This window comes from Actinospica acidithermotolerans, assembly GCF_018139625.1.
Lineage (GTDB): Bacteria > Actinomycetota > Actinomycetes > Streptomycetales > Catenulisporaceae > Actinospica > Actinospica acidithermotolerans.
In genome coordinates this window covers 1-44,367 of sequence record NZ_JAGSOH010000060.1, presented here as the reverse complement: position 1 = coordinate 44,367, position 44,367 = coordinate 1, and the positions used below count along the sequence as shown (strand labels likewise).

The window sequence follows — 44,367 nt, the reverse complement described above, 5'->3', positions numbered from 1 at the left end:
GGCACCGCGAACCGCTACGTGGCCAGCTGCGGCGGATACTGCGGATACACCGCCTCGTTCATCGGATACGCGCCCGCGGACAATCCGCAGTTGGTGATAGGGGTCTTCGTGGAAGGGCCGCAGGGCGCCGACCACTTCGGCGGAACGGTCTCCGCGCCGGTCTTCCAAAAAGTGATGTCTTTCGCATTGCAGGAACAGGGTGTCGCCCCCACCGGCGCGAAATCCCCGGATCTGCCGATCACCTGGTGACGGCTTGGTCATAGAACGGTAACCACTCGCCGCGGCGCGCGGACCCGGCGTGGGGCGTGGCACGCGTGGGGCTCATTAAGCGGTAGCCTGCCGACGTGCCCAAGCCGTCCAGTGTCGAAACCACCCCCGTGTCCGAGATCGACCCGCGTCCGCGTGCCGTTCCGGCCCGTCCCCTGGGCGAACTCGTCGCTTCGCTCGAGCAGGTGCGGATCCTCGGCCCGGAGGCCAATCGCACGTTGGCGATCAGCGGATTCACCATGGATTCGCGCGCGGTGAGACCCGGCGACCTGTACGCCGCGGTGCCCGGCGCCTCGGTGCACGGGGCCCAGTTCGCGGCGGATGCGGCCCGGCTCGGCGCCGTCGCCGTGCTGACCGACGAGCAGGGCGCCAAGACCGCCGTCGACTCCGGCCTGCCGCTGGTGGTCGTGCCCGAGGTGCGCCCGGTGCTCGGCCGGATCGGCGCCGCGCTCTACGGCCACCCGGCCGAGGCGATGACGATGCTCGGCATCACCGGCACGAACGGCAAGACGACCACGAGTTTCCTGATGGAGGGCGGGCTGCGCGCCGCGGGCCTGCACTCCGGCATCATCGGCACCACCGGCACCAGGGTCGGCGACCAGGCGGTCAAGTCGGTGCGCACCACGCCCGAGGCCCCCGACCTGCAGGCGCTGCTCGAGGCCATGCGCCGGGACTCGGTCGAGGCCGTGGCGATGGAGGTCTCCAGCCACGCGCTCGCGTACGGCCGTACCGCGGGCATCCGGTACAAGGTCGCGGCGTTCACCAACCTGACGCAGGACCACCTGGACTTCCACGCCGATTTCGAGGATTACTTCGAGGCCAAGGCGAAGCTGTTCACGCCGGGCTACACCGCGCTCGCGGTCGTGAACACGGACGATCCCTACGGCCGGCGCATCGCCGAGCGCGCCGCGTCGCTCGGCGTGCGAGTGTGGACAATCTCACCTTCCGGCGCCGCCGACGCCGACTGGCGGGCCGAGAACACCGACCTCGGGCCGGACGGCTCGGGCTTCGATCTGGTCGGTCCGGACGGCACCCGCCGCCGGGCCGGCGTACGGCTGCCCGGCGCCTTCAACGTCGCCAATGCCTTGACCGCCGTGGTCAGCCTGATCGGTGCCGGAGTGGACCCCGAGGCGGCCGTCGCCGGGGTGGCCGGGGTGGCGGGCGTGCCCGGGCGGATCCAGCCGATCGACGCCGGGCAGGACTTCCTCGCCATCGTGGACTACGCGCACACCCCCGACGCCATCAGCACGCTGCTCGCCTCGCTCCGGCCGGTGACACGTGGCAGGTTGCGGATTGTCGTAGGCTGCGGGGGCGACCGTGATCGGGCGAAGCGGCCCCTGATGGGTGCGGCCGCCGCCCGAGGCGCCGACGAAGTCGTCCTCACCAACGACAACCCCCGCTCCGAGGATCCGCTGCAGATCCTCGCGGCCGCCGAGGCCGGGGCGCGGGACGCGGTGGCGGCGGGCGCGAGCGCCGAGGTGGAGGTCTGTGCGGACCGCGCCGAGGCCATCGCCCGCGCGGTCGGGCGCAGCGAACCCGGGGACACCGTGGTGGTGGCCGGGAAGGGACACGAACAAGGTCAGGAGATCGCCGGAGTGATCCACCCCTTCGACGACGCGGCGGTCCTGCGCGCCGCGATCCAGCACGCCGCGGCCCGGCCGGAGGTAACCGGGTGATCGCGCTCACGCTCGGCGAGATCGCCGGGATCGTGGACGGCGAACTGGCGACCGGCGCGGATCCCGCGCTGGTGGTCGACGGCCCCGCGTTCCTGGACTCCCGCAAGCCGGTGCCCGGCGGCCTGTTCGCCGCCTTCGACGGCGCGAACGCGGACGGCCATGACTTCGCGGCCGCGGCGGTCGCGGCCGGGGCCGCCGCGATGCTCGGCAGCCGGGACGTCGGCGTGCCCGCCGTGATCGTCCCGGACGTGGAGGCCGCGCTCGGCCAGCTGGCCCATGAGCTGCTGCGGCGGCTGCCGGACGTCACCGTGATCGCGCTGACCGGCTCCTCCGGCAAGACCTCCACCAAGGACCTGCTCGGCCAACTGCTGTCCGCGCACGCGCCGACCGTCTTCACCGAGGGCTCGTTCAACAACGAGATCGGCCTGCCGCTGACCGTGCTGCGCGCCGACGCGGACACCCGCTTCCTGCTGCTGGAGATGGGCGCGCGCGGCGTCGGCCACATCAAGCAGCTGTGCGAGCTCGCACCGCCGAAGGTCGGCCTGGTGCTCAACATCGGCACCGCGCACGTCGGCGAGTTCGGCTCCAAGGAGATGACCGCGCAGGCCAAGGGCGAGCTGATCGAGGCGCTGCCGGGCGACGGCTTCGCGGTGCTGAACGCCGACGACGACTACGTCGCCCGGATGGCCTCGCGCACCCAGGCCCCCGTCGTCTGGTTCGGCGAGCAGCCGTCGGCGCGAGTGCGCGCCGAGGACGTCGAGATCGACGAGAACGGGTGTGCGGGTTTCACCTTGACCGCCGACGGTGTCGAGGCGCCGGTGCGCCTGCGCTTCGTCGGCGAGCACCACGTCTCCAACGCCCTGGCCGCCGCCGCGGTCTGCGTGGGAGTCGGAATGCCGGTACCCGCGATCGCCGCCGCGATCGACGCGGCCGAACCGCTCAGCGGCGGCCGGATGACCGTCACGCACCGCGCCGACGGCGTCGTGGTGATCGACGACGCGTACAACGCTAACCCCGAGTCCATGCGCGCCGGGCTCAAGGCCCTGGTCACGCTCGCCCGCTCGCGCCCCGAGGGCCGGTCCTGGGCCGTGCTCGGGCACATGGCCGAGCTGGGCGAAAGCTCGGCGGAGGCGCACGACGCGCTCGGCCGGCTGGCCGTGCGGCTGCGGGTGGACCGGCTGCTGGCCGTGGGTCCCGACGCCCGGATGATCCACGCCGGCGCGCTGCATGAAGGCTCCGGCGGACAGGAGTCCGCGACCGTGGCCGACGCCGACGAGGCGATCGCCGTGCTGCGCGGGGAACTGCGCCCCGGCGACGTCGTCCTGGTGAAGGCCTCCAACTCCGTCGGCCTGCGGCGGGTGGCCCGTGCCCTGCTGGAGGACGCACGATGATGAGAGCGGTTCTGTACGCCAGCGTGATCGCGCTGGTGTGCTCCCTGATCGGCACCCCGATGGCGGTGAAGTTCTTCGCGCGGCGCGGCTACGGCCAGGAGATCCGCGAGGACGGGCCGCAGACCCACCAGGTCAAGCGCGGCACGCCCACCATGGGCGGCACCGTCATCGTGCTCTCCACGCTGATCGGCTACTTCGTCACCAAGCTGGCCACCGGCAAGTGGCCGACGGACTCGGCGCTGCTGGTGCTGTTCCTGATGACGGGCCTCGGCGCGGTCGGCTTCGTCGACGACTTCATCAAGATCTTCAAGCAGCGCTCGCTCGGCCTGCGCGCCAAGGCGAAACTCGTCGGCCAGTCGATCGTGACGGTCGCGTTCGCGGTGCTGGTGCTGCACTTCCCGAACTCGATGGGCCTGACCCCGGCGAGCGACCACGTCTCGTTCCTCTACGACATCGGCTGGCTGGGCCTGGGCCCGGTGCTGTTCGTGGTCTTCGCCTACCTGCTCATCGCGGGCTGGTCGAACGCGGTGAACCTGACCGACGGCCTGGACGGCCTGGCGGCCGGCGCGTCGGTGATGGCCTTCTCCGCGTACGTCGTCATCGGCGTGTGGCAGTACGGCCAGAGCTGCGGTTCCTCGCCCAGCAAGGGCTGCTACGAGGTGCGCGACCCGCTGGACCTGGCGATCGTGGCCGCGTCGCTGATGGGCGCGTGCTTCGGATTCCTCTGGTGGAACGCGGCGCCGGCCAAGATCTACATGGGCGACACCGGCTCGCTGGCCCTCGGCGGCGCCTTCGCCGGCCTGGCGATCTGCTCGCGCACCGAGCTGCTCGCGGTGGTCATCGGCGGCCTGTTCCTACTGGAGATGTTCTCGGTCATCATCCAGGTCGGCTACTTCAAGGCCAGCAAGGGCAAACGCGTCTTCAAGATGGCGCCGTTGCACCATCACTTCGAGATGCTCGGCTGGCCCGAGGTCAACGTCGTCATCAGATTCTGGATCATCGCCGGCCTGTGCGTGGCGCTCAGCCTGGGCGTGTTCTACGGCGGATTCGCAGCGACGAAATGAGTGACCAGAGCGTGGACGCGATCGACTGGCGTCAGCCCGACCCGTACGGCGTCGCATCGGTTCCCTGGGAAGGCCTGCGGGTGTGCGTCGTGGGCGCGCGCGTCGTCGGCATCTCGGCCGCGTACGCGCTGCTGGACCTCGGCGCGGACGTGCTGCTGTGCGACCGCTACGACGACGCCGAGACCGCGGAGCGCTCGGCCCCGGTCGCCGAGCGCGGCGCCACGCTCCGGCTCGGCGACGACAAGACGCTGCCGGAGGGCTGCGACCTGCTGGTCGTGGTCCCCGGCATCCCGCCGAGCGCCCCGATCGTCGCCGCCGCCCGGGAGGCCGGCATCCCGGTCTGGGGAGACGCGGAACTCGCGTGGCGGCTGCGCAAGCCGCTGCCGGACGGCTCCTTCGCGCCCTGGCTCGGCCTGACCGGCACCAACGGCAAGACCACCGCCGTGCGCATGCTCGCCGCGATGCTCGAGGCGGGCGGCAAGCGTGCGGTCGCGTGCGGGAACGTCGGATTCCCGCTGGTAGACGCCGTCCTGGCCGAGGAGCCCTACGAAGTCCTCGCGATCGAACTCTCCAGCTACCAGCTGCACTGGTCCGAGTCGCTGAGCCTGCACGCCGCCGCCGTCCTGAACGTCGCGCCGGACCACCTCGACTGGCACGGCTCGATGGAGCAGTACATCGCGGCCAAGGCGAAGATCTACGAGCGCTGCCGCGTCGCGTGCGTCTACAACGTCGCCGACAAGATCACCGAGCGCATGGTCGAGGAGGCCGACGTCGTCGAAGGCTGCCGGGCCATCGGCTTCACCCTCGGCGCCCCCGGCCTGTCGATGCTCGGCGTCGTCGACGGAATCCTCGCCGACCGCGCGTTCATCGAGGACCGCCGCACCTCCGCCGCCGAGCTCGGCACGATCTACGACGTCGAGCCGCACGCCCCCCACAACATCGCCAACGCCCTGGCCGCCGGCGCCCTGGCCCGCGCCTACGGGGCCCCCGTCGAGGCGGTCCGCGACGGGCTGCGCAACTTCCGTCCGGACCCCCACCGCATCGAGTTCGTGGCGGTACTCGACGGTGTCGACTACGTCGACGACTCGAAGGCCACCAACACCCACGCCGCCGCCGCCTCCCTGGCGTCCTACGAGCACATCGTCTGGATCGCCGGCGGCCTGGCCAAGGGCGCCGAGTTCGACGACCTGGTCGAGAAGTCCGCCAAGCGCCTGCGCGGCGTGGTCCTCCTCGGCCAGGACCGCGCCGTCATCGCCGAAGCCCTGCGCGAAAAGGCCCCCGACGTCCCCATCCGCGACATCGGCGGCGCCGACACCGGCCTCGACGGCCCCGCCGCGATCGACCTCATCCTCGACGCCGCCGCCGACCTGGCCCACAAGGGCGACACCGTTCTGCTGGCCCCCGCCTGCGCCTCGATGGACATGTTCGTCTCCTACAACCAGCGCGGCGACCTGTTCGCCGCCGCGGTCAAGGCCAGAAAGGCCGCGCAGGGCTGACCTCGCAGGTTGCGGTCTGATCACAACCGAAGTCACATGCGTCGCACGAATAACTCAAGAGGAAGTGCGTCACGGAAGTGCCCGGCGCCGAAAAGGCGAAGGTCAAAAACCGCTCTTACGGTCTGGCGCATGGTTACCCCATCGCATGAAGCGATGCATCACTACTTCCGTGACCGACCGGAGAGCATCGATCAGCTCTTCCGCGCTGTCGGGTTCACCACGTTCCCCGACATCGTGGCGACCGAGGATCTCTCCGGGGACGTCACGATGCTCGATCCGGTTCCGCGCCAAGCGGACTCGGTGGTGAAGGCGCGAACGAAGGAGGGCGACGAGTTCGTCCTCATATTCGAGGCTCAGCAGGGACGGCCAGAGGAGAAGCGAATCCGGTGGCCGCAGTACGTCACCAGCCTGCACGACCGCCACGAGATGCCGGTCGTCCTCGTCATCGTCTGCAACGATCGCGCTACGGCGGACTGGGCCGCACGTCCGATCACGATCAGGACGGAGTTCTGGCAGACCTGCGTGGTCCGTCCTCTCGTGCTCGGTCCGGACGAGGTCCCGGTGCTGAAAGGTCCGATCAGCGACGCGGACCTGATGCTCGCCGTGTTCGGCGTCATCACGCATGGCAGGGACCGGAGCATCCTTGGCATACTGGAGCCGCTGGCGAAAGCGGTCCACCAGACCGACGAGGAAATGCGCACCAAACTCGCCCTGGAGATCCAGTCCGCGCTCATCGAGCCGGTACTCGCACAGAAGTGGAAAGAACTCATGCTGCTCATGACGACCGATGAAGAGAGCATGCGCGCGAACCCGGTCTTCGGCGAGGTGCTGCGGAAGGTCGAGGACGCGGCCGAGGCCAAGGGCGAAGCCGAGTCCATCCTCATCGTGCTCGAGGACCGGGAGATCGAGGTCACCGACGCGCAGCGCGAGCGGATCCTCGCAGTCCACGACCGGGAGCTGCTGCGCCGCTGGCTGCGGATGGCGCTGCATGTCAGCGCCGCGGACGAGCTGTTCGGCTGACGCCGCCTCACCTTCGTGGCTGCCTCGGAGCGGTCGCCGTCGCGGAATCCCGTGGCGGTGACCGCTCTGTGCGGGGTGATGCGCTAACCTCGCGAAGGTCAGGGGCGGTGGAAAGGTTGGGCGGCGCAGGCATGGGTGTGGTGGTGTGGGCGCGCACCGGGCTGGGGCAGGCCCGGCAGTGGCTGCGACACCCGATGGCGCCGTACTTCATGCTCATCGGGGCCACGACGCTGCTGGTGGGGATCGGGCTGATCGAGGTCTACTCGGCGTCGACCACCAACAACCTGGTCACCGGGAAGCCGGAGCTGGGGACGATCGCGAAGCAGGCGGCTTCGGCGGCGATCGGGGTGCCGCTGCTGATCGTGGCGGCGCGGCTGCCGGTGCGGGTGTACCGGCTGATGGCGTATCCGCTGCTGATCGTCACGCTGCTGCTGCTGGTCGCGGTGCTCGCGTTCGGGCAGGTGTCGACCGGCGGCAACCAGAACTGGCTGGTGCTCGGGCCGCTGACGCTGCAGCCGAGCGAGTTCGCGAAGTTCGCGCTCGTGCTCTGGGGCGCGGATCTGCTGGACCGCAAGCAGAAGCGGCTCACGACGTGGGACCACCTGATCGTGCCGCTGCTGCCGATGTGCGGGCTGATCATCGGACTGGTCATGCTCGGCGGCGACATGGGTACGTCGATGGTCATCGGGGCCATCGCGTTCAGCCTGCTGTTCGTGGTCGGGGCGCCAGCTCGCCTCTTCACCATTCTGACCGGCGGCGCGGCGGGGCTGGCGACGCTCGCGGTGCTGATCCGGCCCAGCCGGGTGCGGCGGTTCACGGAGTTCCTGTCGAGTTCCTCCGCCGACCCCTCCGGTACCGGGTACCAGGCGGCGCAGGGGTTCAGCGCGCTGTCCTCCGGCGGGTGGTTCGGGGTCGGGCTCGGCGCCAGCCGGGAGAAGTGGGGGCAGCTGCCCGAGGCGCAGACCGACTTCATCTTCGCGATCGTCGGCGAGGAGATGGGGCTGTTCGGGGCGCTGGCCGTGCTCTCGCTGTTCGTCGTCGTCGGGTACTCCGGGCTGCGGATAGCGGTCAGTGCGCAGGACGGGTTCATCCGGCTCGCCTCGGCCGCCGTGACCGGCTGGCTGATGGCGCAGACGCTGATCAACCTCGGCGCGGTGCTCGGCGTGCTGCCGATCGCGGGCGTGCCGCTGCCCTTCGTCTCCTACGGCGGCTCGTCGCTGCTTCCCTCCCTGGCCGCCGTCGGCATGCTGCTCTCCTTCGCCCGCACGCAGTACCGCAACGGGGAGGTCGAGGACCTGAGGGACGGCCCCTCCGATGGCCCCTCCTCCGACGCGTCGGCACCCGCTAAGCTCGGCTCGCGCACTCCGAAGGCCCGCGCTCGCGCCGCCGAGAAGTTGGGAAACACCTTGTGACCGAAGACGCTCCGCTGCACGTGGTGCTGGCCGGCGGCGGCTCCGCCGGGCATATCGAGCCGGCTCTCGCGCTCGCCGACGCCCTGTGCCGCCGGGACGCCCGGAACGAGATCACCTGCATCGGCACCACCCGCGGCGGCCTGGACACCAGGCTGATCCCGGCACGCGGCTATCCGCTCGAGCTGATCCCGGCCGTGCCGATGCCGCGCAAGCCGACGATCGACGTGTTCACCGTCCCCTCGCGGCTGGCCGGGACGGTACGCCGGACGGTCGATGTGCTGGACAAGGCGCGTGCGGACATCGTCGTCGGCTTCGGCGGCCACGTCGCGCTGCCCGCCTACTTCGCCGCGCGGCGCCGCTCGGTGCCGATCGTGGTGCACGAGGCGAACGTGCGTCCGGGGCTCGCCAACCGGATCGGCGCCCGGATGACGGAGTGGATCGCGACGGGCTCGCCGGACTGCCGGCTGAGCGGCGGACGGTACCTGGGCGTGCCGCTGCGCCGGATGATCTCCGAGCTCGACCGGCGGGCCCGGCGCGAGGAGGCGATCGAGTTCTTCGGGCTGCGCAAGGACGCGGTGACGCTGCTGGTCTCCGGCGGCTCGCTCGGCGCGCGGCGGCTCAACGAGGCGATCGAGGACGCGGCCGAGCAGTTCTCCGCGGCCGGGGTGCAGATCCTGCACGCGCTCGGCCGCGGCGCGTGGCGCGACGACGTCGAGTTCCCGGTGAGCGGGGCGCCGTACGTGCGCGTACCGTACCTGGATCGGATGGATCTGGCGTACGCGGCGGCGGACGCGATGCTCTGCCGCGGCGGCATGATGACCTGCTCCGAGCTCGCGGCGGTCGGCCTGCCCGCGGTGTACGTGCCGCTGCCGATCGGCAACGGCGAGCAGCGGCTGAACGCGGCGCCGGTGGTGCGCGCGGGCGGCGGGCTGCTGGTGGAGGACGAGGAGCTCACGCCGGCGTGGCTGGCGGCGAATCTGCTGCCGCTGCTCGCCGATCGCGAGAAGCTGGACGAGATGGGTAAGGCCGCCGCCGAGTTCGGGCGGCGGAACGGTGACGAGGCGTTGGTGGACCTGGTGTACGAGGCGGTGCGCGGCGGCGCTGCGGAGATGGCGGAGGCGATGGTGGCGGCGGAAGCGACCGTGACTGCGGAGGCGGACCAGTGAGCAACATCCACGACCTCTACCACCAGCTGCTCGACCCGCTGCCCCCGGCCGAGGAGCTGGGGCGGATCCACTTCGTCGGCATCGGCGGCGTCGGCATGGCGCCGGTCGCGCGCGTCGCGCTGGAGCGCGGCCTGCCCGTCTCCGGCAGCGACATCAAGCGCACGGTGCCCCTCGACGAGCTCGAGCGCGACGGCGCGCTCGTCACGATCGGCCAGCGCCCCGAGAACCTCGACGGCGTGGACACCGTCGTCGTCTCGACCGGCCTGCGCGCGGACAACGTCGAGGTCCTCGCGGCCAAGGAGCGCGGCCTGCGCGTCATCCACCGGGCCACGGCGCTCGGCTCGCTGATGGTCGGCCGCACCTCGGTGCTCGTCGCGGGCACGCACGGCAAGACGACGACGACCTCCATGCTCGCCGTCGCGCTGGCCGAGCTCGGTCTCGACCCCTCGTACATCATCGGCGGCGAGATCGGCGCGACCGGCGTCAGCGGGCACGCGGGCAAGGGCGAGGTCTTCGTCGCGGAGGCGGACGAGTCGGACGGCACGTTCACGCACTACGAGCCGGACATCGCCGTCATCACGAACGTCGAGCTTGACCACCCGGACTACTTCGAGTCCGTCGATGCCGTGTACGAGGCTTTCAAGGGCTTCGTCGACAAGATCAAGCCCGGTGGCACGCTCGTGGCCTGCGTCGACGACGCCGGCGCCCGGATCTCGATCGAGCACGCCCGCGCCAAGGGGATCAAGGTGCTCACCTACGGCGTCGCGGAGAACGCGGATGTGCGCATCACGGACGTCACCCTGGCGAGCGGTAGCTCGAAGGCGCGTCTCGCGGGTGACACGGAACTCGACCTGAACATGACGGGCCGTCACAACGTGGAAAACGCGGCGGCGGCCGTGACCGTTCTGTCCGCGTTCGTCGAGCGCGCCTCCGCCGCCAAGGCGCTCGCCCACTTCACCGGCGCGCGCCGCCGGATGGAGCTGATCGGCGAGGCCGGGGGAGTGCGCGTCTACGACGACTACATGCACCACCCGACCGAGATCGCCGCCACCCTCGCCGCGTATCGCGAGCTGGCCGGGGACGGCCGGCTGATCGTCGCGTTCCAGCCGCAGCGCTACTCCCGCGCGCGGGCGTTCCTGCGCGAGTACGGCGCCCCGCTCGGTGCCGCGGACCTGGTCGCGGTGCTCGAGGTCTACCCGGGCTCCGGCGAGGACCCGATCCCGGGCGTGACCGGCTCGGTCATCGCGCAGGACGTGCCGCTGCCCGCCGAGCAGGTCGTCTTCGAGCCGGAGACGGCGAACGTCCCCGCGCTGCTGGCCGGCTGGGCGCGGCCGGGCGACCTGGTCGTGACCGGCGGCGCGGGCAACATCACCACCGTGGGCCCGAAGCTGCTCGACCTGCTGCGCGCCCGCGCCGAGAACCGGGGTTAGCTTTGACCGAGGGCGCGCAGCGCGTCTCCGATCTGCCGGCCCGGCTTTACGCCGCCCGGCTGCGGGCGCGCGCCCGCTGGCGCCGGCTTTCGGTGACGCTCACGGTGGCCGCGTGCCTGCTCGCCCTGATCGGCTATCTGCTGCTCTGGCACACTTCGCTGATCGCCGTGCGCGGTATCAAAGTGGCCGGAGTGAAAAGTATTACCGCCGCGCAGGTATTGACGGCGGCTCAGATCGGCAGCGGCGGCCCGATGGCCGCATTGAACACCGCCGCGGCGGCCGCCCGCATCGAGCGGATTCCGCAGGTCGCCTCCGCGAATGTGCGCAAGGACTGGCCGGGAACGGTCGTCATCACGGTCACCGAGAGGCAGCCCGCCGCGCTCGTTCCCGACGCGCGGGGATATCAGGTCGTCGACAGCGGCGGCGTCGTGTTCGGGCAGGTGGCGAAGCCGTCGAAGGGCCTGCCGGTCATCACGGTCTCGGCCCCGGCGAAGGCGGCCGACGTCGTCCCCGGCGCGCTCGCCGCGCTGCGGGCCCTGCCGTCGGGCGTCTCGAAGCAGATCTCCGCGATCACGGCGTCTGATCCGTATGCCATCACGCTGCGATTCACCGACGGCGCGACGGTGAATTGGGGCGGTGGTGACGACGCCGTCGACAAAGCGCGGGATCTCGTGGCGCTGCTGCGCATCGGCGGCGGCAGGCACTACGATGTGAGCGCACCTGATGCTCCGGCAATGTCATAAAATAAGCTGATAATGCGTTGAAGCGTCAAGGAATCAGCGAAACTGCGGTGGGGTGAGTTTCGGCGTGTTCGTTGCGGGGTGAGCACTGTCCGACCTACTGTCGTTTCGTCGATCGAGTCATCTAGATGATGTTGACGGCCGTCAGGGGCGATACAGTTCTTGACTGGACCGTGTGCGCGGCCGCTGACCGCGCGCCGCGGCGAACAACTCACCAGCGCGAGAGGCCTTCGAATCGTGGGTGCACCCCAGAACTACCTCGCCGTCATCAAAGTCGTGGGCATCGGCGGCGGCGGCGTCAACGCGATCAACCGGATGATCGAGGTCGGACTCAAGGGTGTCGAGTTCATCGCGATCAACACCGACGCGCAGGCGCTGCTGATGAGCGACGCGGACGTCAAGCTCGACGTCGGGCGCGAACTGACGCGCGGGCTGGGCGCGGGCGCCAATCCCGAGGTGGGCAAGAAGGCCGCCGAGGACCACGCCGAGGAGATCGAAGAGGTCATCAAGGGCGCCGACATGGTGTTCGTGACGGCCGGCGAGGGCGGCGGCACCGGCACCGGCGGCGCGCCGGTGGTGGCCCGCATCGCGCGTTCGCTCGGCGCGCTCACCATCGGCGTGGTGACCCGGCCGTTCACCTTCGAGGGCCGCCGCCGCGCGACGCAGGCCGAGGAGGGCATCGCCGCGCTGCGCGAGGAGGTCGACACCCTCATCGTCATCCCGAACGACCGGCTGCTGTCCATCTCCGCGCCGGGCGCCACCGTGCTGGACGCCTTCAAGTCCGCCGACCAGGTGCTGCTCAGCGGCGTCCAGGGCATCACGGACCTGATCACCACGCCGGGCCTGATCAACCTGGACTTCGCCGACGTCAAGTCCGTCATGTCCGAGGCCGGCTCCGCGCTGATGGGCATCGGCTCGGCCCGCGGCGAGAACCGGGCGACGGCCGCGGCCGAGATGGCGATCTCCTCGCCGCTGCTCGAGGCCTCGATCGACGGCGCGCGCGGCGTGCTGCTGTCCATCTCCGGCGGCTCCGACCTGGGCCTGTTCGAGATCAACGAGGCCGCGCAGCTGGTCTCCGAGGCGGCGCACCAGGACGCGAACATCATCTTCGGCGCCGTGATCGACGACGGGCTCGCCGACGAGGTGCGGGTCACCGTGATCGCCGCGGGCTTCGACGGCGGCCAGCCGACCAAGCGCCGCGAGCCGGTGATCACGCACGCCGAGAAGGTCGAGCCGGGGTCGACGAACGTGCACGACGGGATGCTCGGCACCACGAAGGGGGCGCCGGAGCACGACGAGAACGCCAGCACCGCGCAGCTGCCGACGATCCCGCCGACCCGGGCCGAGGACGACATCGACATCCCCGATTTCCTGAAGAACATCAACTAGTAGCCGCGCTTCGGGCCGGCTCCGTGGAGGTCCAGAGCGTCTTCGAGCACGGCCGGTTCCGTTTCACGACGTGCGGGGCGGCGGCGGCACGGGCGAGCGGATAGGCTCGGTTCCGTGGAGATCTACGAGCACGGCCGGGTCCGCTTCGCCTTCTCGGACCGGCACGGCGGCGTCAGCGCGGCGCCCTACGGTTCGCTCAATCTCGCCGACCACGTCGGCGACGATCCGGCGGCGGTGCTGCGCAACCGCGGGCTCGCCGCGACCGGGCTCGGGCTCGATCCCGAGCGCGTGCTGTATCTGACGCAGGTTCACGGCGCCGAGGTCGCCGTGGCCGAGGAGCCGTGGGCGGACGCCGAGCGGCCCGAGGCGGACGCCAGCGTCACCGCCGTGCCGGGGCTCGGCCTGGCCATCATGGTCGCCGACTGCACTCCCGTGCTGCTGGCCGATCCGGAGGCCGGGATCGTCGCCACCGCGCACGCGGGCCGCCCCGGGATGGCCGCCGGCGTGGTCCCCGCGACCGTCGCGAGGATGGTCTCGCTGGGCGCCGAACCCGCCCGGATCATCGCGTACACCGGACCGGCCGTGTGCGGGTCCTGCTACGAAGTGCCGGAGGCGATGCGCGCCGACGTCGCGGCCCGGGTGCCGGAGTCCTTCGCCACCACGAGCTGGGGAACCCCCGCGGTGGACGTGCCCGGCGGGGTCTGGGCGCAGCTGGCCGCCGCCGGAATCGCCCCGGAGCACGGCCACCGCTCGGAGATCTGCGCGATGGAGTCCAAGGACCACTACTCCTACCGGCGCGAGGGCGCGACCGGCCGGTTCGCCGGATTCGTCTGGCTGGCCGACGCCGCGGACGCCGCCTGATGGCGGATCGGGCCGCCGAGATCGCCGCGAACCTCGCCGCCGTCCGCGAGCGGATCGCCGCCGCGTGCGCCGCGGCCGGGCGCGGCGCCGAGGAGGTGACGCTCGTCGCCGTCACCAAGTTCCGTCCGGCCTCTGATGTTCTCGAGTTGCTGCGGCTCGGGCAGCGCGTGCTCGGCGAGAACCGGGACCAGGAGGCGTCGGCGAAGGCGAAGGAGGTGGCCGAGGCGCTGGTGTCGGATTTTGCCGACGTGGCGTCGATTCCCGCGCCCGAATGGCATTTCATCGGTCAACTCCAGACCAACAAGGTCAAATCAGTCGTCTCCTACGCCGACGTCGTCGAGTCGGTCGATCGGCTCTCTCTGGTCGCCGCGCTGGATAAGGCGGCGGTTCGGGCGCAGCGCGAGATCCGCGCGTTCGTGCAGGTCAACCTGGATCCGGAGGCGGTACGCGACGGCTCGGGCCGGGGCGGCGCGCATCCGGAGGAGGTGCTCGAGCTGGCCGACGCGGTGGCCGGAACCGATGCGTTGCGCCTGGCCGGGCTCATGGCCGTGGCCCCGCTCGGGTCGCCGCCGGAACCGGCGTTCGAGCGTCTCGCCGCCCTCGCGGGGGAACTGCGTGGCGCCCACCCTGACGCCGTGTCACTCTCGGCAGGGATGAGCGGCGATCTCGAGGCCGCGGTCGCGGCGGGTGCGACACACGTCCGGATCGGGACCGCGTTGCTCGGCGGCAGGCCGCGACTGCGGTAACGTCGTGATTTGAGACGGTTTCTTGGGTAAAGCCGATCACCCGCTGACTGGCACACCGAACCTAGTCGGCGCGACGACCAGGATGAGACGGAAGGACGGGTCAATGCCCGGATTCATCAAGAAGACGGCCGTCTACCTCGGTCTGTCCGAGGGGGAGGACCCCTACGCGTACGACGAGGACGACTACGAGTCGGCCGAGCCCGAGCAGCCGCACGCCGAGTCGGCGCCGGAGGAGCGCGAGGAGGAGTTCGTCCCGCGCTTCGCCCAGCAGCCGCCGCGCTACAGCGAGTCCGCGACGCCGCGCCAGGCGCAGTCCTCCGCCGCCGAGCAGGAGGTGCGACCGCTGTTCCTGGCCGAGCAGCCGCGGCGCAACGCGGTCCCGGTGCCGGCCCGCCCGTCCGCCTCCTCGATCCGGCCGACCACGGTCGCGGTGCTGCCGGACTCCTACGAGCGCAACGGATCCGGCGGCGGGGAGCCCTACCGGATCACCACCCTGCACCCGCAGCGCTACGACGACGCGCGCACCATCGGCGAGCACTTCCGCGACGGCACCCCGGTGATCATGAACCTCAGCGAGATGGGCGACCCGGACGCGAAGCGCCTGGTCGACTTCGCGGCGGGCTTGGTCTTCGGCCTGCGGGGAAGCATCGAGAGGGTGACGCAGAAGGTGTTTCTGCTCTCACCTGCTAACGTCGATGTGACGGCCGAGGACAAGGCCCGCATCGCAGAGGGCGGGTTCTTCAACCAGAGCTGACCGACGGTGTCCGGACGGGCGCCGCGGGTGACGGCGGTCCGGAAGGAACGGTGCGGGAGATGGGGCACGTGGCGATCCAGGTGGTCACGGTGGTGCTCTGGGTCTACTGGATCCTGCTCATGTTCCGGCTCGTGATGACGTGGGTTTTCCAATTCGCCCGCTCTTACGATCCGCACGGTGTCATGCTGGTTGCCGTGGAGTCCGCCTATACCGCCACCGATCCGCCGCTGAAGTTTCTGCGGCGGTACATCCCGCCGTTGCGGATCGGCGGTCTGGCGCTCGACCTGGCGTTCTTGCTGTTGGTGATCATCCTGTTCCTGGCGATCCAGTTCGTGGGGACGATCTGAGGGACGATCTGACGATACATAACAGCCAGGACACGAGATATTGTCTGTCCGGTACGCCGACGACCACGCCGAGGTGAAGAGATGCCGTTGACCCCCGAGGATGTGCACAACAAGCAGTTCACTACAGTCCGCCTCCGCGAGGGCTACGACGAGGAAGAAGTCGATGCCTTCCTGGACGAGGTGGAGGCGGAGCTGACCCGTCTGCTGCGGGAGAACGAGGAGCTGCGCGCCAAGCTGGCAGCGGCGACCCGTGCCGCGGCCCAGGCCCAGCAACAGGCGCAGCAGGCCCAGCAGCAGGCCGCGCAGCAATCCGGTCCGATGGATCGGGGTGGGCCTGGCCCGATGGACCGCTCCCCGGTGCCCATGGACCGGATGCCGCAGCGTCGCGAGCCGCAGCCCATACCTCCGCAGCTGCCCGCCCCGATGCCGATGGCCATGGCGGTGCCGCAGCAGCCCCAGTTCCCGCAGGCGCCGGGCGGCGACTCCGCCGCGCGCGTGCTGGCGCTGGCGCAGCAGACGGCCGACCAGGCGATCGCCGAGGCGCGCAACGAGGCCAACAAGATCGTCGGCGAGGCCCGCACCCGGGCCGACGGTCTCGAGCGCGAGGCCCGCAGCAAGGCCGAGGCGCTGGAGCGGGACGCGCAGGAGAAGCACCGCGTCGCGATGGGCACGCTGGAGCAGGCCCGCGCCTCGCTGGAGCGCAAGGTCGAGGACCTGCGCGCCTTCGAGCGCGAGTACCGGCAGCGGCTCAAGTCGTACCTGGAGAGCCAGATGCGGCAGCTCGAGTCGAACAGCAGCGACGACTCCGCCCTGGCGCGCAGCTCGAGCTCCTCGTTCGGCGGCGGCGTGCCGCAGCTCGGCCCGGGCACCTCGGCGGCGGCCCAGTCCGCCCCGCCGGTCCAGGCCCCGCAGGTCCCGCAGCCGCAGCCCGTTCCCGGGATGGGCGGCCTCGGCTCCTCCGGCGTGGGCATGATGCCCGGCCTCGGCCAGTCCGGCCCGCAGCCGAGCTACGCCGCGGCCGTGCCGAACCCGGGCATGCCCGGTCCGGCTCCCGCCATGGCCGGCTCGATGAGCCAGATGACCCAGACGATGGCCCCGATCCGGCCCGGCGTCCCGCCGCAGCCGAACCCGGGCATCCCGCAGGCGCCCTCCCCGATGCGCGGCTTCCTCATCGACGAGGACCCCGACAGCTGACGGCTCGGCTCCCGGCCGGCTCCACCTGATCCACCTGATTCACCCCTCGGCATTCGGCGCACGCTCCGGGGGCTCGCGGTCCGGCGTGGTACCGCGGCTCCCGGAGGGCTCGCCGAATGACGGGTATACGGCCCCGCACGCGGTTCCTGACCCGGCGTCAATACTAGCCGTATTCATGCTCTCACAGAAAGTGCGCTCTGGCGCACCGCCCCGTACGGCTGCTTCACTGCCCCTGTGGGTCAGGAGACGGCCGCGGACTGGCGGGCGGCGCTCGCGGCGGCGAGCGCGGGCTACGCGGCGTCCGCGCTACGGGAGCCGCGGGAGAGCGATCCGGCGGCGGTGGGCCCGTACCGCGTCGAGGCGGTACTCGGGCAGGGCGGCATGGGCCGGGTGTTCCTGGCCCGCCACAGGGCCGCGCAGGGCGCCCAGCCGGTCGCCCTCAAGGTGCTCTCGCACACCGACGACGCCACGGCGCGCGCGAGGTTCCGGCGCGAACTGGCCGCCGCGCGCAGGGTCGAGGGCGAGGGAACGGCCCGGGTGCTCGACGGGGACCCGGACGCCGACCCGCCCTGGCTGGTCACCGAGTACATCGAGGGCCCGACGCTGGATCGCCTGGTGGCCCAGCGCGGCCCGTTCCCGGCCCATGCGGCCGCCGGGCTCGCGGTCGGCGTGGCCGGCGCCCTCGCCACGATCCACGCCGCGGGCGTCGTGCACCGCGACCTGAAGCCCGCGAACATCATCCTGGCCCCCGACGGCCCGCGCGTCGTCGACTTCGGCATCGCCCGCACCGCCGACTCCACCACCCTGAGCGTGACCGGCTGGACCATGGGCACGCCCGGCTACATGGCCCCCGAGCAGATCGTCGATCCGCGCACGGTCGGCCCGGCCGTGGACGTCTTCGCGCTCGGCGCGGTGCTGGTCTTCGCGACCTGCGGCCTCTCGCCGTACTCCGGCGGCGACCCGGCATCGGTCGTCTACCGGATCGTGCACGGCGAGCCGAACCTCGACGGCGTGCCGGGCGAACTGCGCGAACTCGTCGCCGACTGCCTGGCGCGGAACCCCGCGGACCGACCCCGCCCCGAGGCGGTGGCCGCCGCGGGCCTGCGCATCGTCGACCGCCTCACCCGACGCGGGACGGTCCCGCCGGCCGAGCCGATCCTGCCGGACCCCGTCTCGGCCGCGGCCCAGACCGTCGTCACGCCGTCGCTTCCCGAGCCCGGGCGCACATCCGAACCCGCCCGACGTTCCGCCGCCCCGACCGGTGATCGCCTTCCGGTCCTTCGACGGCGGCGGCGCGCGATCGGCATCCTCGCGGCCCTACTCGCCGCCGCGCTGGGTGTGAGCAGCTGGTTCGCCGTCGAGGCGTTCGGCCGGCCCGAGCACACCGCGTCCGGTTCCGCGACGCTGCCGGCCACGGCCGGAACCACGTCCTCGGCGAAGCAGTCCGCGGGCGCGACGGCGTTCGCCGGGGGCACCGTCGTGGCCGGAGTGGGGTGCCCGAGCACGAAATGGGCTGTGTTTTCCGTCACATCCGGCAGTTTGGAGACCGACGTCCACGGCGGCGATCCGGCGTGCGGCGGCGCGGCGGACGCTTTTCGCAAATCGGGCAAAAGCGCGAAATCCGGGTCGAGCGCCGACTGGTCCTTCGACTTCAAACGGCCGGTGACCTGCACGCTGAAGATCTACATCGCGAACGCCGATCCCTCGTCCGGCTTCGCGGTCTACCAGATCGCGGCGGGAGGCTCGGAGAACCGCTTCCGGATCGACCAGGCGGAGAACAAGGGCGCGTTCGTGGCCAACGCGGACCTCGAGAACCTGAGTGCGCCCGACGGAGTGATCCGGCTGACGCTGACCGACATCAGCGTGATCAACGGCGATCAGAACCATGTGACCGCCTCCTCGGTCTCCGCCGCCTGCCGGGCCGGCTGAGAGCCGAGCCGACAGGCGGCGTTGCGATCAGGCCGCCGAATCAGGCCTTGGCGACCGTGAACTCCAGGCCGAGCTCCTCGTCCCGGAAGGCGTCCGCGCCGAGCGCCGCGCCGTCCGCGGCGAACTCCACGGCCAGCACCTCCTCGGCGATCGTGGACTGATGCGCCGTCAGAGCCGAGGCCGTGTCGGCGTCGGTCGCGAACCAGCGCAGCGTGATCCGGTCCGAGACGTCGAGGCCGCTGGTCTTGCGCGCCTCCTGGATCAGCCGCACGGCGTCGCGGGCGAGGCCGGCGAGCTTGAGCTCCGGAGTGATCGTCAGATCCAGCGCGACGGTCTCGCCGCCGGCGGTGGCGACCGCCCAGCCCTCCTTCGGGGTCTCGGTGACGACGACCTCCTCGGCCGTCACCTCGACCGGCTCTCCCTCGACGGTGACCGTGGCCGCGCCGCCGGAGCGCAGCGCCGCCGCCAGTTCGGCCGCGTCCGCCGCCGCGATGGCGTTGGCCACCAGCGGCGTCCGCTTCGCGAACCGCTTGCCGAGAGCGCGGAAGTTGCCCTTCGCGCTGTACTGCAGCAGGTCGCCAGCGGCCTCGCTGAGCGCCTCGGTGCTCTGCACGTTGAGCTCCTCGGCGATCTGCGCGCGCAGCTCCTCGCCGAGCTCCGCCCAGCCGCTCGCGCCGACCAGGGCCCGGCCGAGCAGCTGCCGGGTGCGCACCGCGGACTCGGCGCGGGTGGCCCGGCCGAGCTCGACCAGCCGCCGCACCATCGCCATCTGCGCCTGCAGCCGGTCGTCGATCGCGCCCTCGTCGGCGACCGGCCACGCGGCCAGGTGCACCGACTCCGGGGCCTCCGGCGTCACCGGGCGCACCAGGTCCTGCCAGACCCGCTCGGTGATGAACGGCACCAGCGGGGCCATCAGCCGGGTCAGCGTGTCCAGCACGGTGTGCAGCGTCGCCAGCGCGGCCGGCTCCGCCTTCCAGAACCGCCGCCGGGAGCGCCGCACGTACCAGTTCGACAGGTCCTCGACGAAGCTCGCGAGCAGCTTGCCGGTCTGCTGGGTGTCGAAGTCCTCCAGCGCCGCGTCCACGTCCCTGACCAGGCGGTTGAGCTCCGAGAGCACCCAGCGGTCCAGCACCGGCCGGTCCTCGACCGCGGGGTCGGCCGCGGACGGCGTCCAGTTCCCGGCCCGCGCGTAGAGCGCCTGGAAGGCCACGGTGCTCCAGTAGGTGCCGAGCGTCTTGCGCACGACCTCCTGGATCGTCCCGTCGCCCACCCGGCGCGCCGACCACGGCGAGCCGCCGGCCAGCATGAACCAGCGCAGCGGGTCGGCGCCGTGCCGGTCCATCAGCGGGATCGGCTCCAGGATGTTGCCCAGGTGCTTGGACATCTTCCGCCCGTCCTCGGCCATGATGTGGCCCAGGCAGAGCACGTTCTTGTACGAGGACTGATCGAACACCAGCGTGCCGATCGCCATCAGCGTGTAGAACCAGCCGCGCGTCTGGTCGATCGCCTCGCAGATGAAGTCCGCCGGGTAGGAGGCGTCGAACTCCTCGACGGAGCCGTCGACGTGCGGGTAGCCGCGCTGCGCGAACGGCATCGAGCCGGCGTCGTACCAGCAGTCGATGACCTCCGGCACGCGCTCGGCAGCGGCGCCGCAGGGCTCGTCGCCGTCCTTCGCCGGGCACGCGAACGTGACCTCGTCGATGAACGGGCGGTGCGGGTCCAGGTCCGCGAGGTCGCGCCCGGCCAGCGAGCCGAGCTCCCCGAGGGAGCCGACGCATGTGAGGTGGCCCTCCGCGCAGCGCCAGATCGGCAGCGGCGTGCCCCAGTACCGGTTGCGGGAGAGCGCCCAGTCGATGTTGTTGTTCAGCCAGTCGCCGTAGCGGCCGTGCTTGACGTTCTCCGGGTACCAGTTCGTCGCCTCGTTCTCGCGCAGCAGCGCGTCCTTGATGGCGGTGGTCCGGATGTACCAGGACGGCTGCGCGTAGTAGAGCAGCGCGGTGTGGCAGCGCCAGCAGTGCGGGTAGGAGTGCTCGTACTCGAGGTGCCGGAAGAGCACGCCGCGGTCGCGCATGTCCGCGACCAGGCGCTCGTCCGCCTTCTTGAAGAAGACGCCGCCGACCAGTGGCACCGACTCGTCGAACGTCCCGTCCGGGCGGATCGGGTTGACCACCGGCAGGCCGTAGCCGCGGCAGATCTTGAGGTCGTCCTCGCCGAACGCGGGGGCCTGGTGGACCAGGCCGGTGCCGTCCTCGGTGGTGACGTACTCGCCGAGCACGACGTAGTGCGTCGGGACGTCGGTCGGGAACTCGACCAGCTCGAACGGACGCTGGTAGGACCAGCGCTCCATCTCGCGGCCGGTGTACGCCGGGCCGACCTGCTCCCAGCCCTCGCCGAGCGCCTTCTCGACCAGCGGCTCGGCCACGACCAGCGTCTCGGCGCCGTCGGTCATCGCCACATAGGCCACGTCCGGGTGAACCGCGACGGCCGTGTTGGACGGCAGGGTCCACGGGGTGGTCGTCCACACCAGCAGCGCGGCCCGGCCTTCGAGCGGGCCCGAGGTGAGCGGCATCCGCACGTACACGGACGGGTCGACGATGGTCTCGTAGCCCTGCGCGAGCTCGTGGTCGGACAGGCCGGTGCCGCAGCGCGGGCAGTACGGCGCGACGCGGTGGTCCTGGACCAGCAGGCCCTTGTCGAAGATCTGCTTGAGCGACCACCACACCGACTCGATGTACGAGGGGTTCATGGTCCAGTAGGCCTTGGACAGGTCCACCCAGTAGCCCATGCGCTCGGTGAGCTTCTCGAACTCGCCGACGTGCCGCTTGACCGATTCGCGGCACTTCTCGTTGAACTCGGCGATTCCGTACTCTTCGATGTCCTTCTTGCCGGTGAAGCCGAGCTCCTTCTCCACGGCGAGCTCGACCGGCAGGCCGTGGCAGTCCCAGCCGCCCTGCCGCTCGACGCGGTAGCCCTTCATCGTCTTGAAGCGCGGGAAGACGTCCTTGAAGACGCGCGCCTCGACGTGGTGGGTGCCGGGCATGCCGTTCGCGGTCGGCGGGCCCTCGTAGAAGGTCCAGCGCGGTCCGTCCGCGGTCGCGTCGAGCGACTTCCGGAAGACGGACTCACGGCGCCACAGGTCGAGCACCTCGTGTTCGAGGGCGACCAGGTCCGCCTTGGCGGGTACGGGTCGGTACATGGGCGGGCCCCTCCGCGGCTCGTCGCGTGCTGCGAGGCTTTCGCAGCATCGGTCACGAAGGGACGAGCGCGCGTCCTGCAGACGGCGTCCCGCGGTACCACCCTCCTTGGCGCGGCGGCCGTGCCCGGCTTCCGCGCCCACTCAACTCGCGGAAAGGCCGGTTCTACTGAGGAGCCCGGCAAGGCTCCCGTTCTTCCGGCGGCTCGGGGGTGATGGCCCCGTCGTCGCCGTCGCGATCCGCAGGGCTCCAGTGTACGGCCTCGTGGAACGCTTCTCGCGCGATTAGATTTTCCGCATGGAAGCCGCCGTGAAGATCGCCATCCGGGTCAAGCCCGGCTGGTCGCCGCGTGGCCGGGCCGGCCAGCCGGGCGCCGTGACCGTCAGCCTCTCGGGCTCGGCGCGCGCCAGAGTGGGCGGGTCGTACGGAGACGCGGGGGCGCTCGTCGTGGCAGTGACGGAGCGCGCGGTGGACGGGCGCGCGACGGCCGCCGCGGTCGAGGCGGTGGCGGCCGCGCTCGGGCTGCCCAAGTCGGCCGTCACGCTGCACACCGGCGCCGCGAGCAGGGACAAGGTGCTGCTGGTCCGGGATCCGCCGGCCGATCTGGCGGACCGGCTCGCGGCGCTTCGGGGTTGAACTAGGGACGCGACCATGCGAAACCGCATGGTCGCCGAGCGTAACGTCAGCCGGTCGGCCCAGCGTTCCGGCGAAAAAGATCTTCATCGTTCCGTGATTAGCGATTCGGCCGACCGGGCACCAATCTGCCGCGTAACCCGTTATGCGGAATGGGTGAACGGCGCGGACCGCGCCGGCCCGCCCGCAGCCCGGCCGGCCCACCGCGCACTCGCAGGTGGTGACCGGTCCTTTTGATCCGATCCGAGAGCGAGGGATGCACCTTGAGCACCACCGCGCGTACCACCGCCACCCCGGCGGCCTCGTCGCCCGCAGCCAAGACCGCGAAGAAGGCGCCCGCGGCCAAGCCCGCCGCGCGCCCGGCGACCAAGGCGCCCGCCGCCCGCGCCCCGCGCACCCCCGCTCGCACCGTGAAGCCCAGGGCCGACCTCGAGTCGCTGCCGGTACGCCCCGGCGAGGACCCGTGGACCGCCGAGGAGATCGCCGAGGTCGAGGGCGACCTGCGGGCCGAGGTCGACCGGCTGCGCGCCGACGTCGCCTCCGCCGACCAGGCGCTCGGCGACCTGCTGCGCGACGCGGGCACCGGGGCCGGCGACGACCAGGCCGACACCAGCTCGAAGAACTTCGAGCGCGAGCACGAGATGTCCATCGTCAACAACGCCCGCGACATGCTGGTGCAGTCCGAGCGCGCCCTCGCGCGCATCGCGGCCGGCACCTACGGCGTGTGCGAGTCCTGCGGCGAGGGCGTCGGCAAGGCCCGTCTGCAGGTGTTCCCGCGCGCGACGCTGTGCAAGGACTGCAAGGAGAAGCAGGAGCGGCGCTAGCCGAGGCCGGGGGGCCGGGTGCCCGTCGCAGGTGCCCGGCCGCGTCACGACGCGGTCCACGTCAAGACACGGTCAACGCGCGCACGTTTGTACTGTTAAGGTCGCCGGGTGGAAACAGCACAGGAGGACGCAGACCGCGCGTCCCACGGCGAGCAGCGGACGCCCTCGTCCGCCGAGGTCGAGGCGGCCGCGACGGGCCCGCGCCGGCGCCGGGTCGGCATACTCCTGACCGTCGCCGGGATCGTCTACGTCCTCGACGTGATCACGAAGTACCTGGTGGTGGCCAAGCTCACCCCGGGCCAGCCGGTGCACGTGCTCGGCTCCTTCCTGCAGCTGACCTACACGCGCAACTCCGGCGCGGCCTTCTCCATCGGCTGGGGATACACCGCGGTCTTCTCGCTCATCGCGATGGGCGTCGTCTTCGTCATCCTGCGCCTGGCCCGGCGCCTGTACAGCGCGCCCTGGGCGGTCGCCCTCGGCCTGCTGCTCGGCGGCGCGATCGGCAACCTGACCGACCGGATCGCCCGCGCCCCCGGCCTGTTCCGCGGCTGGGTCGTCGACTTCATCCAGTTCCCGCACTTCGCGATCTTCAACGTGGCCGACGCCGGGATCACCTGCGGCGGCGTGCTGATGGTGCTGCTCGCCTTCCGCGGCCTGCACCCGGACGGCACCGACGAGCGCCGTGCGCAGCCGCCGGCCGACCCGCCCGCCGACGCTCCGGCGGACTCCCCGTCCGCGCCGGAGTGACGCGACGCGGCTGAGCGATCGCTTACCTACCGGTATCCTGAGGGCGTGACCTCCAGCCAGTCCCGCTCCCTGCCCATCCCCGACGGCCTGCACGGCGAACGGGTCGACGCCGCGCTGGCCCGGATGTTCGGGCTCTCCCGGACGAAGGCCGCCGAGCTCGCCGAGCAGGGCCTGGTGGCCATCGACTTCAAGTCCGTGGGCAAGTCCGACAAGGTGCGCGGCGGCGCGTGGCTCGAGGTCGAGCTCCCGCCCCCGCCCGGCGCCGAGGACTTCGACGCGGCCGCCGTCGCCGAGCCGGTCCCCGGGATGCGCATCGTGCACGACGACGACGACATCGTGGTCGTGGACAAGCCGGTGGGGGTCGCCGCGCATCCGAGTCCGGGCTGGCTCGGGCCCACCGTCGTCGGCGGGCTGGCCGCCGCGGGCTACCGGATCTCCACGTCCGGTGCGGCCGAGCGCCAGGGCGTCGTGCACCGGCTGGACGTCGGCACCTCCGGCCTGATGGTCGTCGCCAAGTCGGAGCACGCCTACTCGGTGCTGAAGGACGCGTTCCGCGAGCGCACCGTGGACAAGCGGTACAACGCGCTGGTCCAGGGCTACCCGGACCCGATGAGCGGCACCGTCGACGCCCCGATCGGCCGGCACCCGAAGCTCGACTACAAGTGGGCGGTCACGGCCGACGGCAAGGACTCGGTCACCCATTACGACACGATCGAGGCGTACCGCCGGGCCACGCTGCTGGACATCAAGCTGGAGACCGGCCGCACGCACCAGATCCGCGTGCACATGTCGGCGCTGCACCACCCCTGTGTAGGCGACCTCACCTACGGCGCCGACCCCAAGCTCGCCCAGCACCTCGGGCTCAACCGGCAGTGGCTGCACGCCGCCCGGCTCGCCTTCGCGCACCCGGCCACCGGCGACCGGGTCGAGTTCGCCTCGCCGTATCCCGAGGATCTGCAGCACGCCCTCGATCTGATCGCCGCCGAGAGCTGATCCCGGCCGTCGCCCGCGTCGCCACCATCACCGCCTCGGCACGAACAACGTCCCGCCCGTCCGCCGCACCCTCCCGAAGGAGCGTCCCCGCCATGAGCACCGTCAGCCGCGAAGTCCACCTCGTCCGCCGACCGCACGGCGAACCGGTTCAGGACGACTTCTCCCTCGTCGAGACCACCGTCGGCGCCCCCGAGCCCGGCCGGGTGCTGATCCGCAACGAGTGGCTCTCGGTGGACCCGTACATGCGGGGCCGGATGAACGACGTGAAGTCGTACGTTCCGCCGTTCCAGCTCGGCGCCCCGATGGAGGGCGGCGCGGTCGGCACCGTCGTCGAGTCCGCGGACGAGTCGATCCCGGTCGGCGCGACCGTGCTGCACATGGCCGGCTGGCGCGAGTACGCGAGCATCCCCGCGAAGCACGCGCAGATCGTGGACACCGAGATCGCCCCGGCGCAGGCCTACCTCGGCGTGCTCGGCACCACCGGCCTGACCGCGTACGCGGGCCTGGTCGAGGTCGCCCCGGTCAAGGAGGGCGACGTCGTGTTCGTCTCCGGCGCCGCGGGCGCGGTCGGCTCGGTGGCCGGCCAGATCGCCAGGAAGCTCGGCGCGTCCAAGGTGATCGGCTCCGCGGGCGGCCCGGAGAAGGCCAAGAAGCTGACCGACGAGTACGGCTTCGACGCCGCGATCGACTACCGGCTCGGCAACCTCGAGGCCCAGCTCAAGGCGGCGGCGCCGGAGGGCGTCGACGTGTACTTCGACAACGTCGGCGGCGACCACCTGCGCGCGGCGATCGCCCGGTCGAACGTCGGCGGCCGGATCGCGCTGTGCGGCGCCATCTCGCAGTACAACGCGACCACGCCGGTGCCGGGACCGGACAACCTGGCCCAGGCGATCGGCAAGCGGCTCACGCTCAAGGGCTTCATCGTCATGGACCACATGCACCTCGCCCCGACCTGGGTGCCGCAGGCCGCGCGGTGGCTCGCGGACGGCGAGCTGCGCGCCGAGGAGACGGTCGTGGACGGCGTGGACCACGCCGTCGACGCGTTCCTCGGCCTGCTCCGCGGCGCCAACACCGGCAAGATGCTGATCCGTCTCTGACCTGCCGTCCGGCGCACTGCGGAAGATTTCACCTCCCGGGCCTTGCGGCGTTCGCGGGCCCGGGACGATAGTCCTTCCCATGCCGAGTATCGAGATCCCGGACCTGAGCGAGGACACGTACGAGGCACTCGAGCGGCTGGCCTTCGCCGCCGGGCAGAGCGTCTCGCAGTACGTCCGCGCCCTGGTGCTGCGCGAGACCCGGCACCACCTCCCCGGCGTGCCCGCCTACTCCGGCCTCAACGAGTCGCTCGCCGCCCAGAGCACCCGGGCGCGCCGCACCCAGCACGCCTTCAGCGAGTCCCCGGCCGACTCGCGCGATTCCCGCGAGCGCTGGCGCGACCTGTAACCGCGTCAGAGCGGCGTTCGCTCTTTCGTTCGCCCCGGCGCGACACCGCAAGACAGCTGTGAAACAGTGTCGTCGATGAGTACCGAGATAGCGCCCACGTCGCCCGCGTTCGAGACCGGGAAGCCCTGGTGGCGCGGCGAGGTGTGGAGCGCGCTGCTGCTGGGCGCGCTGTCCATGGTCGCCGGGGTCCTGGTAGCCGTGATCTGGCGCGCGATCGCGCCGACGGTGCAGGGCGTGGTGAGCATCTCGAACGGAGAGAAGTCCGCCTACTACGCGAACGCCGAGACCAAGGGCTTCGTCGGCCAGGACGGCACCTTCGGCATCTGCGCCGCCGTCGCCGGCATCCTGCTCGCGATCGTCGCCTTCACCTGGTTCCGCCGCCGCGGCCCCGTCGGCGCCGCCCTCGCCCTCGCCGGAGCCGGCATCGGCGCCGCCTACTTCGCCGCCTGGTTCGGCACCTGGCTCGGCCCCGGCCGCGGCTCCATCGTCAAGGCGGCGGAGAACATCCCCAACAACGGCACCTTCGACCTCCCGCTGCAACTGAGCGCGACCGGCGTCATCTGGCTCTGGCCGGCTGTCGCCGTCGGCCTGTACTTCCTGCTGATGCTCATCTTCGGCCCGGCCGACCCCGAGCCGCAGCAGCCGGAGTCCTTCCCCGGCTGGGCCGACCCGGTCGACCTGACCGCGCCAGGTCCGGAGGACCCGGCGGCGCGGTGACGCGGCGTCCGGCGAGCGGCCGTCGCGGCGGCCGGTAATCTTGCGGCCGTGGCGAAGAACGGCAAGGCGGCGAACAGGACAGCGGGCGCGGGCACCCCGGCGACGGTGGCGCTGACGAAGGCCGGCGTCCCCTTCGAGACGCACAGCTACGAGCACGACCCCGCCAACGGCAACTTCGGCACCGAGGCCGCCGAAGCGATGGGCGTCGTCCCCGAGCGCGTCTTCAAAACCCTGCTCGCCGACGTCGACGGCAAGCTGACGGTCGCCGTGGTCCCGGTCTCCGGCTCCCTCGACCTCAAGGCCCTGGCCACCGCGGTAGGCGGCAAGAAGGCCGCCATGGCCGACCCCGCCGCCGCCGAACGCTCCACCGGCTACGTCCTCGGCGGCATCTCGCCGCTGGGCCAGCGCAAGCAGTTGCGCACCGTCGTCGACGACTCGGCGCTCGAGCACGAGGCCGTCTACTGCTCCGGCGGCCGCCGCGGCTTCGAGATCGAGCTCGCCCCGGCGGACCTGGTCCGGCTCACGGCCGCGGTGACGGCGCCGATCGGGCGGGGCTAGGGCGACATCACCGGCGGAGTCGTTCGCGTCGGTCGCGGTTCCAGCGCGGTCGTCGTTCGTCAGCTACCGGCCCCGCCTACCGACTAAAGCGACCTCAGTCCCGCTTCAGCAGGTCCACCGCCGGCAGGGAGCGCAGCTCCTGGATCAGCAGGGCCTCGCGGCGGAGCAGGGCCTGCTCGCGGCGCAGGCGGGTGGCGGTGTCGGCGGCGGCGAGGAGGGAGTGCTTCTCGCGGACGTCGATGATCATGGTGGCGGCGATCAGGTACGAGAGCACCGTCGCGTCGTCGGGGAGCTGGGGGAGCGGGCCCACCCGCACGCCGCGCAGGCCGGAGAGGGCGCGCTGGTAGGCGAGGAACTGGGCGGTGGCGGGGGTGCGCAGGGAGTCGGCGTCCTCGCCGGGGACGTCGTCGAGGAACTCGACCTCGCCGGTGGGGTACGGGGCGCCGGCCAGGTCGGCGGAGAGCACGCGGAAGCGCTCCACTCCCGTCGTGACCAGCGAGTACGAGCCGTCGTCGGCGGCGTCGACGGCGGAGATCTGGGCGGAGCAGCCGTACTCGTAGACGCTGCGGACGCTGCCTTCGCCGACCTCTCGGCCGTCCTTGATGGCGACGACGCCGAAGCGCTGGTCCGCGCCCTCGGGCAGCGCCTGCAGGTCCTCGACCAGCTGGCGGTACCTGGGTTCGAAGACGCGGAGCGGCATGACCACTCCGGGGAAGAGCACCGAGCCGAGCGGGAACAGGGGCAGCGTCGTCGGCATGCCCATAGCGTAAGGCGTGCGGAGCCGGGAATCCGCACGGCTCGGCGAACCCCTTCGGGCCGCGGCGCCGACGCCTCGCTCACCATATGGATATCCGCGCAAGCAGCGGGTGAGAGGCATCTACACTGGTTGTGTGATCAACCGTATCGATTTGCGTGGAATGGACCTGCGTTCGGCGAACCTCGACGTGCGCACGCTGGTGCCGCGGGCCGAGTTCGACATCGAGGCGGCCGTCGAGACCGTCCGGCCGATCTGCGAAGACGTCCGCCATCGCGGCGAGGCGGCGCTGATCGAATACGGCGAGCGGTTCGACGGCGTGCGGCTGCGCTCGCTGCGGGTGTCCGCGGACGCCATCGCGCAGGCGCTGACCGGGCTCGACCCGCAGATCAGGGCCGCGCTCGAGGAGTCCATCCGGCGCGCCCGCAAGGTGCACACCGACCAGAAGCGGCGCGACGTGCAGACGGTCGTGGTGCCCGGCGGAATGGTCACGGAGCGCTGGGTGCCGATCCGGCGCGCGGGCCTGTACGTGCCCGGCGGCCTCGCGGTGCTGCCCTCCTCGGTGGTGATGAACGTGATCCCGGCGCAGGTCGCGGGCGTGGAGCAGATCGCGGTCGCCTCGCCGCCGCAGCGCGAGTTCGGCGGCCTGCCGCACCCGACGATCCTGGCGGCGTGCGCGCTGCTCGGCGTCGAGGAGGTCTACGCGGTCGGCGGCGCGCAGGCGATCGCCATGTTCGCGTACGGGTCGGGGCCGGGCGAGACCGGCTGCCGCCCGGTCGACATCGTCACCGGGCCGGGAAACATCTACGTCGCCGCGGCCAAGCGGCTGCTCAAGGGGCGGATCGGCATCGACACCGAGGCCGGCCCGACCGAGATCGCGATCCTCGCCGACCTGTCCGCCGACCCGGGCCACGTCGCGGCCGACCTGATCAGCCAGGCCGAGCACGACCCGATGGCCGCGGCCGTGCTGGTCACCGACTCGCCCGCGCTGATCGAGGCCGTCGACCTGGAGCTGGAGAACCGGGTCGCGGCGACCAAGCACCGGGAGCGGATCACCCAGGCGCTCGGCGGCCGGCAGTCCGCGCTGATCCTGGTGGACGACCTGGAGGCGGGCCTGGCCGTGGTGGACGGCTACGCGGCCGAGCACCTGGAGATCCAGACCTCGAACGCCCGCGTCTGGGCCGGACGGGTGCGCAACGCCGGCGCCATCTTCGTCGGCCCCTACTCGCCGGTCTCGCTCGGCGACTACTGCGCCGGCTCCAACCACGTGCTGCCCACCGGCGGCTGCGCCTGCCACAGCTCCGGCCTGTCGGTGCAGAGCTTCCTCAAGGGCATCCACATCGTGGAGTACAACGAGCCCGCGCTGGCCGAGGTCGCGCCGCACGTCGTCACCCTCGCGAACGCCGAGGACCTGCCCGCGCACGGCGAGGCCGTGCTCGCCCGCCGCCAGCCGGAGCAGCCTGCTCCGGCCGCGGCCCGGCCGGAGGCCGCCGACGCCGTCGAGCCTCCGCGCACCGACCCCGTCGACCAGCCCCTGGAGGACTGAGTGTCCGAGCCCGTGCTCACCTGGCGGGACCTGCCGATCCGGGACGACCTGCGCGGCCTGTCGCCCTACGGCGCGCCGCAGCTGGACGTGCCGTACCTGCTGAACACGAACGAGAACCCGTACCCGCCGTCCGCCGCGCTGGTGGCCGACCTCGCCGAGGCCGCCGCGCACGCCGCCGCCGGGGCGAACCGCTACCCGGACCGGGACGCCGAGGAGCTGCGCAAGGACCTCGCCCAGTACCTCGGGCACGGCCTGGTCGGCGGGAACCTGTGGGCCGCCAACGGGTCGAACGAGATCATCCAGCAGATCCTGCAGTGCTTCGGCGGCTCCGGCCGCAGCGCGCTGGGCTTCGAGCCCTCCTACTCGATGCACCGGCTGATCGCGCTGGCCACCGGGACGACCTGGATCTCCGAGCCGCGCTCGGCCGACTTCACGCTGGACCCGGCCGCCGCGGCGGCCGCGATCGAGCGCCACCGGCCGGACATCGTGTTCCTCACCTCGCCGAACAACCCGACCGGCACCGCCGCGCCGATGGAGCTGGTCGAGGCCGTCGTCGATGCGGCGCCCGGCATGGTCGTGATCGACGAGGCGTACGCCGAGTTCTTCCGGCCGGGCACGCCCTCCGCGCTCACGCTGCTCCCGGGCCGCCCGCGGCTGATCGTGACCCGCACCATGTCGAAGGCCTTCGCCATGGCCGGCGCGCGGATCGGCTACCTCGCCGCCGACCCGGCCGTGATCGACGCGCTGCTGCTGGTGCGCCTGCCGTACCACCTGTCCGCGTTCACCCAGGCCGTCGCGCGCACTGCGCTCGCGCACACCGCCGAGCTGCTCGGGACGGTCGACGCGGTGAAGGCCCAGCGCGACCGGATCGTCGCGGAGCTGACCGCGCTCGGCCTGGACGTCGTCCCCTCCGACGCGAACTTCGTCGCGTTCGGGGACTTCCCGGACGCCCACGCGGTCTGGCAGGCGCTGCTGGACCGGGGGGTGCTCGTCCGCGAGGGACTGCTGCCCAATAAGCTGCGCGTGACGGCGGGCACCGTCGAAGAGACCACCGCGTTCCTGGATGGCCTCCGGGAGATCTTGACCGAGGAGAATTCGTGAGCGAGACCCGTCACCGGCGTTACGGCCGGGTCGCCCGGACCACGAAGGAGTCCAGCGTCCTGGTCGAGGTCGACCTCGACGGCACCGGCGTCGCGGACATCGACACGGGCGTCGGCTTCTACGACCACATGCTCGCCCAGCTGGCCAAGCACGGCCTGTTCGACCTGCTCGTGAAGACCACCGGCGACCTGCACGTGGACTCGCACCACACGGTCGAGGACACCGCGCTCGCGCTCGGCGGCGCCTTCCGGGAGGCCTTGGGGGACAAGGCCGGGATCCGCCGCTTCGCCAACGCGTCCGTGCCGCTGGACGAGACGCTGGCCGAGGCCGTCGTCGACCTGTCCGGCCGGCCGTACCTGGTGCACGAGGAGCCCGAGCGGATGGCGCCGATGATCGGGGCGTACGACACGACCCTGACCCGGCACATCTTCGAGTCCTTCATCGCCCAGGCCCAGATCTGCCTGCACGTGCGCGTGCCCTACGGGCGCAACGCGCACCACATCGTCGAAGCCCAGTTCAAGGCGGTGGCGCGGGCGCTGCGGGACGCCTGCGCGCTCGACCCGAGGGTGACCGGCGTCCCGTCCACGAAGGGTGTCCTGTGACCAACAGCTACAGCGCGGCGCTGCTCATTCTGCTCGGTCTGTTCCTGCTCGGCGGGGTGATCTCGTTCGTCAAGCAGGGGCTGCCGAAGACCGTCATCGGGATGCTCGCGGTGTGCAGTGCGCTCGCCATCGCCTCCGGTGTCATGAGGTGGAAATGACGACGGTCGCGATCCTCGACTACGGCTCAGGCAACATCCGCTCGGCCGAACGAGCGGTGGCCCGGCACGGCGTGGACGTCACCGTGACCTCCGACTTCGACACCTGCGTCAACGCGGACGGGCTGTTCGTGCCCGGCGTCGGCGCCTACGCGGCCTGCATGGAGGGGCTTCGCGGGGTGCTCGGCCACCGGATCATCGGGCGCCGGCTGGCCGGCGGGCGACCGGTCATCGGCGTCTGCGTCGGCATGCAGATCCTGTTCGAGCGCGGCATCGAGCACGGCGTGGAGACCGAGGGCTGCGGCGAGTGGCCGGGGACGATCGCCCGGCTCGAGGCGCCCGTCGTGCCGCACATGGGCTGGAACTCGGTGACCGTCCCCGAGGACAGCACCATGTTCGCAGGGCTCGACGAAGGCACCCGGTTCTACTTCGTGCACTCCTACGCGGCGCAGGAGTGGCACCTGAACGACACCGGCGCGCTGGCCACGCCGAAGGTCGCCTGGTGCGACTACGGCGCGCGGCCGTTCGTCGCCGCCGTGGAGAACGGCCCGCTGTGGGCCGCCCAGTTCCACCCGGAGAAGTCCGGCGACGCGGGCGCCCAGCTGCTCGCCAACTGGATCAAGACGCTCTGACACCCAGATTCAGCCTGATTTAGCGAAGGAACCCCCGGCATGTCGAAGCTCGAACTCCTGCCCGCCGTGGACGTCGAGGGCGGAGCGGCGGTCCGGCTGGTGCGCGGCGAGGCGGGCACCGCCACGTCGTACGGCGCGCCCCTGGAGGCCGCGCTGGCCTGGCAGTCCGCGGGAGCCGAGTGGGTGCACCTGGTCGACCTCGACGCCGCCTTCGGACGCGGCTCCAACCGGGAGCTGCTCGCCTCCGTCGTCGCCGCGCTGGACGTCAAGGTCGAGCTGTCCGGCGGCATCAGGGACGACGAGTCGCTGCGCGCGGCCCTCGCCACCGGCTGCACCCGGGTCAACCTGGGCACCGCGGCGATGGAGCAGCCCGAGTGGGTCGCCAAGGCCATCGCCGAGTACGGCGACCGGATCGCGGTGGGCCTGGACTGCAAGCTGGAGGACGGCTCCTGGCGGCTGCGCGGCCGCGGCTGGACCACCGACGGCGGCGAGCTGTTCGAGGCGATGGCCCGGCTCGACGCGGAGGGCTGCGCGCGCTACGTCATCACCGACGTGAACAAGGACGGCATGCTGGCCGGGCCGAACGTGCAGCTCTACCGCGAGGTGTGCGCGGCCACCGACCGGCCGGTGGTGGCCAGCGGCGGCGTGTCAAGCCTCGACGATCTCAGGGCGCTCGCCGGGCTCGTGCCGCTGGGCGTCGAGGGGGCTATCGTGGGCAAGGCGCTGTACGCGGGCGCGTTCACCCTCGAGCAGGCCTTGGAGGCTGTGTCCCGTTGAGTGTGGTTCGTATCGCGTCGGGCGGTCCCTGGGAGGACGCCTTCGGTTACAGCCGGGCCGTGATCGCCGGCCCCAACGCCTACGTCTCCGGCTGCACCGCGGTCGAGGACGGCGTGGTGCACCACGAGGGCGATCCCTTTCAGCAGGCGATCAAGGCCTTCGGCATCGCGCTGGCCGCGCTCAAGCAGGGCGGTTTCGGCCTGGAGCACGTCGTGCGCACCCGGATGTACGTCACGCACACGCGCGACATGGCGCCGGTCGGCCGTGCGCACAAGGAGCTGTTCGACGCGGTGCGCCCGGCGGCCACGATGGTCGTCGTGTCCAAGCTGATCGACCCGCAGATGCTGGTCGAAGTCGAGATCGACGCCTACCGGGACGGATCGACATGACCCTGGCTGTTCGCGTCATCCCCTGCCTCGACGTGGACGCCGGCCGCGTGGTCAAGGGCGTGAACTTCGCCGACCTGCGCGACGCGGGCGACCCGGTCGAGCTGGCCCGCGCCTACGACGCCGCCGGGGCGGACGAGCTGACCTTCCTGGACGTCACCGCCTCGAGCGGGGACCGCGAGACGACCTACGACCTGGTCCGCCGCACGGCCGAGCAGGTCTTCATCCCGCTGACCGTCGGCGGGGGAGTGCGCACCCCGGACGACGTGGACCGGCTGCTGCGCGCGGGCGCCGACAAGGTGGGCGTGAACACCGCCGCCATCGCGCGTCCCGAGCTGATCTCCGAGATCGCGCACCGCTTCGGCAGCCAGGTCCTGGTGCTCTCGGCCGACGTGCGCCGCTGCCCCGAGGGCGTGAGCACCGGGTCGGGCTTCGAGGTCACCACGCACGGCGGGCGCACCTCGACGGGCATCGACGCCGTCGAGTGGACCGCCCGGGCCGCCGAGCTCGGCGCCGGCGAGATCCTGCTGAACTCGATGGACGCCGACGGCACCAAGGACGGCTACGACCTGGAGCTGATCCGGCTGGTGCGCGCCGAGGTGAGGATCCCGGTGATCGCCTCGGGCGGCGCCGGCCGGGTCGAGGACTTCGCCCCGGCCGTGGCCGCGGGCGCGGACGCGGTGCTGGCCGCGTCGGTCTTCCACTTCGGCGATCTGAGCATCGGTCAGGTCAAGGACGCCCTGCGCGAGGCCGGCCACCCGGTGCGCTGAGTCACGCCCGGACGCGCTTGACGCCCCTGATCCCACGGCATATGTTGCGGTAGCCAAGCCGTTCAGCATTATGCATAGCGTTCACGTATGTGAACAATGGGAGGCGTCATGAGCGCACCGAAGATCACCGATGTCGTCGTGACTCCGGTGGCGGTACTCGACCCGCCGCTGCTCAACGCCTCGGGCGTGCACGAGCCCTACCAGCTTCGCGCCGTCATCGAGCTGCGCACGGACGAGGGCGTGGTCGGCCTGTCCGAGGCGTACGGCGACACCCCGACGCTGAACAACCTGCGCAAGGCCGCGCCCTCGCTCATCGGGCTGAGTGTGTTCGACCTCAATGGCCTGACGCAGCGTGTCGCGGTCACGCTCGCCGGGGTGACGCCGAGTACGCTCACCGACCTGGTCGGCAAGGCCTCGCTGCAGAAGACGGTCGGCCAGGCGATCGGCGCTTTCGAAGTGGCCTGCTTCGACGCGCAGGGCAAGGCGACCGGCCTGCGCGTGTGCGACCTGCTCGGCGGGGCGGTCCGCGAGGAGGTGCCGTACAGCGCGTACCTGTTCTACCGCTGGGCCAAGCACCCGGCCGGCGCCACCGGCCCCGACTACGAGGACGACGACTGGGGCGACGCGCTCGACCCGGCCGGCATCGTCGCGCAGGCTCAGCGCATGGTCGACACCTACGGCTTCGCCTCGCTCAAGCTCAAGGGCGGCGTGTTCGACCCGGATGCCGAGGCCGACGCGATCGAGGCGCTGCGCGCCGCGTTCCCCGGCCACCCGCTGCGGCTGGATCCGAACGCGAACTGGTCGGTCGAGACCTCCAAGCGCATCGCGAAGCGGCTCGAAGGCCTGCTGGAGTACCTGGAGGACCCGACCGGCGGCAACCCCGGGATGGGCGAGGTCGCCAGGGCCACGTCGCTCCCGCTGGCGACCAACATGTGCGTCACCGCGTTCCAGGAGATCCCCGAGGCGGTGGCCCTGGACTCGGTCAGGGTCGTGCTCTCCGACCACCACTACTGGGGCGGCTTCCGCGCCTCGCTGAAGCTCGCGGGGATCTGCGAGACCTTCGGCTGGGGGTTGTCGATGCACTCAAACACGCACCTGGGCATCTCGCTCGCCGCGATGACGCACCTGGCCGCGGCCGTGCCGAACCTGAACTACGCCTGCGACACGCATTCCCCGTGGACCCGCGAGGACGTCGTGCGTCCCGGCGCCCTCGAATGGAACACCGCGACCGGCTCGCTCCTCGTGCCGGGCGGCGCGGGCCTCGGCGTCGAACTGGACTACGACGCCCTCGAAAGGCTCAACCGCCAGTACGAGGACTGCGGCGTCCGGGTGCGCGACGACGCCTCCGCGATGCGGCTGGCCGAGCCAGGTTGGGAGCTGCGCACACCGCGCTTCTGACGGCTGAGAGGGGATGTTTCGAGCCCCTTTACCTCCCGCCCTCACGGTCGAATCACGGCCGCGATCAGATCTCTGCGAACGCGATTGCGGCCGAGAGAGCGGATGGGAGCAGGGCGATGGAGACTGGGCAGCTGGCGACGGCGTCGTTCTACGAGCGGATCGGCGGCGGTCCCGCGCTGCAACTGGCGGTGGGCGAGTTCTACGAACTCGTGCTCGCCGACGAGGAGCTCAAGGGCTTCTTCGCCGAGACGGACCTGGCGCAGCTGAAGAAGCACCAGGCGGCGCTGCTCGCCAGCGTCCTGGGCGGCCCGAGCGCGTACGCGGGCCGGGACATGGTCGACGCGCACGCCGGACTGGGGATCACGGAGCGCCAGTTCCTGCTGGTGCGCGACTACCTCCTCTCGGTGCTGTGGAAATTGCACGTCCCGGTGGACATCATCGACGCGGTGACCTCGACGGTCCTGTCGCTCAAGGGGTCCATCGTCACGGCGTAGCCCGCCGCCCCGGGGCCGGCCTCGCGCCGGCCCCGCCTCATGCGGCTGACAAATATTGACATCTGTCATTCCAAAGTCCAAGCTTGAGCCAACGCATACGACGAGGGGATGACGATGATCACTCGCACGTTGGGGACGGGCGCCGCCGCGGTCGAGTCCGGGGCGCTCGGGCTCGGGCTGATGGGCATGTCCGGGATGTACGGGCCCGCGGAGGAGGCCGAGTCCATCGCGACGATCGAGGCCGCCGTCGCCGCCGGGATGGTGCTGCTGGACACCGGCGACTTCTACGGCATGGGGCACAACGAGATGCTGCTCGGCCGCGCGCTGCGGCAGCTGGGGATCCCGCGCGAATCCGTGCGGATCTCGGTGAAGTTCGGCGCCCAGCGCGGTCCGGACGGCGCCTGGCTCGGCTACGACGCGCGGCCGGCCGCCGTGAAGACCGCGCTCGCCTACACGCTCAACCGGCTCGGCGTCGAGTACATCGACGTCTACCGGCCCGCGCGGCTCGACCCGAAGGTGCCGATCGAGGAGACGGTCGGCGCGATCTCGGAGCTCACCGAGGCAGGCTACGTGCGCCATGTCGGCCTTTCCGAGGTCGGCGCCGAGACGATCCGCCGGGCGCACGCCGTGCACCCGGTCACCGACCTGCAGATCGAGTACTCGCTCATCTCGCGCGGCCCGGAGGCCTCGATCCTGCCGACGACGCGCGAGTTGGGGATCGGTATCACCGCGTACGGGGTGCTCTCCCGGGGCCTGATCAGCGGCCACTGGAGCGCCGAGCGGGCCGGGGCGGTCGGCGACTTCCGCAATTCCAGCCCGCGCTTCCAGGGCGAGAACCTGGCGCACAACCTCTCGCTCGTCGAGGAGCTGCGCTCGATCGCCGAGGCCAAGGGCGCGAGCGTCGCGCAGATCGCGATCGCGTGGGTCTCGGCCCAGGGCGAGGACATCGTGCCGCTGATCGGCGCCCGCCGCCGGGACCGGCTCGCCGAGGCGCTAGGCTCGCTCGACGTGCAGCTCACGGCGGCCGACCTGGAGCAGATCGAGAAGGCGATCCCGAAGGACGCGGCGGCCGGCGACCGGTACGCGACCGAGCAGATGCGGTCACTCGACAGCGAGAGGTAGACGGATGATGGCGGCGGAGCCGCTCACGCGGGAGCAGGTTCTCGCGGCGGCCGAGGAGGCGCTGCGGCGGTACGGTCCGACCAAGATGAACGTGGTCGACGTCGCCCAGGCCCTCGGTGTCTCGCACGGCTCCGTCTACCGCCATTTCCCGACGAAGGCGGCGCTGCGGGCCGCGGTCGTGCGCAAGGGCCTGGAGAAGAAGGCCGCCCAGCTGCTGCCGATCGCGGAGGAGTCCGGTCCCGCCGCGGACCGGCTCCACCGCTGGCTGCTGGCCCTGATCGAGTTCAAGCAGCGCCTCGCCCGCGAGGACCCGGAGCTGTTCGGCGCCCATGCCGTGGTGGACAAGGACGACGCGGCCCTCGTCCGCGAGCATGTCGGGGTGCTGACCGGCCAGATCGCCCGGATCCTCGAGGACGGGGTCGACTCAGGCGAGTTCCGCGGCTCGGCCCTCGAGGGCAGCGCACTCGCGATCTGGCACGCCACGACGCGCTTCCACCACCCGGCCCACCGGTACGAGTGGACCGACCCGAAGATCGGCGAGGACTTCGAGCGTGTCTGGACGCTGATCCTCGACGGCCTCACCTAGCCGCGTCCCCCAGCATCGCCGGGTCCGCGGCGCCCGCCACGCATGCTCGCGGCGTTGCAGGGACGGTTGCAGACGACCGAGTATGCGCCTGCCCCTGCGCCTTGCGAGCGTGCGCGTCCGACGCCGCGGCCTGATCCGACGTTTGCAGACGACCGAGTATGCGCCTGGCCCTGCGCCTTGCGAGCGCGCGCGTCAGACGCCGCGGCCTGATCCGACGCCCCGCTGGAAGGCACCGCCTGGCTCGGGGGCGCTTCAGAGTTGGCTCAGGGCCTTGATCGCGGTGAGGTCGCTCGCCGAAGCGATTCCGGCGTGGTAGAGCCGCAGTTCGTCCGCCCCGGCCGCGCGGACCTGCTCGGCCCAGTCGACGATCCCCGCGCTGTCGCAGCCCATGCCGCCCACGATGTTCAGCGTCGCGGCGAGCGGCTGCGGGGTTCCCGCCTTGGCGAGCGCGTCGGCGTACGCGTGCAGGGCGACGAGCGCGGCATCGGAACGCACGCCGCCGCACTGCAGCACCGCGCCGAAGGTTCCGTCCGGCACCGCACCCGGGTTCGCGCCGGCCGCCAGCGCGTCGGGCGAGGTGTGCAGCAGGATCGGGAGATCGGCGCGCGTGGCGCGTACCGCGGCGATGACCTCGGCCTGGTAGGTGGAGGCGAGCTTCACGCGCAGGATCGAGACGGCTTCCAGCAGATCGGCCGGCAGCGTGGCGGTCTCGGCGACGCCGAGGAAGACCGGGGCGAGTGCGGCCCGGACCACGTCCCGCAGCCCGTCGAGACCGGCGTCCGCATAAGAAGCCGTGCATGCCGCGCAGAAGCACAGGTTCAGCAGGAACTTCGTCGCCGAGTCGAACGCCATGCCGCCGGTCTTGTCGTGCGCGTGCAGGTGGTCGTAGCCGTACCAGCCGCAGGATTCGAGCTCGATGCCGTCGATGTGGGGCTGACCCGCCACCTCCGAAGCAAGCAGCGCGGAGTACGTGCGCACCTCGGGCGAGTTTATGCACAGCGCCCACGCGTACGGATCACCGAACGCGTTGACGACCGCGTGCTCGTGGTGCATCGTCCCGAGCCGCTGGTTGTGCGCGAGGATCGTCCACGCGTAGACCTTCAGGCCGGCGGACTGCAGCGCCTTCGCGCCCGCCGTGAACGACCCGGGCGCCCACGCCGCCTCGGCCGGGCGCAGCAGCGAGTCCTCCCAGTGCGCGCTGTCCGGATGGTAGTAGACGGCCGAATGGGTGGCTGTGACGACCTTTCGGGTCGGGTGACGCGGGCTCAGTGCTCTGACCGTGTGATACGCGGCGGCCAACGTCACCCGGTCGGCGCCCAGATCCGCGATGCGGTCGGCGCAATCCGGGTCGCCCGCGACGTCCCACGGATAGAGATTGACCCCGAGGCCTCTCATCTGAGTGCCGCCCTCGTGCGGTCGAGCAGCGCGAGGAGTTCGGCCACGTGCTCGGGGGCCGGTTCGGTCAGCGGTGCGCGCACCGCTCCGACCTCGTGGCCGGCGGCGCGCGTCGCCGCCTTCACCAACGAGACGGCGTATCCGGGCCGCTTGTGGCGCAACTGCACGTACGGACGGAAGAACACGTCAATGAGTGTATCCACGGTCTTCTGCTCTCCGGCGTCGATCGCGCGGTGGAAGGCGAGCGCGATATCGGGGGCGAAGCAGAAGACGGCCGACGAATACAGCGGAACGCCGACGGCGCGGTACGCGAGCTGCGTCATCTCGGCGGTCGGCATCCCGTTGAAGAACAGGAACCCGGACTCGCCCGCGGTGCGCACCGCGCTGACGATCCGCAGCATCAGGTCCAGATCGCCGCGGCCGTCCTTGAAGCCGACGATGTTCGGCACCTGCGCCAGCTCGGCGACCGTCTCCGGCGCGAAGACCGTCGTGTCGCGCTGGTAGAGGATCAGGTCGAGGTCCGTGGACGCGGCCAGCGCGGTGTAATGCCGGAGCAGGCCGTCCTGCCCGCCGTCCGCGCTGTACGGCGGCAGGACAAGGAGTCCGTCCGCTCCCGCGTTCGCCGCCGCCCGCGCGTACTCCTTCGCCAGCGTCGTGCCGTACCCGCAGCCGCCGATCACCGGCACGCGCGAGCCCACGGCCTCGGCCGCGGTGCGCACGCACAGCTCGTACTCCTGCGGCGCGAGGGCCGGGAACTCGCCGGTGCCGCACGCCGCGAACACCGCGCCGGGTCCGTCGGCGAGCCGCGCCTCGACGTGCTCGCGGTACACGCCGGGAGCGAACCGGCCCTCCGCGTCGAAGGCGGTGACGGGGAAGAACAGCAGGCCGTCGAGGCGGCGGGGGCTGGCGTTCGGCGGCACGGGGCTGATCCCTTCGGGAGTGTTCACAACCGTGAACACGGTGCAGTATGATGAACCTGTGGGAACCCTAGAACGGCGAACAGAGCACGTCAAGGCGGCCGAGGCGCCGGGCGCGAGCGCCGCCGTGAAGTCGGCGGACCGGACGATCGAGCTGCTCGAACTGCTCGCACGCACCAGTGAACCGCTGACGCTCAGCGAAATCCAGCGGGAGCTCGCGTACCCGAAATCCAGCCTCTTCGTGCTGCTGCGCACGCTCGTGGCCCGCGGCTGGGTGGAGACCGACCGACGCGGCACCGGCTACTCCATCGGCGTGCGCGCACTGCTGGTCGGCACCTCGTACCTGGACCGCGACCCGGTGATCCGCGCCGCGACGCGGGTGCTGGAGGACCTGCGCGCCGAGGTCAACGAGACCGTGCACCTGGCCCGGCTCGACGGTGCCGACATCGTCTACCTCGCCAGCCGCGAGTCGGCCCACCAGCTGCGGCTGACCTCCCGCGTCGGCCGGCGGCTGCCCGCGCACGCCACCTCGCTCGGCAAGGCCGTGCTCGCGCACCGTACCGACGAGGAGGTCGACGCGCTGCTCCCGGCCGAACTCGTCGCCGTCACCCCGAAGACGATCACCGACCGCGCGGCGCTGTTCGCCGACCTCGCTGAGACCCGCGAACGCGGGTACTCGATCGAGCGCGGCGAGAACACGGCGGGCCTCGGCTGCTTCGCCGCGACGCTCGACTACAAGCACCCGGCGGTCGAGGCGATCAGCTGCTCCGTGCCCAACGCGCGCCTAGCCGACGCCGATCACGCCGCGCACGTCGCCGAAGCGGTCGTCCGGCACGCAGCGGAACTCGGCGCGATGCTGCGCACCGCGGCATGACGGGCCCGAGGGCAGCACGGCCTTCGCGCCGCCCGACCGCCGCGCCGCCTGACCACCTCCCCGCCTGACCACCTCACCCGAGAAGGAGCGAGACGTGTCCACGATCCTCATCACCGGTGCCGCGGGCGGCGTCGGCGGAATCCTGCGGCCGCGCCTCGCCCGGCCCGGCCGTACCCTGCGCCTGCTCGATCTCGCCGAGATCACCCCGGCCGCCGGCGAGGAGGTGATCCAGGGATCCGTCACGGACCCGGACATCATGCTCGAGGCATGCCAGGGCGTCGACGCCGTCATCCACCTCGGCGGGATATCGGGGGAGGCGCCCTGGGAGCGCATCCTCGACGTCAACATCAACGGCACGTACACGCTCTTCGAGGCCGCCCGCCGCGCCGGCGTCCCGCGCGTCGTGTTCGCCTCCTCGAACCACGCCGTCGGCTTCCACTCGCCGGACGACTTCCCGATCCGGGAGGACGTGACCGCGCTGCCGGACACGTACTACGGCGTCTCGAAGGTCGCCGGGGAGGCCCTCGGCGCGCTCTACGCCAAGCGCTACGGGATGGACGTGATCAGCATCCGCATCCTGAGCTGCTTCCCCGAACCGCGCGCGCTGCGGTCGCTGTCCACCTGGCTCTCCCCGGACGACGCCGGCCGGCTGTTCGAGGCCTGCCTTACGGCCGAGAAGCCCGGCTACCGGGTCGTCTACGGCGTCTCCGAGAACACCCGCGGCGGCTGGGTCTCGCTCGACGGCGCCCGCGAACTCGGCTACGAGTCGCACGACGACGCCGAGGTCTACCACGACAAGCTCGTCGCCGAGTTCGGCCCGATCGACACGACGGACTTCGCCTTCAAGCACCTCGGCGGCCCCTTCTGCTCGCCGGAATTCGACGCCGACAACCTGTAGACGCCGACAACCTGTAGACGCCGCCCACATCCGCAAAGGACCACTGATGACTGCTGCTGCTGAGCTGGAACTGATCCAGGGCTACGACCCGCGCACCGGCGAGCCCGCGGGCTCGCCCGTACCGGCGACGCCGACCGGCGACGTGGACCGGCTCGTCGCCGCCGCACAGGCCGCGTTCCCGGCGTGGCGGGGCTTCGACCGCGCGGCGGCCCTGGACGCCGTCGCCGCGATCCTCGACGAGCACGTCGACGAGCTCGTCGCCCTCGCCGACCGGGAGACCGCGCTCGGCGTGCCCCGGCTGACCGGCGAGGTGGCGCGCACGACCGGGCAGCTGCGCCTGTTCGGGCAGGTGCTGCGCGACCGGACGTACGAGGACACGATCGTCGAGCACGCCGAGGGCCCGCGCCCAGACCTGCGCCGCGTCAACCGCCCGCTCGGCCCCGTCGCCGTGTTCGCCGCCTCCAACTTCCCGTTCGCCTTCTCCGTCGCCGGCGGCGACACCGCCTCCGCGCTCGCCGCGGGCTGCCCGGTGATCGTCAAGGCGCACGAGGCGCACCCGCACACCTCGCTGCGCACCGCGGAGCTCGTCAGGCAGGCGCTGGCCGGCATCGGCGCGCCCGACGGCGTGTTCGGCATCGTCTTCGGCTTCGCCGCGGGCGTGCACCTGGTCCAGCACCCGGCCGTCACCGGCGTCGGCTTCACCGGCTCCACCCGCGGCGGCCTCGCCCTCGCCAAGCTGTGCGCGGACCGGCCGACCCCGATCCCGTTCTACGGCGAGCTCGGCTCCGTCAACCCGGTCTTCGTGCTCCCCGGCGCGGTGGCCAAGCGCGCGAGCGAGATCGCGGGCGGCTACGCGGGCTCGCTCACTCAGGGTTCCGGCCAGTTCTGCACCAACCCCGGCATCATGTTCGTCCCCGAGGACGAGGTTCTGCTCCAGACCATCGCCGAGGCCGTCTCCGGCACCGTCGGCGCGCCGATGCTCGCCGAGCGCATCCACTCCGGCCTCGTCGCAGGTCTCGACGACCTCGCGAGGGTCCCCGGGGTGCGCCTGCTCGCCGAGGGCAAGCCCGGCGACGGCCCCTGGGCCCCCACCCCCGCCGTCTACGTGGTGAGCGAGCAGGACTTCCGCGCCAACGCCGAGCGCCTCCGCGAGGAGCACTTCGGCCCCGTCGGCCTGATCATCACCTACCCCGCCGACCAGACCCCTGCGCCCGCGGGCGTCGGCGACGGCCACCTCACCTCCACCATCCACCTCGACCCCGACAACGCCTCCGACGTCGCCGCCGCCCGCGACCTGCTGCCCCAATTGGAGCGCATCGCCGGCCGCATCGTCTTCAACGGCTGGCCCACCGGCGTCGCCGTAACCCACGCCCAGCACCACGGCGGCCCGTTCCCGGCCACCACCGCCCCCGCCCACACCTCGGTGGGCGCCACCGCCATCCGCCGCTGGCTCGTCCCGGTCGTCTACCAGGACGCCCCTGCCGAGCTGCTGCCGGAGACGCTGCGGGACTAGTTCCCCTTAGGGGCAGGGCCGATCACATGCCGCGGTATGTGGCCGGCCCTGCGTCCGTGACCCGGGCCGGGGCCGGGGCCGCGTCGGGTCTACACCCCCAGATCAGCCCGATGCAGCCGCTCCACCGCCGCCGCGTCCCCGTGCAGTTCGACCTTCGCCGCGTCCTTGCGGCCATAGCAGAACATGGTCAGTTCGCCGGCGGTGCCGGTGACGGTGACCATCTGGGGAGTGGCGGCCTTGGCGACGACGGTCAGCTGCTGGGGGGCGCGGACGAGGGTCACGCCCACCGGGACCTTGCGGAAGAGCAGCTTCACGCCGGCGCGGAGGCGGCGCCAGATCTCGTCGTCGAGTTCGGGGTCGAGCTCGCGCGGCTTCCAGTCGGGGGTGGCGCGGCGGACGTCTTCGAGGTGGACGAAGAACTCGATGGTGTTCGCGGCGTCGGCGACGGAGTCGATG

Annotated in this window: 45 protein-coding genes; 40 read left to right on the top strand and 5 right to left on the bottom strand. The window is 71.7% G+C overall.

Annotation, left to right across the window (positions count from 1 at the left end; genetic code table 11):
* From KDK95_RS19980 to KDK95_RS19900, 17 genes are all read left to right on the top strand, one after another.
* Positions 1-249 (top strand): penicillin-binding transpeptidase domain-containing protein (locus KDK95_RS19980; RefSeq protein WP_249161565.1); only part of this gene is annotated, 249 nt, incomplete at its 5' end.
* Between the two features lie 95 nt (positions 250-344).
* Positions 345-1,943 carry a UDP-N-acetylmuramoyl-L-alanyl-D-glutamate--2,6-diaminopimelate ligase gene (locus KDK95_RS19975; protein WP_307844491.1) on the top strand — a complete coding sequence of 533 codons (1,599 nt, stop codon included), beginning with the start codon at positions 345-347 and terminating at the stop codon, positions 1,941-1,943.
* Positions 1,940-3,334 (top strand): UDP-N-acetylmuramoyl-tripeptide--D-alanyl-D-alanine ligase, encoded by a 1,395-nt coding sequence (locus KDK95_RS19970; protein ID WP_212519732.1) that lies wholly within the window; start codon positions 1,940-1,942, stop codon positions 3,332-3,334. The genes KDK95_RS19975 and KDK95_RS19970 overlap by 4 nt, the downstream gene beginning before the upstream one ends.
* Positions 3,334-4,398: a phospho-N-acetylmuramoyl-pentapeptide-transferase gene (gene mraY / locus KDK95_RS19965; protein ID WP_212519739.1), complete on the top strand. Its 1,065-nt coding sequence runs from the start codon at positions 3,334-3,336 to the stop codon at positions 4,396-4,398. Before KDK95_RS19970 ends, mraY begins: the two co-directional genes overlap by 1 nt.
* Positions 4,395-5,894: a UDP-N-acetylmuramoyl-L-alanine--D-glutamate ligase gene (gene murD, locus KDK95_RS19960; RefSeq protein ID WP_212519731.1), complete on the top strand. Its 1,500-nt coding sequence runs from the start codon at positions 4,395-4,397 to the stop codon at positions 5,892-5,894. Before mraY ends, murD begins: the two co-directional genes overlap by 4 nt.
* 153 nt (positions 5,895-6,047) lie before the next feature.
* Complete coding sequence (locus KDK95_RS19955) at positions 6,048-6,914, top strand: hypothetical protein (protein WP_212519730.1); 867 nt, start codon at positions 6,048-6,050, stop codon at positions 6,912-6,914.
* A gap of 131 nt (positions 6,915-7,045) precedes the next feature.
* Complete coding sequence (gene ftsW / locus KDK95_RS19950) at positions 7,046-8,326, top strand: putative lipid II flippase FtsW (RefSeq protein ID WP_212519728.1); 1,281 nt, start codon at positions 7,046-7,048, stop codon at positions 8,324-8,326.
* A 14-nt stretch (positions 8,327-8,340) separates the two neighbouring features.
* Complete coding sequence (locus KDK95_RS19945) at positions 8,341-9,492, top strand: UDP-N-acetylglucosamine--N-acetylmuramyl-(pentapeptide) pyrophosphoryl-undecaprenol N-acetylglucosamine transferase (RefSeq protein ID WP_306466607.1); 1,152 nt, start codon at positions 8,341-8,343, stop codon at positions 9,490-9,492.
* Positions 9,489-10,922, top strand: a complete 1,434-nt coding sequence (murC, locus tag KDK95_RS19940) for a UDP-N-acetylmuramate--L-alanine ligase (protein ID WP_307844489.1) — start codon at positions 9,489-9,491, stop codon at positions 10,920-10,922. Before KDK95_RS19945 ends, murC begins: the two co-directional genes overlap by 4 nt.
* 2 nt (positions 10,923-10,924) lie before the next feature.
* Positions 10,925-11,665 (top strand): cell division protein FtsQ/DivIB, encoded by a 741-nt coding sequence (locus KDK95_RS19935; protein WP_212519726.1) that lies wholly within the window; start codon positions 10,925-10,927, stop codon positions 11,663-11,665.
* Positions 11,666-11,899: 234 nt separating this feature from the next.
* Complete coding sequence (gene ftsZ / locus KDK95_RS19930; protein ID WP_307844488.1) at positions 11,900-13,051, top strand: cell division protein FtsZ; 1,152 nt, start codon at positions 11,900-11,902, stop codon at positions 13,049-13,051.
* A gap of 114 nt (positions 13,052-13,165) precedes the next feature.
* Positions 13,166-13,912, top strand: coding sequence for a peptidoglycan editing factor PgeF (pgeF, locus tag KDK95_RS19925; RefSeq protein ID WP_212519725.1), 747 nt, complete (start codon positions 13,166-13,168; stop codon positions 13,910-13,912).
* Positions 13,912-14,658: a YggS family pyridoxal phosphate-dependent enzyme gene (locus tag KDK95_RS19920; protein ID WP_212519724.1), complete on the top strand. Its 747-nt coding sequence runs from the start codon at positions 13,912-13,914 to the stop codon at positions 14,656-14,658. Before pgeF ends, KDK95_RS19920 begins: the two co-directional genes overlap by 1 nt.
* A 103-nt stretch (positions 14,659-14,761) precedes the next feature.
* Entirely contained in the window at positions 14,762-15,412 is a 651-nt protein-coding gene (locus KDK95_RS19915) for a cell division protein SepF (RefSeq protein WP_212519723.1), read from the top strand.
* 59 nt (positions 15,413-15,471) lie between these two features.
* Complete coding sequence (locus KDK95_RS19910; RefSeq protein ID WP_282971488.1) at positions 15,472-15,759, top strand: YggT family protein; 288 nt, start codon at positions 15,472-15,474, stop codon at positions 15,757-15,759.
* Between the two features lie 81 nt (positions 15,760-15,840).
* Entirely contained in the window at positions 15,841-16,953 is a 1,113-nt protein-coding gene (locus KDK95_RS19905) for a DivIVA domain-containing protein (protein WP_212519722.1), read from the top strand.
* A 234-nt stretch (positions 16,954-17,187) separates the two neighbouring features.
* Positions 17,188-18,882, top strand: a complete 1,695-nt coding sequence (locus KDK95_RS19900; protein ID WP_212519721.1) for a serine/threonine-protein kinase — start codon at positions 17,188-17,190, stop codon at positions 18,880-18,882.
* 40 nt (positions 18,883-18,922) lie between these two features.
* Here KDK95_RS19900 and ileS read toward each other — a convergent pair whose 3' ends face one another.
* Positions 18,923-22,078 (bottom strand): isoleucine--tRNA ligase, encoded by a 3,156-nt coding sequence (gene ileS, locus KDK95_RS19895; RefSeq protein ID WP_212519720.1) that lies wholly within the window; start codon positions 22,076-22,078, stop codon positions 18,923-18,925.
* 295 nt (positions 22,079-22,373) lie between these two features.
* Here ileS and KDK95_RS19890 point away from each other — a divergent pair, with 295 nt between their 5' ends.
* From KDK95_RS19890 to ybaK, 8 genes are all read left to right on the top strand, one after another.
* The gene (locus KDK95_RS19890) at positions 22,374-22,712 is read left to right on the top strand and encodes a DUF167 domain-containing protein (protein WP_212519719.1); all 339 of its coding nucleotides are present in this window, start codon (positions 22,374-22,376) and stop codon (positions 22,710-22,712) included.
* A 260-nt stretch (positions 22,713-22,972) separates the two neighbouring features.
* Positions 22,973-23,533, top strand: a complete 561-nt coding sequence (locus tag KDK95_RS19885; RefSeq protein WP_212519718.1) for a TraR/DksA family transcriptional regulator — start codon at positions 22,973-22,975, stop codon at positions 23,531-23,533.
* A 108-nt stretch (positions 23,534-23,641) separates the two neighbouring features.
* Positions 23,642-24,280: a signal peptidase II gene (gene lspA, locus KDK95_RS19880; protein WP_212519717.1), complete on the top strand. Its 639-nt coding sequence runs from the start codon at positions 23,642-23,644 to the stop codon at positions 24,278-24,280.
* A gap of 45 nt (positions 24,281-24,325) precedes the next feature.
* Positions 24,326-25,273 carry an RluA family pseudouridine synthase gene (locus tag KDK95_RS19875; protein ID WP_307844485.1) on the top strand — a complete coding sequence of 316 codons (948 nt, stop codon included), beginning with the start codon at positions 24,326-24,328 and terminating at the stop codon, positions 25,271-25,273.
* Positions 25,274-25,365: 92 nt separating this feature from the next.
* A complete protein-coding gene (locus tag KDK95_RS19870) occupies positions 25,366-26,370 on the top strand; it encodes an NADP-dependent oxidoreductase (RefSeq protein WP_212519716.1) in 1,005 nt (334 codons plus the stop codon).
* A 79-nt stretch (positions 26,371-26,449) separates the two neighbouring features.
* Entirely contained in the window at positions 26,450-26,716 is a 267-nt protein-coding gene (locus tag KDK95_RS19865; protein WP_212519715.1) for a hypothetical protein, read from the top strand.
* A gap of 75 nt (positions 26,717-26,791) precedes the next feature.
* A complete protein-coding gene (locus tag KDK95_RS19860) occupies positions 26,792-27,433 on the top strand; it encodes a DUF2567 domain-containing protein (protein WP_212519714.1) in 642 nt (213 codons plus the stop codon).
* Between the two features lie 48 nt (positions 27,434-27,481).
* Positions 27,482-27,991 (top strand): Cys-tRNA(Pro) deacylase, encoded by a 510-nt coding sequence (gene ybaK / locus KDK95_RS19855; RefSeq protein WP_212519713.1) that lies wholly within the window; start codon positions 27,482-27,484, stop codon positions 27,989-27,991.
* 94 nt (positions 27,992-28,085) lie between these two features.
* Here ybaK and KDK95_RS19850 read toward each other — a convergent pair whose 3' ends face one another.
* On the bottom strand, positions 28,086-28,748 hold the full coding sequence (locus KDK95_RS19850; protein ID WP_212519712.1) for an LON peptidase substrate-binding domain-containing protein: 663 nt from the start codon (positions 28,746-28,748) through the stop codon (positions 28,086-28,088).
* Between the two features lie 133 nt (positions 28,749-28,881).
* On the opposite strand from KDK95_RS19850, the gene hisD reads away from it, so the two are divergent.
* The 12 genes from hisD (at position 28,882) to KDK95_RS19790 (ending at position 38,314) form a co-directional block, all read left to right on the top strand.
* The gene (gene hisD / locus KDK95_RS19845) at positions 28,882-30,291 is read left to right on the top strand and encodes a histidinol dehydrogenase (protein WP_212519711.1); all 1,410 of its coding nucleotides are present in this window, start codon (positions 28,882-28,884) and stop codon (positions 30,289-30,291) included.
* Complete coding sequence (locus KDK95_RS19840; RefSeq protein WP_307844484.1) at positions 30,292-31,392, top strand: histidinol-phosphate transaminase; 1,101 nt, start codon at positions 30,292-30,294, stop codon at positions 31,390-31,392.
* The gene (hisB, locus tag KDK95_RS19835; RefSeq protein ID WP_212519710.1) at positions 31,389-31,994 is read left to right on the top strand and encodes an imidazoleglycerol-phosphate dehydratase HisB; all 606 of its coding nucleotides are present in this window, start codon (positions 31,389-31,391) and stop codon (positions 31,992-31,994) included. The genes KDK95_RS19840 and hisB overlap by 4 nt, the downstream gene beginning before the upstream one ends.
* Positions 31,991-32,152 (top strand): CG2302 family histidine operon protein, encoded by a 162-nt coding sequence (locus KDK95_RS19830; RefSeq protein ID WP_212519709.1) that lies wholly within the window; start codon positions 31,991-31,993, stop codon positions 32,150-32,152. The genes hisB and KDK95_RS19830 overlap by 4 nt, the downstream gene beginning before the upstream one ends.
* Positions 32,149-32,781 carry an imidazole glycerol phosphate synthase subunit HisH gene (gene hisH / locus KDK95_RS19825; RefSeq protein WP_249161563.1) on the top strand — a complete coding sequence of 211 codons (633 nt, stop codon included), beginning with the start codon at positions 32,149-32,151 and terminating at the stop codon, positions 32,779-32,781. Before KDK95_RS19830 ends, hisH begins: the two co-directional genes overlap by 4 nt.
* A gap of 39 nt (positions 32,782-32,820) precedes the next feature.
* Positions 32,821-33,558, top strand: a complete 738-nt coding sequence (priA, locus tag KDK95_RS19820) for a bifunctional 1-(5-phosphoribosyl)-5-((5-phosphoribosylamino)methylideneamino)imidazole-4-carboxamide isomerase/phosphoribosylanthranilate isomerase PriA (protein WP_212519707.1) — start codon at positions 32,821-32,823, stop codon at positions 33,556-33,558.
* On the top strand, positions 33,555-33,947 hold the full coding sequence (locus KDK95_RS19815) for a RidA family protein (RefSeq protein ID WP_212519706.1): 393 nt from the start codon (positions 33,555-33,557) through the stop codon (positions 33,945-33,947). The genes priA and KDK95_RS19815 overlap by 4 nt, the downstream gene beginning before the upstream one ends.
* Complete coding sequence (hisF, locus tag KDK95_RS19810) at positions 33,944-34,714, top strand: imidazole glycerol phosphate synthase subunit HisF (protein WP_212519705.1); 771 nt, start codon at positions 33,944-33,946, stop codon at positions 34,712-34,714. The genes KDK95_RS19815 and hisF overlap by 4 nt, the downstream gene beginning before the upstream one ends.
* Before the next feature lie 108 nt (positions 34,715-34,822).
* Positions 34,823-36,112 carry a glucarate dehydratase family protein gene (locus KDK95_RS19805; protein WP_212519704.1) on the top strand — a complete coding sequence of 430 codons (1,290 nt, stop codon included), beginning with the start codon at positions 34,823-34,825 and terminating at the stop codon, positions 36,110-36,112.
* Between the two features lie 116 nt (positions 36,113-36,228).
* On the top strand, positions 36,229-36,606 hold the full coding sequence (locus KDK95_RS19800) for a group I truncated hemoglobin (protein WP_212519703.1): 378 nt from the start codon (positions 36,229-36,231) through the stop codon (positions 36,604-36,606).
* 114 nt (positions 36,607-36,720) lie between these two features.
* Positions 36,721-37,728 carry an aldo/keto reductase gene (locus KDK95_RS19795; protein WP_372463359.1) on the top strand — a complete coding sequence of 336 codons (1,008 nt, stop codon included), beginning with the start codon at positions 36,721-36,723 and terminating at the stop codon, positions 37,726-37,728.
* A gap of 4 nt (positions 37,729-37,732) precedes the next feature.
* On the top strand, positions 37,733-38,314 hold the full coding sequence (locus tag KDK95_RS19790; protein WP_212519701.1) for a TetR/AcrR family transcriptional regulator: 582 nt from the start codon (positions 37,733-37,735) through the stop codon (positions 38,312-38,314).
* A 252-nt stretch (positions 38,315-38,566) separates the two neighbouring features.
* On the opposite strand, the gene KDK95_RS19785 is transcribed toward KDK95_RS19790, so the two are convergent.
* Together KDK95_RS19785 and KDK95_RS19780 are read right to left on the bottom strand one after the other, a co-directional pair.
* Complete coding sequence (locus KDK95_RS19785) at positions 38,567-39,709, bottom strand: hypothetical protein (RefSeq protein WP_212519700.1); 1,143 nt, start codon at positions 39,707-39,709, stop codon at positions 38,567-38,569.
* Positions 39,706-40,668: a 5-dehydro-4-deoxyglucarate dehydratase gene (locus KDK95_RS19780; RefSeq protein WP_307844483.1), complete on the bottom strand. Its 963-nt coding sequence runs from the start codon at positions 40,666-40,668 to the stop codon at positions 39,706-39,708. Before KDK95_RS19780 ends, KDK95_RS19785 begins: the two co-directional genes overlap by 4 nt.
* 19 nt (positions 40,669-40,687) lie before the next feature.
* On the opposite strand from KDK95_RS19780, the gene KDK95_RS19775 reads away from it, so the two are divergent.
* The 3 genes from KDK95_RS19775 (at position 40,688) to KDK95_RS19765 (ending at position 43,911) form a co-directional block, all read left to right on the top strand.
* Positions 40,688-41,500, top strand: a complete 813-nt coding sequence (locus tag KDK95_RS19775; RefSeq protein ID WP_212519699.1) for an IclR family transcriptional regulator — start codon at positions 40,688-40,690, stop codon at positions 41,498-41,500.
* Positions 41,501-41,594: 94 nt separating this feature from the next.
* Entirely contained in the window at positions 41,595-42,398 is an 804-nt protein-coding gene (locus tag KDK95_RS19770) for an NAD-dependent epimerase/dehydratase family protein (protein WP_212519698.1), read from the top strand.
* Positions 42,399-42,444: 46 nt separating this feature from the next.
* Positions 42,445-43,911 (top strand): aldehyde dehydrogenase (NADP(+)), encoded by a 1,467-nt coding sequence (locus tag KDK95_RS19765; RefSeq protein WP_212519697.1) that lies wholly within the window; start codon positions 42,445-42,447, stop codon positions 43,909-43,911.
* A gap of 89 nt (positions 43,912-44,000) precedes the next feature.
* On the opposite strand, the gene KDK95_RS19760 is transcribed toward KDK95_RS19765, so the two are convergent.
* Positions 44,001-44,367, bottom strand: a 367-nt coding sequence (locus tag KDK95_RS19760) for a maleylpyruvate isomerase family mycothiol-dependent enzyme (protein ID WP_212519696.1), incomplete at its 5' end; no start/stop codon positions are given.

Bases quoted from the DNA above. Each gene is read 5' to 3' on its own strand.
- KDK95_RS19850 (WP_212519712.1), bottom strand. From the start codon at position 28,748: ATGCCGACGACGCTGCCCCTGTTCCCGCTCGGCTCGGTGCTCTTCCCC.
- hisF (WP_212519705.1), top strand. From the start codon at position 33,944: ATGACCCTGGCTGTTCGCGTCATCCCCTGCCTCGACGTGGACGCCGGC.
- KDK95_RS19870 (WP_212519716.1), top strand. From the start codon at position 25,366: ATGAGCACCGTCAGCCGCGAAGTCCACCTCGTCCGCCGACCGCACGGC.
- KDK95_RS19795 (WP_372463359.1), top strand. From the start codon at position 36,721: ATGATCACTCGCACGTTGGGGACGGGCGCCGCCGCGGTCGAGTCCGGG.
- KDK95_RS19860 (WP_212519714.1), top strand. From the start codon at position 26,792: ATGAGTACCGAGATAGCGCCCACGTCGCCCGCGTTCGAGACCGGGAAG.
- KDK95_RS19805 (WP_212519704.1), top strand. From the start codon at position 34,823: ATGAGCGCACCGAAGATCACCGATGTCGTCGTGACTCCGGTGGCGGTA.
- priA (WP_212519707.1), top strand. From the start codon at position 32,821: ATGTCGAAGCTCGAACTCCTGCCCGCCGTGGACGTCGAGGGCGGAGCG.
- KDK95_RS19915 (WP_212519723.1), top strand. From the start codon at position 14,762: ATGCCCGGATTCATCAAGAAGACGGCCGTCTACCTCGGTCTGTCCGAG.
- mraY (WP_212519739.1), top strand. From the start codon at position 3,334: ATGAGAGCGGTTCTGTACGCCAGCGTGATCGCGCTGGTGTGCTCCCTG.
- ileS (WP_212519720.1), bottom strand. From the start codon at position 22,078: ATGTACCGACCCGTACCCGCCAAGGCGGACCTGGTCGCCCTCGAACAC.
- ftsW (WP_212519728.1), top strand. From the start codon at position 7,046: ATGGGTGTGGTGGTGTGGGCGCGCACCGGGCTGGGGCAGGCCCGGCAG.
- KDK95_RS19955 (WP_212519730.1), top strand. From the start codon at position 6,048: ATGCATCACTACTTCCGTGACCGACCGGAGAGCATCGATCAGCTCTTC.
- KDK95_RS19865 (WP_212519715.1), top strand. From the start codon at position 26,450: ATGCCGAGTATCGAGATCCCGGACCTGAGCGAGGACACGTACGAGGCA.
- KDK95_RS19765 (WP_212519697.1), top strand. From the start codon at position 42,445: ATGACTGCTGCTGCTGAGCTGGAACTGATCCAGGGCTACGACCCGCGC.
- KDK95_RS19785 (WP_212519700.1), bottom strand. From the start codon at position 39,709: ATGAGAGGCCTCGGGGTCAATCTCTATCCGTGGGACGTCGCGGGCGAC.
- KDK95_RS19910 (WP_282971488.1), top strand. From the start codon at position 15,472: ATGGGGCACGTGGCGATCCAGGTGGTCACGGTGGTGCTCTGGGTCTAC.
- hisH (WP_249161563.1), top strand. From the start codon at position 32,149: ATGACGACGGTCGCGATCCTCGACTACGGCTCAGGCAACATCCGCTCG.
- KDK95_RS19920 (WP_212519724.1), top strand. From the start codon at position 13,912: ATGGCGGATCGGGCCGCCGAGATCGCCGCGAACCTCGCCGCCGTCCGC.
- KDK95_RS19800 (WP_212519703.1), top strand. From the start codon at position 36,229: ATGGAGACTGGGCAGCTGGCGACGGCGTCGTTCTACGAGCGGATCGGC.
- murD (WP_212519731.1), top strand. From the start codon at position 4,395: ATGAGTGACCAGAGCGTGGACGCGATCGACTGGCGTCAGCCCGACCCG.
- KDK95_RS19905 (WP_212519722.1), top strand. From the start codon at position 15,841: ATGCCGTTGACCCCCGAGGATGTGCACAACAAGCAGTTCACTACAGTC.
- KDK95_RS19890 (WP_212519719.1), top strand. From the start codon at position 22,374: ATGGAAGCCGCCGTGAAGATCGCCATCCGGGTCAAGCCCGGCTGGTCG.
- KDK95_RS19790 (WP_212519701.1), top strand. From the start codon at position 37,733: ATGATGGCGGCGGAGCCGCTCACGCGGGAGCAGGTTCTCGCGGCGGCC.